General features: G+C 36.6%; 39 protein-coding genes. 21 read left to right on the forward strand and 18 right to left on the reverse strand.

The genetic code is table 11. The features are described 5' to 3' along the window. Positions 1-270: 270 nt before the first annotated feature. The 4 genes from QNJ66_RS09025 to QNJ66_RS09040 all read right to left on the reverse strand — a co-directional run bounded on the left by QNJ66_RS09025 (position 271) and on the right by QNJ66_RS09040 (position 2961). On the reverse strand, positions 271-1032 hold the full coding sequence (locus QNJ66_RS09025) for a DUF6816 family protein (protein ID WP_300505462.1): 762 nt from the start codon (positions 1030-1032) through the stop codon (positions 271-273). A gap of 42 nt (positions 1033-1074) precedes the next feature. Next, positions 1075-2181 carry a TRAP transporter substrate-binding protein gene (locus QNJ66_RS09030; protein ID WP_300505463.1) on the reverse strand — a complete coding sequence of 369 codons (1107 nt, stop codon included), beginning with the start codon at positions 2179-2181 and terminating at the stop codon, positions 1075-1077. A 263-nt stretch (positions 2182-2444) separates the two neighbouring features. Continuing rightward, the gene (locus QNJ66_RS09035) at positions 2445-2720 is read right to left on the reverse strand and encodes a BrnA antitoxin family protein (protein ID WP_300505464.1); all 276 of its coding nucleotides are present in this window, start codon (positions 2718-2720) and stop codon (positions 2445-2447) included. Next, complete coding sequence (locus QNJ66_RS09040; protein ID WP_300505465.1) at positions 2683-2961, reverse strand: BrnT family toxin; 279 nt, start codon at positions 2959-2961, stop codon at positions 2683-2685. Before QNJ66_RS09040 ends, QNJ66_RS09035 begins: the two co-directional genes overlap by 38 nt. A gap of 486 nt (positions 2962-3447) precedes the next feature. On the opposite strand from QNJ66_RS09040, the gene QNJ66_RS09045 reads away from it, so the two are divergent. Next, positions 3448-3729, forward strand: a complete 282-nt coding sequence (locus QNJ66_RS09045; protein ID WP_300505466.1) for a hypothetical protein — start codon at positions 3448-3450, stop codon at positions 3727-3729. Between the two features lie 79 nt (positions 3730-3808). Here QNJ66_RS09045 and QNJ66_RS09050 read toward each other — a convergent pair whose 3' ends face one another. Further along, positions 3809-4582, reverse strand: a complete 774-nt coding sequence (locus tag QNJ66_RS09050) for a Uma2 family endonuclease (protein ID WP_300505467.1) — start codon at positions 4580-4582, stop codon at positions 3809-3811. An 83-nt stretch (positions 4583-4665) separates the two neighbouring features. Here QNJ66_RS09050 and larB point away from each other — a divergent pair, with 83 nt between their 5' ends. Continuing rightward, positions 4666-5472 (forward strand): nickel pincer cofactor biosynthesis protein LarB, encoded by an 807-nt coding sequence (larB, locus tag QNJ66_RS09055; protein ID WP_300505468.1) that lies wholly within the window; start codon positions 4666-4668, stop codon positions 5470-5472. Positions 5473-5515: 43 nt separating this feature from the next. On the opposite strand, the gene QNJ66_RS09060 is transcribed toward larB, so the two are convergent. The 3 genes from QNJ66_RS09060 to cobQ form a co-directional block, all read right to left on the reverse strand. Beyond that, positions 5516-5857 (reverse strand): rhodanese-like domain-containing protein, encoded by a 342-nt coding sequence (locus tag QNJ66_RS09060; protein WP_300505469.1) that lies wholly within the window; start codon positions 5855-5857, stop codon positions 5516-5518. 252 nt (positions 5858-6109) lie between these two features. Next, entirely contained in the window at positions 6110-6349 is a 240-nt protein-coding gene (locus tag QNJ66_RS09065) for a 2Fe-2S iron-sulfur cluster binding domain-containing protein (protein WP_300505471.1), read from the reverse strand. 18 nt (positions 6350-6367) lie between these two features. Next, positions 6368-7852, reverse strand: a complete 1485-nt coding sequence (gene cobQ / locus QNJ66_RS09070; RefSeq protein ID WP_300505472.1) for a cobyric acid synthase CobQ — start codon at positions 7850-7852, stop codon at positions 6368-6370. 274 nt (positions 7853-8126) lie between these two features. Here cobQ and QNJ66_RS09075 point away from each other — a divergent pair, with 274 nt between their 5' ends. The 5 genes from QNJ66_RS09075 (at position 8127) to QNJ66_RS09095 (ending at position 12004) form a co-directional block, all read left to right on the forward strand. Next, entirely contained in the window at positions 8127-8588 is a 462-nt protein-coding gene (locus QNJ66_RS09075) for a hypothetical protein (RefSeq protein WP_300505473.1), read from the forward strand. Between the two features lie 419 nt (positions 8589-9007). Then, positions 9008-9202, forward strand: coding sequence for a 50S ribosomal protein L33 (gene rpmG / locus QNJ66_RS09080; protein ID WP_300505474.1), 195 nt, complete (start codon positions 9008-9010; stop codon positions 9200-9202). 32 nt (positions 9203-9234) lie between these two features. Further along, a complete protein-coding gene (gene rpsR, locus QNJ66_RS09085) occupies positions 9235-9450 on the forward strand; it encodes a 30S ribosomal protein S18 (RefSeq protein WP_007306900.1) in 216 nt (71 codons plus the stop codon). Positions 9451-9590: 140 nt separating this feature from the next. After that, positions 9591-11603 (forward strand): ribonuclease R family protein, encoded by a 2013-nt coding sequence (locus QNJ66_RS09090; RefSeq protein ID WP_300505490.1) that lies wholly within the window; start codon positions 9591-9593, stop codon positions 11601-11603. Between the two features lie 23 nt (positions 11604-11626). Continuing rightward, positions 11627-12004, forward strand: coding sequence for a hypothetical protein (locus tag QNJ66_RS09095; protein ID WP_300505491.1), 378 nt, complete (start codon positions 11627-11629; stop codon positions 12002-12004). 241 nt (positions 12005-12245) lie between these two features. Here the strand turns inward: QNJ66_RS09095 and QNJ66_RS09100 are convergent, their stop codons facing one another. Then, positions 12246-12662 carry a hypothetical protein gene (locus tag QNJ66_RS09100; protein WP_300505493.1) on the reverse strand — a complete coding sequence of 139 codons (417 nt, stop codon included), beginning with the start codon at positions 12660-12662 and terminating at the stop codon, positions 12246-12248. A 157-nt stretch (positions 12663-12819) separates the two neighbouring features. Between QNJ66_RS09100 and QNJ66_RS09105 the strand changes: the two genes are divergently transcribed. From QNJ66_RS09105 to QNJ66_RS09130, 6 genes are all read left to right on the forward strand, one after another. Then, entirely contained in the window at positions 12820-13971 is a 1152-nt protein-coding gene (locus QNJ66_RS09105) for a peptidylprolyl isomerase (protein WP_300505495.1), read from the forward strand. Between the two features lie 871 nt (positions 13972-14842). Continuing rightward, positions 14843-17149 carry a ribonucleoside-diphosphate reductase subunit alpha gene (locus QNJ66_RS09110; protein WP_300505540.1) on the forward strand — a complete coding sequence of 769 codons (2307 nt, stop codon included), beginning with the start codon at positions 14843-14845 and terminating at the stop codon, positions 17147-17149. A 152-nt stretch (positions 17150-17301) separates the two neighbouring features. Continuing rightward, entirely contained in the window at positions 17302-17736 is a 435-nt protein-coding gene (locus tag QNJ66_RS09115) for a DUF29 domain-containing protein (protein ID WP_300505497.1), read from the forward strand. Between the two features lie 302 nt (positions 17737-18038). Then, positions 18039-18473 (forward strand): DUF29 domain-containing protein, encoded by a 435-nt coding sequence (locus QNJ66_RS09120; RefSeq protein WP_300505498.1) that lies wholly within the window; start codon positions 18039-18041, stop codon positions 18471-18473. 14 nt (positions 18474-18487) lie between these two features. Beyond that, the gene (locus tag QNJ66_RS09125; RefSeq protein WP_300505500.1) at positions 18488-18919 is read left to right on the forward strand and encodes a DUF29 domain-containing protein; all 432 of its coding nucleotides are present in this window, start codon (positions 18488-18490) and stop codon (positions 18917-18919) included. Between the two features lie 127 nt (positions 18920-19046). After that, positions 19047-20105 (forward strand): ribonucleotide-diphosphate reductase subunit beta, encoded by a 1059-nt coding sequence (locus tag QNJ66_RS09130; RefSeq protein ID WP_300505502.1) that lies wholly within the window; start codon positions 19047-19049, stop codon positions 20103-20105. A gap of 496 nt (positions 20106-20601) precedes the next feature. Here QNJ66_RS09130 and QNJ66_RS09135 read toward each other — a convergent pair whose 3' ends face one another. Continuing rightward, positions 20602-21927, reverse strand: coding sequence for a hypothetical protein (locus QNJ66_RS09135; protein WP_300505504.1), 1326 nt, complete (start codon positions 21925-21927; stop codon positions 20602-20604). 118 nt (positions 21928-22045) lie between these two features. Continuing rightward, a complete protein-coding gene (locus tag QNJ66_RS09140; RefSeq protein WP_300505506.1) occupies positions 22046-22846 on the reverse strand; it encodes a class I SAM-dependent methyltransferase in 801 nt (266 codons plus the stop codon). A 613-nt stretch (positions 22847-23459) separates the two neighbouring features. On the opposite strand from QNJ66_RS09140, the gene QNJ66_RS09145 reads away from it, so the two are divergent. After that, positions 23460-24359, forward strand: coding sequence for an AEC family transporter (locus QNJ66_RS09145; protein WP_300505508.1), 900 nt, complete (start codon positions 23460-23462; stop codon positions 24357-24359). 48 nt (positions 24360-24407) lie between these two features. On the opposite strand, the gene QNJ66_RS09150 is transcribed toward QNJ66_RS09145, so the two are convergent. Genes QNJ66_RS09150 through QNJ66_RS09165 form a run of 4 tightly spaced genes read right to left on the reverse strand, consistent with a single transcriptional unit; the run spans position 24408 to position 27785 of the window. Continuing rightward, positions 24408-24839 carry a hypothetical protein gene (locus QNJ66_RS09150; protein WP_300505510.1) on the reverse strand — a complete coding sequence of 144 codons (432 nt, stop codon included), beginning with the start codon at positions 24837-24839 and terminating at the stop codon, positions 24408-24410. Then, complete coding sequence (locus tag QNJ66_RS09155; RefSeq protein ID WP_300505511.1) at positions 24832-25068, reverse strand: hypothetical protein; 237 nt, start codon at positions 25066-25068, stop codon at positions 24832-24834. Before QNJ66_RS09155 ends, QNJ66_RS09150 begins: the two co-directional genes overlap by 8 nt. 26 nt (positions 25069-25094) lie before the next feature. Next, on the reverse strand, positions 25095-27209 hold the full coding sequence (locus QNJ66_RS09160; protein ID WP_300505514.1) for a heavy metal translocating P-type ATPase: 2115 nt from the start codon (positions 27207-27209) through the stop codon (positions 25095-25097). Between the two features lie 39 nt (positions 27210-27248). Further along, positions 27249-27785 (reverse strand): HMA2 domain-containing protein, encoded by a 537-nt coding sequence (locus QNJ66_RS09165; RefSeq protein WP_300505517.1) that lies wholly within the window; start codon positions 27783-27785, stop codon positions 27249-27251. 228 nt (positions 27786-28013) lie between these two features. Here QNJ66_RS09165 and QNJ66_RS09170 point away from each other — a divergent pair, with 228 nt between their 5' ends. Further along, the gene (locus QNJ66_RS09170; protein ID WP_300505520.1) at positions 28014-29843 is read left to right on the forward strand and encodes a hypothetical protein; all 1830 of its coding nucleotides are present in this window, start codon (positions 28014-28016) and stop codon (positions 29841-29843) included. 162 nt (positions 29844-30005) lie between these two features. On the opposite strand, the gene QNJ66_RS09175 is transcribed toward QNJ66_RS09170, so the two are convergent. Then, complete coding sequence (locus QNJ66_RS09175) at positions 30006-30647, reverse strand: 7-carboxy-7-deazaguanine synthase QueE (protein WP_300505523.1); 642 nt, start codon at positions 30645-30647, stop codon at positions 30006-30008. Positions 30648-30697: 50 nt separating this feature from the next. On the opposite strand from QNJ66_RS09175, the gene QNJ66_RS09180 reads away from it, so the two are divergent. From QNJ66_RS09180 to QNJ66_RS09200, 5 genes are all read left to right on the forward strand, one after another. Then, positions 30698-31729 carry a CAP domain-containing protein gene (locus QNJ66_RS09180; protein WP_300505525.1) on the forward strand — a complete coding sequence of 344 codons (1032 nt, stop codon included), beginning with the start codon at positions 30698-30700 and terminating at the stop codon, positions 31727-31729. Between the two features lie 192 nt (positions 31730-31921). Then, entirely contained in the window at positions 31922-33241 is a 1320-nt protein-coding gene (locus QNJ66_RS09185) for an FAD-binding oxidoreductase (RefSeq protein WP_300505528.1), read from the forward strand. Positions 33242-33703: 462 nt separating this feature from the next. Then, complete coding sequence (locus QNJ66_RS09190) at positions 33704-34453, forward strand: Uma2 family endonuclease (RefSeq protein ID WP_300505530.1); 750 nt, start codon at positions 33704-33706, stop codon at positions 34451-34453. 196 nt (positions 34454-34649) lie between these two features. After that, a complete protein-coding gene (locus QNJ66_RS09195; RefSeq protein WP_300505531.1) occupies positions 34650-35033 on the forward strand; it encodes a DUF2780 domain-containing protein in 384 nt (127 codons plus the stop codon). A 261-nt stretch (positions 35034-35294) separates the two neighbouring features. After that, complete coding sequence (locus QNJ66_RS09200; protein ID WP_300505532.1) at positions 35295-37103, forward strand: aspartate kinase; 1809 nt, start codon at positions 35295-35297, stop codon at positions 37101-37103. Between the two features lie 223 nt (positions 37104-37326). Here the strand turns inward: QNJ66_RS09200 and purH are convergent, their stop codons facing one another. Next, complete coding sequence (gene purH, locus QNJ66_RS09205) at positions 37327-38877, reverse strand: bifunctional phosphoribosylaminoimidazolecarboxamide formyltransferase/IMP cyclohydrolase (protein ID WP_300505534.1); 1551 nt, start codon at positions 38875-38877, stop codon at positions 37327-37329. 190 nt (positions 38878-39067) lie between these two features. Then, positions 39068-39286 carry a DUF4327 family protein gene (locus QNJ66_RS09210; RefSeq protein ID WP_300505536.1) on the reverse strand — a complete coding sequence of 73 codons (219 nt, stop codon included), beginning with the start codon at positions 39284-39286 and terminating at the stop codon, positions 39068-39070. 465 nt (positions 39287-39751) lie between these two features. On the opposite strand from QNJ66_RS09210, the gene QNJ66_RS09215 reads away from it, so the two are divergent. Further along, positions 39752-40846, forward strand: a complete 1095-nt coding sequence (locus tag QNJ66_RS09215; protein ID WP_300505538.1) for a class I SAM-dependent methyltransferase — start codon at positions 39752-39754, stop codon at positions 40844-40846. Positions 40847-41209: the final 363 nt, after the last annotated feature.

Here is a 41209-nt window from a genome sequence, read left to right on the forward strand (position 1 = left end):
AATCTTAAATAGCCAATTATGAGCAATTTAAAAGCTAAATAATCTTATTTTTCAACTTTTTTCTCCCCTCCTGCCTCCTGCCCCCTGCCTTCTGCCTCTACTTATTAAGTATTCTTGTTCTAATGCAAGATGTGAGTAAAACAAAAATTGATGTGTCCTAACTTTATTTTTTTAATGCTATACCCCTACGCGAAAGTCAAAAGTAGGTCAGAAAAGGGTTTCAGGTTTTGTCAATGTCCTAAGCAAAATGCGTAGTGCTATATATGTAAATCATTTTTCCAAAATCAATTCATATTGATACAAAGCAACAGGACTATTAATAGCTTTAAAATATTCAGGATCTTCGGGAGATAAATAAATAGCGGTTACTTGTTTTGCTGTTACTTTTTTAGGATTAATTAATTGATAATCTGTTGTAGTTTCGACTTCATTAAGATAAATACTTGTTGGTCTTTGAAACAGTTGTTGTGTAATTTCAGTTGTTAGAAATTCTTGAGTATTTGGGGTTTCTTGACTACGACCTGTTATTGTAGAAATAAGTTGATTATCATCAGCCAAAAAAGTTATTTGACGATTAGGATTATCAGGAGAAATTTTAACAGAAAGAACCTGCTCATCTCCTAGATAAGCTTTAGCAATATTTTCCCCGTTAAATATGCGATCGGCAACAATCAAATTTTTATTAGAGGAGAAAGAAGAGAGAGAAAGGATACTAGTAATTGATAGTTTTTGCTGTTGAAAACGAACTTTAAAAGTAAACGGTTGATTTAAGTATTTTTCGTTTTTTTCAAAGCCGGGAGTAACAACTTTTGGTGCTAAAGGGGCTATTTGTTCCCTTAATATACTGGTAGCTTTCCAAGTTCCTGCCATCCATTCGGGATAGATTAAATCAACATCAGTTTGAGTAATATTTAGCTTACTATTCCAATTAGGATAAGCATTCAATCTATTAGTTATTTCCCCTGCTTGACTAGGTTGAGGAGAGATAAAGATAAAAAGTAAATTGAGGAGTAAAATTAGAATTAGTTTCATGTGTCAGTTATTAGTTATCAGTGACCAGTGACCAGTTATCAGTTATTTTTGATTAAAGGCAAAATTTGCGTAACTTAATTCATTTATTTTATTCCATTCTGATACTTCTTTTCTAAATTTATTCCAGGATTCATATACTTCTTTAAACGTAGCATCTTTACTAGCATTTTCTTCGTATAAATCAAAAGCAATAGTTTGCGCTGCTGTTAAAATCTCCTGAGAATAAGGGATTAATTGTGTTCCTCCTTGTAGTAAAGATTGCAGGGCAACCCTATTTTGTGCATCGTATTGACTCAACATATTTAAGTTAGCTTCCATCGCTGCTGCTTGCAACATAGCTTGGTATTCTTGTGGTAATTTATCCCAAGCAGATCGATTAATTTGTAAGTCTAAAGTTGCCCCAGGTTCCCACCAACCCGGATAATAATAATAGTCCGCTGCTTTATTTAAACCTAATTTTTCATCGTCGTAAGGGCCAACCCATTCCGCAGCATCGATCGCACCGGTATCCAAAGCTAAGAAAACTTCACCTCCAGGCAAGACTTGCACATTTACCCCTAACCGGGTCATAACCTCTCCTCCCAGTCCAGGAATACGCATTTTTAAGCCTTTGAGGTCATTAACAGACTGAACTTGACGTTTAAACCATCCTCCCATTTGCGCCCCGGTATTCCCTGCCGGAAAGCTAATAATGTTAAAATCTGCGTAGATTCTGTGCATGGTTTCTAAGCCACCACCATGATAAAACCAGGCGTTTTGTTGTTGGGCAGTTAAACCAAAAGGCATGGCAGTACCGAAGCCCAAAGCCGGATTTTTCCCCACATAATAATAACTAGGAGAGTGGCCACATTGCACGGTTCCCTGTTGTACTGCGTCTAATACTTCTAACCCTGGTACAATCTCCCCGGCAGCATAAGGTATGATGGTAAACTTGCCCCCACTCATAGCTTGAACGCGATCGCAAACCGTTTGGGCCCCACCAAAAATGGTATCTAGGGACTTGGGCCAACTGGTTTGCATTTTCCAGCGAACAGTAGGTAAGCTATCTCCTGTCCCGGTTCCTTGTGTGGACTGGGTTTGACAGGAACTAAGAACAGTGGCAGTAGTTGCACCTAATGCAGTATTACTAAGGAAGTGGCGACGTTTCATGGTTTAGATGGGATATTTTAGGTTATTTATCAAAATAGCAGATATAGCAGTTCCCATACTTGTGAGGTACACAGTTTTCTAGTTTTAGGAGTTCGGAGTTCGGAGTTCAGAGTTAGGTGTACCTCATGAGTCCGAGAAACGCTATTTATCTAGTTAAGGCGATTTAATAAAGAATAATAATTGAAAATGAATTTTTAATCTATAGATAGGGGTAAACGGCCGTTTACCCCTACTCAATGATTTTTTAATATTAATCAAAATTGCTATTGTTTAGCTTCCATACAAGCTCTCAATAAAGTATTAATATAGCTTTGATAAGATTCTTCTTTATTTTTCAACCACTGCAAAACATCTCTATCTATTTGTAAAGTAATTGTTTCTGTTTGAAGATGGGATTTTTTACCACGACGCACTGTTGCTGACTTTAACATTTCAGGCGTAATTTCTGGACAATCTGAGAAATCAATCTCTTCATCAGTCATATTGTCCAATTTTTCCCAGTCAGTTAAAGATTTTTTTAAAATAGATTCGTTGTTCATTTTTATTTGCTTTTCTAATAGAAATAATTCTAAGCGTATTTTTATTTTCAGTATAAACCACTACTACAACTCTTTCTATTAATAATCCTAACGCACACCATCGTTGTTCATGATAATTAAAGCGATTATCTTCAAAAATAACTGTATCTTGCTCAAAAATGATCTCCACGTCAAGGAAATCGATACCATGTTTACGAATATTGCTGAGTCGTTTATCTTCGTCCCATTCAAAGGTTGTCATATCTATAGGTATTAGCGTTGTTGAAGTCTCCATGCTTTGAAAAACTGGATTCTAGCTGTTAAGCTACGACGGGATAAATCCACGTCTTCATTCGTTAACTTATTAGATTCTCATCTAACTTAATGCCCTTCAACAGACATCTACATCCCTCGATTCGATAATTACTATCAAACTGTGGACTTACTTTTTTAGGTCAAACCTTGAAGATTTTACGCTTTGAAGGCTAATTTCTTACTTCTCAAAGCAACCCTATATCTTCAGTTGAAAGGCGTGCATTTGCCAGCTTAATTATTTTTTTGAAGCACTCCCTAACAATACTTTGCTTGTAAATCGGCCGTCATACTGTCGATTTAATCCGTTGTTTCGGCATTACAGGAGTCTCACCTCTAATCGTTAGTTCACAGTGTCACTGGACTTAGCAACCATTTTACCATTAGATACAGGGGGTTAAAACCCCCGTTCGCTCCACCGCCACGCCTTAAAAGGATGTGGCTAACTCTCGCTCACGGCTTTTTAGGTTTAGAAACTTTAGGTGATCTACTTTTTAAGACTCTTGATCAGGAAACTTATGAGTTTGATCGGAATAAAGTTAAGCAACTAGCAGAATCAATAGACTGCTCAAGACAAGGAAAATGCTGGCAAGATACATTAATTGTTCCTGATGGAAAAGGAGGCGTTAAATTAAGTACAAGTCGTAAATCAGTTAAGGTTGCAGTAGAACGTTGTCTTGAAGTCTTAACTTCAGATGATGAGAAATATTTAGGATAGGAATTGTTAGAAACAGGAACAGCATTAAAATTTAGATGTTAAATCCTTGATTCTCATCTTAAGCTGTTTCCTAACCTAGTTAACCGCTTGAGTCAGGAGAATACTGTAATAAGATACTTCTGACTTGTTCAATAGATAAACTCAAAGCATCTGCTATTTGTTCTAAAGTTAATCCTAATTCTTGAAGACGATAAACAGCCAATAATTGATTATCTTCTAAACTTTTTAACTTACCCTCTGCATTTTCTTTTAATTTGCGTTCTTGTTCAGCCAATTCTTGAGGAGTTAAAACTAATTCACCTTCAGGAGTAAAATAACGTAACTTTCTCTCATAAATACCTAAATATAATTCTAATTGTTCGCTCCATAAATATCCATTTTCATCTGGATTAATCGGTTGATATATTCCTTCAGATAACCTAAAACCTTGAAACTCTAAACTAACAGGATCAAACCAGAAATAATTAGGAGTACGAAAAATGTTCTGATAGAGTTCTTTTTTCTTCGTTCGGTCAACTTTCGCCGTAGAATCTGACAGTATTTCTACAATAACATGAGGATACTGTCCCTTTTCTCCCCAAACAACCCAACTTTTACGAGGTCGTTTTTCCGTATTTAAAACCACGAAAAAATCAGGCCCACAAAAATCTCTTTTTTTCAGTTGCTCCGCATTATAATAAATACTCAGATTACCAGTTGCATAGTAATCATTCCTATCTGACCAAAAACTTTCTAGACAGTTTAAAAGTAGAATAATTTGTTGTAAATGAAGATCGCTTTCCAAAGGAGGTTCATCACTCCATAAATCAGTAGGAAGATAGATAAGATCAGAGGAGGGATTTAGGGTTGTCATAGTTTTAATCCCCTAGCATAGATGTACTTAAGGTAACACAACTAAACTAAAATAAACAATGGATACTCAATAATAGCCTTTGCATGAACCCTGACGCGCTGCAAGAACTCCTCAAAGCCATTTCCAGAGGAGAAATAAACCCCGAAACTGCCCTGGAACAACTGAAAAACCTTAATTTTGAACCAGTGGCCGACTTTGCTAAAATTGACCATCATCGTCACCTCAGAACGGGGTTTCCTGAAGTCATTTGGGGACCAGGAAAAACCCCAGAACAAATTATACAAATTATGAACACCATGGCCCGCCATTCTCCTGTGGTGATGGCCACTCGCATCGAAGCAGCGATCGCAGAACAACTAGAAGCGGAGATACCCTCTCTCATTTATTATCCCACTGCCCGTATTTGCGCCCTGAAAACAGGCCAAACACAGTTTCAGGCTTCGGGAATCATTTCTATCCTAACGGCTGGTACGGCGGATTTACCCGTGGCTGAGGAAGCAGCGATTACAGCGCAATTATGTGGCTTTCAAACCCAAAAACTCTGGGATGTGGGGGTTGCGGGTATTCATCGCTTATTGAGTCACCGAGAATTATTAAATCAAGCCGATGTCATTATTGTAGTAGCAGGAATGGAAGGGGCTTTACCTAGTGTAGTGGCTGGTATGGTAGATTGTCCCGTGATTGGAGTCCCTACAAGTATAGGTTATGGCACCAGTTTCGGCGGAGTTGCCCCTTTATTAACCATGTTAAATTCCTGTGCAACTGGTATCGGTGTGGTCAACATTGATAATGGTTTTGGGGCAGCTATTTTGGCCGGGCAAATTTTACGCACTGCTCAAAGAATCAGTTCGCGAAATAATAACCTACCCCAGACAAATTATCTAGAGTAGGTTATGCTGTAATGACTAACAAAATTAATGTAACGGTTGTCGATTATCCTTCGACGGGATAACCGGCAGCTTTCCAAGCATTTAAACCACCAACTAACTCGGCTACGTTTTCGTAACCAGCACCACGTAGTCTATTTACGGCTAAAACAGTTTGTTTTTCTGTTGCGCCATAGACATAAATATCACGGTCGAGTTCAAAGTTACTTAAAGCTCTGTTAACTAACTCATCCATAGGGAAAGAAGTAGCTCCAGTAATATGAGTGTTGTTGAAAGCTGATCTATCTCTGACATCAATGATGGTTAAGGCAGGTTCACCCCAGTCAAGACGTTGTTTGAGGTCGGAAACTGCGGATTTGCTTTTAAGGGGCTGTGGAATAGGAATCATTAAAGTCTATGTAATGAGTTACTACATTTATAATGTAACAAAATATTACGAAAATGTAAAGTTTTATTGTGAAGGATTGACAAAAAAAATTTCTGAATATCGTCACGCATTGTTATTAAGGCGTTATGGAGGTTCGGAGTACCTCGGAATGAAAGATATATGGCAATATCTTAGTTCTTCCCACACCCCCCACACTCCCCACACTCCCCACACCCCCCAAACTTCCCAAACTCCCCACACTATTTGAATAATTTACCAACCCAAGTCACTGTATAGACTAATAGTTACCGAGTCGCTACCTCTAGGAATGGCACTAATACAAGCACAAATAGGGGTTCCGTCTTCCAACTCTACCTCGCACGCATGACAAGAACCCATTAAACAGCCTGTAGGAATGGTTATTCCTGCTCGTTTCGCCACTTCTAACATGGGTTCTCCTGCTTGGGCTTCTATGGTAATATCATCGGGTAAAAATCGCACTGTAACCATCATAAAATCTTCCTCAAATAATTAGTTAGTTAATAATGGACTTAAATCAACAAATTCATCGACAAGATCAGCTAATTTATCTAAAATAATCTCTCGTTGTTCTCTGTAATTAGCAATTCCTGTGGGTAGAGAAGACAAACCTCGACGATTTCTGAGATAATTTAACCAAGTTCTTCGCCAAGCACCATTATCAAAAATACCATGTAAATAACACCCCCAAACTGATTGATTATCATTAACAATTCCCAAACTAATATCTTCAAATAAAGTATGAATATTCGGGTTCTTATGTTCAGTTTTATTCTTAGATAAACGAGTAATTCCTTGATGAATTTCGTACCCTGTGATGGGAAATCCAGGATAAGGATAAACAGAAGAAGTTTGACGTTGACGGACAATTTTTTCCGAGGTTATAACTGTTTCAATTGGTAAAAAGCTTAGTCCAGTATAAGAGGCATGATTACCTTCTAATTGGTCGGGATCAAACACCATTTTTCCTAACATTTGGAATCCCCCACAAATACCAAAAATAATCCCTCCTGCTGCTACGTAATCTTGTAATTTTTTAACCATAGCAGTACCATGCAAAGCAATTAAATCATTAATGGTAGTTTTGGACCCTGGAATAATAACTGCATCAGGATAACCTAAATTATCCTTTAAATCTAAATAGGTTACAGAGACAGTCTTTTCAGCATCCAAAGGTTCAAAATCGGTAAAATTAGCGATATGGGGTAATCGTAAAACTGTTATATTAATCTCTTGTTCTCCTCTCCTCGGTCTTTCTAATAAATCCAAAGAATCCTCCGCAGAAAAGGAAATATCACGCCAAGGAATCACCCCCAAAACAGGAATTCCTGTATAATCTTCTAACCATTCAATTCCCGAATCTAAAAGCGATCGATGTCCTCGAAACTTATTAATAATAATCCCTTTAATTAAAGCTCGTTCCGACTCATCTAATAATTGTAAAGTACCCACTACATGAGCAAAAGACCCTCCGCGATCAATATCCACAACTAATACAGTAGGTGCGTTAAGATATTTAGCAACTCTCATATTAGTTAAATCTCGATGTTTGAGATTAATTTCTGCCGGACTTCCTGCACCTTCACAAACTACAAAATCATATTCTGTTGCCAAACGTTCTAAAGATTGAGTAATCGCATTCCAACCCTTTTCAAAATACTGTTCGTAATAATTAACTGCTGTGGTAACTCCGGCTGCTTTTCCCCCTAAAATAACTTGTGAGGTCATATTTCCTTGGGGTTTGAGGAGAATAGGGTTCATTTCCACTCTGGGATTGATTCCTGCGGCCCAAGCTTGTACCGCTTGAGCATGACCAATTTCTCCACCAGTAGTGGTAACATAAGCATTGAGTGCCATATTTTGCCCTTTGAAGGGGGTAACGTGCCAACCCCGACGGGCTAAAATACGACATATTGCCGTGGTAATAAAGGATTTTCCGGCGTGGGAAGTGGTTCCCACTACCATCATGGCTTTCATTGAATATTGAAACCTATACTTAGTGAATAGTGAACAGTCATCAGTTATGAGTGACCGATAATGCTTAAAAAGGAAAGCTAAACCAACAATTTAAACGGTTTAATTGATAATCATACCTTAATTTTGTCTCATAAGATAATCAGGGATTTTCTCTGATTATTCGTTATGTTATCTCATTTAACTAATGAATGAGAATGGCTTACTTAAATCATGTTTGAGAATTGCTATAATTGAGTCTAACTTTATTTTAATCGTTCTGAGGAGTCTTAGTCAGATGAAAAAACTAATTTTTGCTTTACCGGTCTTATTTGGTGTCCTGGGAATACCCTCCCAAAGTTTAGCTCATACTATGTTTACTAACTATTTATTGAATGATAAATTAGAATTTCAAACTACTTATAGTACCGATGAAGTAGCTGAAAATGCTGAAGTTTATGTCTATGCACCGAATAATTTTGATGAACCTTGGTTAGAGTCTAGAACTGATGAAGAAGGGCGTTTTTCTTTTCTTCCTGATAGTTCTATTCCTGGAGACTGGGAAGTACAAATTATCGATGAAGGTCACGGAGAAGTTATTATTGTTCCTGTGACTGAAGATGGGGTAGATTATGAAAATATTAGTTATGAATTCAAACAAGACTTACATTATAGTTCTACTCCTATGTCTCCTCTTCATAGTTTATTAATTACTGCTGGAGTGGCCGGTTTATGGTTTACTGTTTTGCGTAAAAGTTAAGAGATATTTTTTGTTTATTTCCCAATAAACTTAACTCAATTATTGATGGTGTATTAACAAGATATTTAACAGTATTTTTGTTAATGCACCTTATTTTTTGATAAAAATTTTCATCATATTAGTTGTTCATGATACTTAAAAAAAGTTGAATTTTAATTAACAAAATGTCGGCAGAAATCCTCATCTATAAATTCTCTCAAAAATACTCATATTTTAGATGGGGATGAATGCAGACCAAAATTTTATAAAACATCCACTTAAGTTCAGTTGCTTGTTAGAATCGTCAACTATAAATTAAACTTCTGACTTCTGACTTCATTCAACCCTACTTCACTTAACTTGCAACTTGATTGAAAATATGAGATAATAGCTGTTTGTGTGTAAATCTAAATTAATCGAGTAAATTGCTAAATTAAATTATGGCCAGTAAAAAAGGGGTTCGACTAATTATTACCCTAGAATGTACAGAATGTCGGACAAACGCCAATAAAAGATCCCGGGGGGTTAGTCGCTATACCACCACGAAAAACCGTCGTAATACCACAGGAAGAGTAGAACTCAAAAAGTTCTGTACCCACTGTAATGCTCACACGGTCCACAAAGAAATTAAATAATTGCTTACCACAAAATAAGGAAAAAGTCAAGTATGAGTTACTATCGGAAACGTTTATCTCCCATTCCTCCTAAGCAACCCATCAACTACAAAGATACAGAATTGCTGAGGAAATTTATCACCGAACGGGGTAAAATTTTACCAAGACGTATCACAGGGTTAACAGCAAAACAACAACGGGCCTTGACCACTGCGGTAAAACGGGCTAGGTTCTTAGCTCTATTGCCCTTTGTAAATAAAGAAGCTTAACCATGATTCTAATGTTGGGTATTTGGGGTCAGTATTGTCTCTTAACCCCCAAAGTCCCAATATAAGCCCCGAAAGCTGATCTAAAAAAGGTTACTATAACAATAGTTAGGGAAAATTTTAACAAGTAAGGCAAAAAACGGGTGGAAAAAGGTAAATTAGTTGAATTTAGAGTCAATGGGGAATATCGTCTGGCGGTAGTTGATCGTCCAGAGGGAAAAAAAGATTGGATGGTTATTGACGGTCAAGGTCATTCCCACAAACTGCGACCCCAACGAGTGGACTATGAAGTGCCAGGGGGTCCCTACAATAGCGATGATATACCTCAATTTCTCCAAGAGATTCAACCTTACCTTGATCCCTCTAATTTAGAAGTAGCTTGGGAATTATTAGTAGAAGATGGAGAAGGGGTGACAGCAGCAGACTTGGCCAGCTTTCTCTACTCTGAACAAACGCCACAGTTCTGTTATGCGGCACATCGCCTCCTATCTGAAGATAAAATATATTTTAAGAAAAAAGGGGATAACTATGAACCTCGTTCCCCCAGCCAAGTCGAGGAAATTCAACATCAATTACAAGTTCAACAACAACGTCAACAAGAAAAAGAACTCTTTCTTGAACATATTAAACAAGGGATGGCCGGGGAAGCGGTAGAATGGACTCAGAGCGATCGCACTCGGTTAGAATTATTAGAAAAATTTGTCTTACAACCAGAGCAAAGTCATCGTAATGCTCAAGACTTACTCAAAGAACTGGAACAGGCAACAACCCCTGATGCAGCTTTTGACCTACTGGTGGCTTTAAAATGGTGGAGTCCCAATGAAAACCTATTCTTAAAGCGAAGCTCTTATCCGGTCAATTTTCCTCAAAAGGTATTAGATGTGGCCTCTTCTTACTTACAAAATTTGCCCCCCGATGCTGATAGCGATCGCTTAGACTTGACCCATCTAAAAGTCTATACCATTGACGATGAAAGCACAGAAGAAATTGACGACGGTTTGAGTGTTGAGTATCTAGAGAATGATCAAGTCAAATTATGGATACATATCGCTGATCCCACCCGTTTAGTGACTCCAGGGGATGAATTAGACTTAGAAGCAAGAAAACGTAGTACAACCCTATATTTGCCCACAGGCATGATCTCCATGTTTCCTATGGAGTTAGCCACAGGACCCATGAGTTTACGTCAAGGTAAACTCTGCGCTGCTTTGAGTTTTGGGGTTATTTTAGATAATGAGGGGGCTGTTGTAGACTATTCTATCCATGCCAGTCTCATTAAACCAACCTATCGCCTCACCTACCACGATGTGGATGAGATGTTACAGTTAGGTATTACCGCCGAAGCAGAGTTAGCGGTATTAGCAGAGGCGGCCAAAAAACGACACCAGTGGCGACAGTCTCAAGGTTCCATCACCATCAAAATGCCAGAAGCTATTATTAAGGTGAAGTCGGACGAAGAAATTGTCATTGAATTGTTAGAAACCTCCATTTCCCGTCAATTAGTGGCAGAAATGATGATTTTAGCCGGAGAAGTGGCAGGGAGTTATTGTGGAGAAAATGGTATCCCCGTTCCCTTTCGAGGACAACCTCAACCGGAGTTACCCCCAGAAGAAGAGTTATTATTATTGCCTCCTGGCCCAGTTAGAGCTTGTGCTTTGCGCCGTTGTATGCCTCGCGGCGAAATGGGAACCCTCCCCAGTCGTCACGCTAGTTTAGGATTAGATAGTTATACCCAAGTAACGTCTCCTATTCGTCGTTATACAGATTTATTGACCCATTTTCAAATTAAAGCCCATCTGAGGGGGGATGAGTTACCTTTTCCTTTGGATGTAATGCAGCAAATTTTATATAGTGTGACTCTTTCTGCTCAAGAAGCGTCTTTAGTTGAGCGACAAACAAACCGTTATTGGGGTTTAGAATTTTTACGCCGTAACGCTAATGAGGTTTGGCAAGGGTTGGTATTACGCTGGTTACGCGAAGATGAAGGGTTAGGAGTGATCCTTTTGGAAGAATTAGGGTTAGAATTACCCCATCGTTTTGAGCGTTCTGTATCTTTAGGCGATCGCCTCAATGTACAAGTCAGTCGCGCTGATCCTCACCGTGATGAGATTCGTTTCCGTGAAATGCTTGAATCTGAGAGCGTAATTAATCAATAAAAGTAGATTATTCAAGAATAATAATGGATGAAAATTACGTTTTTACTGCTCAACAAATTGTTTATTTAACTGATAACTTCCATCGTCTTTATTGTGAGGTTATTCAAGTAGTTGAATCTCGTCAATTGTGTTGGGTTCGTCCATTATGTTTAGTTGATATGGCTGAAGAAAACGAGATTTATGCACAATTATTAACCCCAAAATTATTGGTAGATGTACGTTCCACTTCTGATTTATTATATCCGATAAACCTATTTCAACCAGCATTAGATACAGAAGTAATTCCTTTATTAAGTCAGCTAAGTAGTCCAGATTATCCCGTTAATAATAATCCCATTGCTAGGGAAAAGTTACATCAATTTATAACTAAAATTTGGCAAGAATATTCTGAACTATTTTAAGTACCTGGACAAAAATAAATGTTATAGTTAAGAAGAGGCAGGAGGCAGGGTGATGTTGAAAAAATGTCCTAACTGTACTGAAGGTTGCTGTACATTAATCTTTAACAATGTACAATTAACAATTAATAAATAACAATGATCTCTTATTTTTAGACAAGGATTAGTAAATGCCTTAAGACGAGAGAGATTGTAAAAATTAAACTAATTGTAAGTTGATAAAATCATAAAAATTATGAAACGATCAACTATTTTTTCTAAGATTATCTAAATAAGTTAACCATTTAGCTGCTAAATCAATCTCAGTAAAGGGAATTTTAACCACCGATTTATTTTCCTCGATAAAACTAAACTGAATTACAGGTTTTCCCTTTTTGGGTAAATTAGCTAAATCAACAGATTTATCATTAACTAATAATTCTATTTTATTAACATCATTTAACAAAAATTTAGGTAAAGTGTCAGGAATAGAACGGCCAGGTTTTCCCCAAGTAATTTCTTTGTCTTTAACACCAATGATGGCATAAATATCATATTTAGCCTGATCAAAATCTTCCGCCCATACCCGATAAGCTTCTAACTTTTGATATTCATTCCAACCACCCCAAGCTAAAAGAAAAAAGACCAGTAATAATGATAACCAAAAAAGACCTCTTACCATTGTTAAAATCCCTAGAAAATGAATAAATATACTTTTATTGTAAACATAAATAATAATTCTCCTCAAGACTTCATACAAGAGAGGGTATCAATTAGACCCCAAATTGTGGTAAATAAAAACAATGAAAATGCTCATTCATGGTAATCCTTAAAAATTGATGAAATTAAAACAAAGTTTTTGGTTTAATATCCTATCTAATTGGGAACATTGGTGCAAAAAAACTATAGTCGCTATGATGGTAGTGACCCTATCTATTAGTTTATCTGGGGCAACCTGGAATCAGTTTGGCACAAATTCCATGTTAATTGGCGCGCTTGCTCAAGGAAACGCCATTACTAACCCCGAAGCTATTTTAAGGTACGCTTTACCTATTGATAACGAACCGATTCGCAAAGTTCAAGATGCGATCGAAGATATTTCCAATCATCTGAGGGGAAAACGTTGGCCTCCCATCGCTAAAGATGCTAAAACCGCTTCCTTTGTACTCGCCATACGCAGCGATAAAATTATCGAGGGGGTTCCTAGCGATCGCCAACCCCAAGCAGAAATGCTGTTAGAAAATGTTAAAACAGGGGTCAGCGAACTGCAAGAAGCAGTAAAAAATAAGGATAGAGAACAGGTATGGCTAACAAGAAGAGCTATTCTCGATAATATTGGTGAGATTGAAGCCTTAATGGTGGAAGGTTTCCCTTTTGATGTCCCCACAGAATACGCCAACTTGCCTCAGTTAAAAGGACGGGCTACGGTTAAACTAGAAACGACCAAAGGGGACCTTACCATTGTGGTTGATGGTTACAACGCCCCTATTAATGGAGGAAACTTTGTTGATCTGGTGCAACGAGGTTTCTACGATGGTTTACCTTTTCTTGACTCAGAAGATGGTTTTGCCATCCAAACAGGTGATCCTAAAGGGACAGAAGAAGGGTTTATTGACCCAGAAACAGGAGAATATCGTGCTATTCCCATGGAAATTTTAGTTAAAGGCGAGGAAACACCAATTTATGGTGCAACTCTCGAAGAGGTAGGTATTTATTTACCAGACTTAGTTCTTCCCTTTAATTCTTATGGGGCTGTTGCTTTAGCTCGTCCTAGTTTAGATCCTAACGGTGGATCATCACAATTTTTCTTTTTTAAATTTGACAGTGAATTAACTCCTCCTGGGTTTAACGTAATGGATGGCCGTTATTCTGTTTTTGGCTATCTAGTTAATGGGAAAGAAACATTAGCAGAGTTGACCAAAAAAGATCAAATTGTTTCAGCAGAAGTGATCGATGGGTTAGATAATTTAGTTCAACCTCAAAACAGTTAATTCCCAAAAGCTTAATACTTAAATTGTAAGTAATGTGAACAATAATAATGTTCACATTTTTTATTTGAAAATATATCACTCAATAATGATATGTAAGAAGCGATAATATATCAGGACATAATAGTGTTATTTCGCTACTAATAGATTCTTGTAGGGGTTTAACACTGTTAAACCCTTCTCTTCATTTTCTTGTAACTGATAATTATAGTAGAGATCACAATCATCGGGAGGAAAACAAGCTAAAGTAAAAATCCGCGAGATCTACATATAGAGTAATTGAGCCAATATTGTTCAAGACAGAACACTATATATGTGGTATAAGGAAAAAGTAGCATTATACATTAGTAGACATGGAGGTTTAAATGGAAGAAATAGTAACAAAAATTCTTGAAAACGTAGATAAAAATGGAGGGCAGACCGTCTATGTTATTCTGGCAGTATGTGTTTTGATTATTGTTCTGACACAAAGTATGATTGAAATCATTAAAGTGATTCAATAGAGTAGCAAATAGTACACATATTTAACACTTAAATCAGTAATCAATTAATGTGAACAACAATAGTGTTCACATTTTTTCTTGAAAAATAGTTTAAAAAACTTGCTTAAATGCTTGGCTTTAATAGTATTAATTCCCTCGTATAATACTTAACTCTCCATTAATTGTAGTAGAGATCACAATTATGAGGTACAAAACAAGCTAAGGTAAAAATCCGCGCTATCTACATATAGAGTAATTGAGCTAATATTCTTGGAGACAGAACACCATATCTGTGGTATAACCAAAAAGTGTCCTTATCAAGTTGACATAAATTGCCTGGAAAAAATTAAGTACAAAATTATTATTTTTCATTCGTCCTAATAGTATAAATGATGCAACCCACCGTCTTAACTTCCCCTCAACAAACCTTTAATAACGACACTCAAACCTCTTCTATCTACCATTCACACCTAGGAGACGGTAAAATTAGAGTGAGACGACGGGACGGATCTTGGACTGCGTTAAATATAGCCAAGATTCGGGCAGTGGTAGAATGGGCTTGTGCTGGACAAGAAGTAAATAATATTGCCCTAGAAGCAGGGTTAACAACTCGTCTCCGGGACGGCATTACCACCAGAGAGATCCAGGATAACCTAATTAACTGTGCTTTGGAAATGTGTAGTCCAGACGAACCAGACTGGCGTTATGTTGCAGGAAGACTTCATATCTGGAGTCTCTGGAAAGATACCCTAGTCAATCGTGGTTATCAGTATGGCAGCTATGAAATTACAGCCAGGACTAAAGTAGAATGCAAACAATACGATAATCGTCTCTTAACCTATTCTACAGCAGAATTACGAGAAGCCGGAACATGGATTAATTCAGACTGGGATACTGACTATGACTATGCTGGGGCGGTTTTGTTAACCAGTCGTTACCTTTTGGAAGATGAACTTCCCCAAGAAGCGTTTTTAACCTGTGCTTTACTTTTGGCAACGGTAGAAAGTCCCGAAAATAGATTACCTTGGGCAAAACGATTTTATGAAGCCATAGCCAAGCGCAAAGTGTCTCTGGCAACCCCTATTTTAGCTAATTTACGGGTTCCGGGGGGATCTTTGACCAGTTGTTTTATTTTGTCCATCGATGACAACCTGGAGAGCATTTTTGAGGAGATTACTAACACGGCGAGGATCTCCAAAAATGGCGGTGGTGTTGGGGTCAATGTCAGTCGTATTCGGGCCACTGGTAGCTGGGTGATGGGCAAAAATAACGCTTCTGGGGGCGTTATTCCTTGGATTAAATTATTAAATGATACTGCGATCGCTGTTAACCAAGGAGGAAGACGGGCCGGGGCCGTTACGGTTGGCTTGGATATTTGGCATTTAGATGTACCAGAATTTTTGGAAATACAGACAGAAAATGGCGATCAAAGACGGAAAGCTTATGATGTTTTTCCTCAGTTAATTTTGACCGATGAATTTATGCGTCGGGTGGAAAATAAGCAGGAATGGACGTTAGTTGATCCTTATGAAGTTAAGGAAAAGTTTGGTATTGAGTTAGCCGAATTATGGGGGGAAAAGTTTGAGGAAGCTTATCGTTTAATCGAGGGCCGATTAGATAGAGAAATTACTCTCTATAAGCGTGTTAATGCTCGTGAATTGTTTAAAACAATGATGCGATCACAGGTGGAAACGGGGATGCCTTATTTAGCTTTTAAAGATACCATTAATAGGGCTAATCCTAATAAGCACGTTGGCTATATTCCGGGTGTAAATTTATGCACAGAGAGCTTCTCAAATGTTACTCCAGGACAAGAAGCACATTGTTGTAATTTAGTTAGTTTAAATTTAGCAAATATTGAGGAAGAAGAACTCGATTATCTCTGTAATATTTCGGTTCGTATTCTCGATAATACCATCGATATTACTAACCCTCCCTTTGGCGATGCAAAAGCACATAATGATCGATATCGTACTGTTGGAGTCGGTTGTATGGGGTTAGCTGACTGGTTGGCTAAAAAGGGTTTAACCTACGAAAATATAACAGAAATTAGTAACTTATTTGAAGAGGTAGGTTATTGGTGTACCCATACGTCTATGGAGTTGGCAAAAGAAAGAAGTCCTTATAATGCTTTTGAGGGAAGTGACTGGAGTAAAGGGTTATTAATAGGCTCAAAACCTGTTGATTGGTTCCTTGAAAATGCTGCTAAAAAAGAGCGTTGGGTTCAGTTATCAGAAGACATTAAAACATTCGGTATTCGTAACTCCCATATAACTGCGATCGCACCTAATACTTCTTCTTCTTTGGTACAGGGTTGCACTGCTAGTATTCTTCCTGTTTATAGTCGTTTCTTCTACGATAAATGGGCAAAAGGAACTGTTCCTATTGCACCTCCTTTTATTCAAGAATCTTTTTGGTTTTATCACGAAAATAAGACCTTAGATCAGCAAAAAGTGGTTAAAGCAGTTGCCACTATTCAACAATGGATAGATACAGGTATTTCTATGGAATTGTTGTTTAATTTGAATCAAGGTGTTTACTTTGCTGATGAACCGGAACGTTGTTTAACTGCTAAGGATATTTTTGAGACGTTACTATTAGCTTGGAAAGAAGGTTGTAAGGCAATATATTACGTTAGGACTGTACAAAAAGACGATTTTAAAGAGTCTGATAATAATTGCACTGCTTGTGCTAATTAATAATTAATTCCGTAGGGTGGGCAAAATGTCCACCTTTTAAATTTTTAAATTAATTGATATTGAGAATTTTTTTAGGTATATATGTATGTCTAGAAAATTTAAACAATATCCTCTAAAATAGTAGTTTTATATCTATTATTTTTGAGGGGATAATGAATCAAAATTTATATGATACCGACTACCATCTTTGGTTAGAAAAAACTGTCCAAATATTACAAGAAAGAAAATTAAAAGATTTGGACATCCCTAATTTAATAGAGGAAATATCTGATATGGGAATTAGTCAAAAAAAAGCAGTAAAAAGTAACTTAAAAATTCTGCTTTGTCACCTATTAAAATATAAATATCAACCAGAAAAGCGTTCAAAAAGCTGGTTATCTACTATTTTTGAACATCGGGACAGACTAGAAGATGATTTTTCTGATAGTCCCAGTTTAAAACGATATTTTGGGGAAGTTTTTGAACCTTGCTATCAAAAAGCAAGAAAACAAGCATCAATTGAAACAGGTTTACCCTTAGAAATTTTTCCCATTAACTGTCCTTTTACTCATGAAAAAGTATTAAATATGGATTATTTACCTGAATAGTATAAAAAACTATCAACAGATATTAAATGTTTTTAAAAACATTTAATAATAATTTATTTATGACCATAATAATCAAGAAATAAAGTTAGTAATTATTTCAATAACTTCAACTAAATTCTCTTTAGATAGGTTTCACAAGGAACATAAAGACGAATATAATTAGACATAATTTTTTACTATAATTTTATCTCAGTAAGTCGATGCACTGCCTACTCTAGTATTTTAGACTGAGGTGCTTCATGTTAAAATTTTATAATCAGTCTAAAGAGTTAAGATGATACTAATCAAAAACAGAGGTCATTATGAAAACGAACTTATATGATAAAGATTATTATTTATGGTTAGAAGAAACTGTACAATTATTACAAGAGGGAAAATTTACATATTTAGATATTCCTAATTTGATAGAGGAAATAAAAGATATGGGAATTAGTCAAAAAAAAGCAGTAAAAAGTAACTCTCGGATACTATTAATGCACCTATTAAAATGGAAATATCAACCCAGTAAATGCTCAAAAAGTTGGAAGTGTTCTATTATTGAACATAGAAAAAGAATTAGAGATAGTTTTGAAGATAGTCCTAGTTTAAAAGTTTATTTTGCTGATAACTTTGACTTATGTTATCAAGATGCTAGAGAATTAGCTGCCGCAGAAACAGGATTATCTATCAATGAATTTCCTATTGAATCTCCTTTTTCCCAACAAGATACCTTGAAACCAGATTATTTCCCCGAATAAAAATAGAGGTCATTATGAAAACGAACTTATATGATAAAGATTATTATTTATGGTTAGAAGAAACTGTACAATTATTGCGAGAGGGACGATTGACAGATTTAGACATCCCTAATTTAATAGAGGAAATGAAAGATATGGGAAGAAGTGAGAAAAATGCTTTAGAAAGCAACTTAATCGTCCTATTAATGCACTTACTAAAATGGAAGTATCAACCTCAGAAACAAAGCGGTAGTTGGCGTAGAAGTATCCGAGAACATAGAAGACGTATCTTAAAAGCCTTTAGAAATAGTCCCAGTTTAAAAAGATATTTTGAGGTAGTTTTTGATGAAAGTTATCAAGAAGCACGAAAACAAGCCGCCGATGAAACCGGACTTTGTTTAAATACCTTTCCAAAAAATTGTCATTTTAAAATTGAGGAAATTCTTGATTCTGAATACCTACCATAAAAGCTTTGTCTATATAGAAGAAATAAAAACATTGGTGATCATTGAAACAAAAAAAAATTTGAATTAACTGAGTGATAGAAAAAAATCTTCTATAATTAGTTAATGTACCTTGATTATTAAATTATAAATGATTGTCACGAATCAAACAGAAATGCCCATCAATCCTATCTTTAATCCAGAAGGAGATGATGCTATTGAAAATCGTTCTATCTGGTTTGGGAATACCACAAACTTGATGCAATTAAACGATGTTCGTTACACATGGGCAGTGGGTTTATATCAACAAATGAGGGAAAATTTCTGGATTCCTCAAAGATTGGATGTTACTCAAGATGTAACTGATTATGCTAATTTAACGGATGATGAAAGATACGCTTATGATGGAATTTTATCCTATCTTACCTTTTTAGATTCTGTTCAAACTTGTAATATTCCTCACCTAAAAGGTAGTATTACTGCCCCAGAAATTAGTCTTTGTATGGCAGAACAAATCTCTCAAGAAGGGATGCACAACCAAAGTTATCAATATCTAATTGAAACAATTATTCCTCCAGAAAGAAGGACTCAAGTTTATGATTTTTGGCGTACTGATAAAGTTTTAAAAGATCGCTGTGAATTCATTGCTAAGTTGTATCAAAAGTATATTGATGATGCAACTGCTGAAAACTATTTTATTGCGTTGATGGCTGATTTTTTGTTAGAAGGACTCTATTTTTATAATGGGTTTATTTACTTCTATAATTTAGCATCTCGGATGTTAATGCCAGGGTCTGCTGACATTTTTAAAATGATTAATCGTGATGAGTTAAGTCACGTTAGATTATATCAAAAATTAATCCCAGAAGCGAGAAAAGTTTTTCCTCATTCTGTTGAACAAATCTATGAAATGTTTGACATGGCGGTTAATTATGAATGTCGCTGGACTAATCATATTGTTGGGGATAATATCTTAGGAATTACTGAGTCTAGTACAGAAAAATATACCAAGTATTTGGCTAATATTAGATTACGCTCTATTGGTTTAGAACCCCTTTATCCTGAACCTAAATACAATAAGAGTCCTTACACCCATTTAGAAAGGTTTTCTGATACTAAAAAAGAGGCACATACTAAGGCGAATTTCTTTGAAGCAACTGTTACCAGTTATGTCATGTCTTCCGGTTTAACAGGATGGGATGAAATTTAGGTTTCAATAATGAATAATTACCTCTCCCCAATATCAGAATTTTAAAAAATAAAATATGAATGTTTTTTATCCTTTGAAGGAGAGGTTTTAAACCGAATTAATTAATTATCAGTTATCCATTGAGAACAGTCTGTAATCCTTTGTGAGAAAGCATTTTGTTGTTGTATAAAATTATGACAATAGAATGCTTCATTTTTTATTATACTCACATCTTGCACCTGACGTTGAAAACCCAATTTTGACCTAAATATAGCAGTCGCCAAGGCTATTAGGACATTTTTCTGTTGCCTGTTGCCTGTTGCCTGTTGCCTTAAAATACAATTTATGTGTCCTAACTAACCTGTCTATTGCTATAGCAAGGAATTTAATAGGGTTTCAGCCCTTAAAAATCCCCTTTTAAAGTCCATAGCTTACAACTTGAAAATCCTCCTGTCTCCTGCCTTCTGCCCCCTGCCTCTTCTAAAAAATAAAATGGGTTTGAGAAACGGATTTAGTATTACCATATATTTTGCATATTCTTGATGCCAGCTACAAATGCTGCACCGACCAATTGACAACGCTCGTAAAAATCTTGTTCACTGGTTTGGATGTTAGAAGTTTCGTTGGATGTTACAAGTCCCCTATTATATTCAATTGTCACTGTATTTATGGTTTTTGATATTAAGTTGTCATCATTAATATCAAGATAATAATTGGCTTTTTTTATTACTTCTTCTAACCTTTTCAGCATGGTATTGGTAGCACCATAAACATCAGGACGCGATTTCTCCCAATTATCAATATTAATGGGTAGTCTGTTAGAAGCCTCCTGTATCATGGTTATAAAGGGATTGACAAAAGCTTCCATTTGAGATTGATTAACAGTACTATATTTATCCGGCTCGTCAGGATTTGAGACATCTAGGACTGACACCAATGGTCTAACTAACTCTTGATACGATTTCAAATCATAGGTATTGCGTAGATAATCTAGTAGTGCTTTGGTCTCTGTACCACCATTGTGCGGTGCAAATTTAGTTAAGTTCATACCATCTAGTTTTGGTGAAAATAACGCATCGAGTATTTCATGGGAAAATGCTGAATAACTATGTGGTTCTAAACAGATAATAGGATAATTCGGACTTGTCATATACGCAGCAGCACGACATGCTCCAGCTACAGCAATACTCAAATCATGATTCTTTTTTAACCCTAGTTTTGTTTCTTCAGTAGGCTGAGAAATATCTTTGTATAGAGGGGTCCCACGATAAGTGTGTGTATTGTAGACCTGATTAGTTCGACCTTCTTTTGCTGGGGCGCGATTGCCATTGCTAATAATCAAATTTGTCAATACTGCCGAACCACAGACAAAATTTTGATTATTTTGCCAAATACTTCCAGATACTTCCAAAAGCCCAACATCTGCTTGATTCCAAATTGTGTAAGGATTACTAGAGCATACGGATTGATCAGCAATTACTTCATCAGATAATAGTCCATCAACACAAGAAGGTGGTAAGGTTCCGGCATGTGGTACATCAAGTATCATTTGTTTTTGAGTGCCTAAACGACTAGGTCGGATAAAGCTGATGCTGGAGTCACTACACCCCGTAATAAAAAGTGTATCGACCAATGATACAACGTATACTGGCGTATCTTTGTACTCAAAATATGGTCGTGCCACCAACAGCATGGCATCATACATTTCTTGTGACATATTAGGATATTGTTTTTTTAACCAACTAGAGAATATGACTTGCTCTGAAAACTCTTCGAGTATATTTTCATTGCTTAAATTCTTTCCGGTAAAACGCTGTATAAAATCAATTGCTGTTCTGTGCATACTGACCATTTATTTTTCTAACATAAACTAAATAAACATTACCATATCTGATGTTTTCAGATTTCTTGGTTTAGAAATCTGCTATCCTTTCATAATTTTATTTTTTTTTGATACTTAATCAAAATGTTTCTGGTTTATACGTGGATGTAACTTGATAAATTCCCCAAACTGGTTTAACACTAATGGTTAGAAACCCTACATTTTCTAACCATTGTTTAAGATTACCTTGAGCATAAATAGCTGAATAAGGTTCTCTAAATAGTTTAATGAGCAATTGAAGATGTTTTAATCTATTTTGATTAGCATCTAAGATAATTAACTGTCCTTGGGGTTTAAGTAATCTAAAACTTTCTTTGATAATTAGTTGAGAAATAGAATTAGGGGTTTCATGCAATAGTAAGGAAATGGTAATTAAATCATAGGAATTTGTTAACATTTCCGTAGCTTCTGCTAATCCATGTTTCCATTGTATTTCTAAATTTTTATCTTCTGCTTTTTTCTCAGCCATTATTAACATATAGGGAGATAAATCTAAGCCTGTAACTAAGGCTTCTGAAAATATTTGTTTTAATTTTATGGTATTGGAACCAGTTCCACAACCTAAATCTAGAATTTTCTTAGGTTTGAAGCTAATTTCATTCAATAAACATTGACGTATCCATTGTTCATAAGGCAAGGTTGCCAAGGGGGTTATGATATCATAAGTAATAGCAGCAATGGAATTAAGATAACCTTGGGGAATTCCATGATAATTAACTGATGTATAATAAGAAGGATAGGTAAATAATGGTCGTTGAAAATGAGTAATTTCTTCCTCCCAATCTATTGATTCATACCATTTCAGATTTTTGTCTCCTATCAAGGTTGCGATAAAATAGTTCAGAAACATCTGGCTAATTTTTGTAAACTTAATTGTCATAGATTATTTAATGATACTAATGATATGGAATTCAAACTCAAACCAGTAACTAAAAACAATTCTTCTTTTTAATTGATACTTAATTTCGTTAAAGTTCTTTCTACAATTTTGATTAGTGGTGCTACACTTTGGGAATTAGCAAATTTATACGCTAGTTTCAATGGTTGAGATTTTAGCAATCACTTGAACTGAATTTTTTTAGTAGATAGATTTGCTTTAATTAGTCATGGTATTGAAGGAATTATTGCAGCCTATTATGCTAGATCACAAAATCAAAACCCATATCAGTATAGCATCTATACCTTTTTTGTGGGAACTCCTGGTTTATTAGAATTGAAAATAAGGAAATTGGGACTTTAGTAATTGCTTTTAAAGATAGATTATGCCGATTTGGATTTGAATATTTTGAAAACTTTTTAACAATACATGAAGGAAAGCTAAATTTACTGTATAAAAAGAATAATGGCTAAAAAAGATGAAATAGCCTTAAAAGTCAGAAAAGTAGTTAACTCCTTATTTTCTTACTGCTGGCATAATAAATATAAAATAAAAATGAAATATTAATTAGTGAATCTTTGCTATAATCCCAAAAAACACTAAGGTTAAAACCTAAATGACTGTTTTATTACCTGCTATTATTCCGGTTGCCTTTATTATCATTATTGGAGTTATTGCTGGCAAAACATTAAGCCTTGAGAAACAAACTTTATCCCAATTAATTGTTTATATTTTAGCCCCTGCTTTAATAGCTGACAGTTTATACACAACCACTATTTCAGCAGAAAATGCAACCCGATTATTATTAGGGGTATTTATTGTTGCTTTTATTCTTTTTTTGCTGGTTTATTTAATTAGTTATATTCTCAAATTTCCTCCCATTACTCGTAAAAGTTTAATCGCCACTAGCTTACATCCTAATACTGGTAATATGGGACTACCTTTGGTGGATTTTGCTTTAGGGGAAGAGGGGTTACAAAGGGCAATTATTTATCTGATTGGTTCCAGTATTTTATTATTTGGTATTGCACCAGCTATCCTCGCCGGAACCAGTTTAAAACATAGTTTAAAAGTAACTTTCAAATTACCTTTAATGTGGGCAATTTTGGCAGGGCTAACTTTAAGATTTTTTCAAATAAAACTCCCTTTTAATTTAGGAGAAGCTTTACATATATTAGGTAGAGCGGCTATTCCTGTTGCCTTAATTATTCTGGGTATGGAATTAGTAAAAACAAAATTTAAAGTGACTAAATTTGAACTAATTTCTCTTAATTTTAGGTTAGTATTAGCCCCTTTAATTTCTTTACTCATAGGCACAATTATTCAATTACCTCCCTTAGATTTACAAGTTTTTATCCTACAAAGTGCCATGCCAACCGCAGTAAATACTATTGTTTTAGCAGCAGAATTTGGTGGAGAATCTACCAAAGTTGCTAGGACTATTGTTGTCACAACATTACTTAGTTTTCTTACCCTACCTTTAGTTTTATGGGTCGCCGATAACGTAAACTATTAAGTAGTTAAATAACCCCGCAGTTACTGACGGGGAGACGGGGAGTAGGTTTTATGGACAAAGTTCAATGGTCCAATTACCAGAATTATCACCCCGAGAACAGGATTGTTGAGTTCCTGCTTCTACTAAACCCCATTGACCTGTGGATTGATCAAACTCAAACTTAAGTCGGTAACGTAACCCTTTAACCGAATCATCAGGTAAGTTCATTTGAGTTAACATCAAAGTCCTTTTAAAACCTTCTTGTTCAATTACTTCAATTTCTTGAGAAAAATTTCCCTCAACCGGTTCCTCTTTGTTACCAAATAAGTTTAAGGCGATGGTTTCAGGATCTTCTGCTGTTAATTCTCCTTCAAGTTTACTAAGATCAACAGGACGGTAAGATTCTTCTTTCCCTAAAGGACTATTCTGGGCAGTACAACCCATCATAATTAAGCAAACACCAAAACCCAATGCTATCGATCGCCAGGAATATTTATTCATCGATTTTTTGATTTTTATCTGACATTTCATAAGACAAATATATACCAGTTTTGATCACAGACTTAATGATCGGACGAGCATATTTAGCAGCAGCAGGAAGAGCAATAGTCCCTAATAAAATTGCTCCTAAACCTACCACACCACTAGAATCACCCTTATGATGGTGATCGTCGATGATTTCTTTTAAGTGTAGGCTAAAAACCGATTTATCCCAGTGAATAGGTGACATGAGTAGACAACTCCTAAATAGAAAAGTTAACTGCTTTCTAGCTGATGTTGAACCAAAGGCCGTAAACTATTTAATCCGGCGGCGATCGCAGTGCCATTATGGATGAGGGTGGCTAATAATGGGTTAAGGCCAACGCTGGTGGCCAAACCTAACGCCGCTAAGTTGGGGGCAACCACCATCAAAGTATTTTGATTAATTAAAGCTTTGGTAGCTTTGGCAATGGCGATCGCTTCTAACAAGTCCATCAAGTTATTGTTCATCAACACCACATCGGCGGTATCTCTGGCAATCTCGGACCCGTTTTCAAAGGAAATGGAGACATCTGCATAGGCCAAGGCCACTGAGTCGTTGAGTCCATCTCCCACAAAAGCGACGGTTTTACACCCATTATGCAAGTCACGGACAATTTTTGCCTTATCTTCGGGAAACGCCTCTGCATGGACGTTAGAGAGGGGAATCTGTAAACGTTCGGCCACTTCTGTTGCCCTGGTTTGGTTGTCTCCTGTGAGAAGATTGACCTCGATATCATAGTCTTTCTGTAAGCGTTGGATTAATTTGGTACTTTCGGGACGCAGGGGGTCGGTATAGTAGATAATGCCCTGAAATTCTCCATCACAGGCTACATAAATGGGTGATAAAGCCGATTTTTCTTGCATTTGAGGGGTTTCTTGGATGGCTACCCCTTTACTGATTAATAGTTTTTGACTGCCCACTAACACGGTTTTCCCTGCAATAGTGGCTACCATCCCTAACCCTACTTCGTAGTCCCAATGGTCACGGGGTAAGATATTAATGTTCTCCTGTTGGGCATATTTAGCGATCGCTTCGGCAATGGGGTGAGTAATGCGTTGTTCCGTGGATGCTGCTAATTGAAGCAGGGTGTTGGCATTTACTGTTTCTGTGACGGTTTCTACCCCCATAACTTGAATATTGCCTTCTGTGAGGGTTCCGGTTTTATCGAAGACAATGGTATCAATTTCTGATAATAGTTCTAAGGTACGACCACTTCTGACTAAAATGCCGTGACGGGTGGTATGATTTAAAGCCCCTAAAAAGGCGGTGGGAATGGAAACCCTAATACCTGTTACAAAATCTAAGGTAAGAATAGAAGCCACTCTTTGGGGATCTTGGGTAACAATTAAAATTAGGCCAGCTAAACATAGGGATGGCATCATTAATTGTTCTGCTAAATTGGCTGCGTAGTTAGCCATGCGAGTGTCATGGACGGGGGCTTTTTCGAGTAGTTGAATACTAGCTGCTGCACGGGTTTTTTCTCCTACTTTGTCACATTTTATGCGAATTTCCCCTGATCTTAATAGGGTAGAGGCATAAACATCAGTCTCTATTTCTGCCACAACGGGCATTGATTCTCCTGTTAATTGTTGTTGATCAATGATGGCTTTTCCTTTAATTACTTTGCCATCAACGGGAATTCTTTCTCCTGGATAGACTACTACAATATCCCCTATTTCTACTCCATTACTTTCTACATGAATAATTTTATTATCTCTTTCTACCCAAGCAAAATGGCCAATAGTATCTAATAAATTGTTGGTTTTTATTTCTGTGGATCGGGCGGTTTTTTCACGAATAATATCTCCTAGTTCGTGTAGGGTAATTACTAATGCTGGTGTTACCATTTGTCCTTGCAAACCGCTAAAAATTAGGGCTAAACTATCTAAACAATCGATGTTTATTGTTTGCTTATTAGATAAACTTTCGTAAGCTCTTTTTACCACAGGAAAAGCTGCTTTTAGTAGGATTAAACTAGCAACTAATTTCAAGCCAGGAATGGGTAATTTGCTGGCTCCAAATGCTAATATTGTGGCTAAACTAGGAAGGGTTAAAGTTGACCATTCTTCTAGATTTTTTTTCTTTTCTTTTTTGATGATTAAATTATAATTTGTTTCGGCTTTTTCTATAATATCAACGATGTATTCCTCAATTTTATACTCTTTTTTGAAATTATAATCAATCACAACAGAAGCTGCCCAATCATTTAAGCGAACTTTTTCAATACCATTTGCTGCTTTTAAAAGCTGTTTAAGACGTAAAGCAAAACGCCGATCATAGCTTAAACGATGAATACGAAAGCGGACTCTTCCAGGTATATGATGAACGATCTGGGGAATAGTCTTCATGGAGATTGTTTAGATTTTCAATGAGCTTATTTTTCGATTTTATGAGACAGTTTGTTCTGCTTTATTCATAATATTTAGTAAACGTAAACCTAATTCTACATCAGATAATCCTTGCGCCTCATAATTAATCACTATTGAAGCTGCCGGACGATTAATACGGCACTTGATCACATGATCATCTTCTTCCAATAGTTGGGATAAAACCCGACAAAATTCTATATCCTGGGCTAGTCTGGGAATTTTAACCCGTATTCTTCCAGGAACAGAGTGAATAATAGTATATTTGCTATTTTCTTCCCTTTCTGTTTCTAAACGTCCGTTAGAGCTAGTGGTAGCTGTTACTGGAGTTATCTTTTTGAGATTAACAAAAATTTGACGAGAAATACTGGCAATGGCTAAATTAACAATCAGCGCGTTAGCCCCTCTCAATTGTAAACGACTCGTAATAAAAATCCCCAGAATAACCGGAAGAATCATCTCAACTTCGCTATGATCGTTTAAAAACTGGATGAGTTTTTCTTCTGCTTCTTGCAATTTTATGCCATCAGTTGTTGCAACCGAAGCTTGATCTATCATTCTTTATTTCCCTTGCAGTTCGGCCTTTAATACAGTTAATTTCCTATGGGAAGATCAACTCTATAGTTATATATTAATGATAATTGATCTTATATAGATTAATCAACTTGAAAAGAATAGCAACTTTATTCTGGTCTTATCCGTCTTTATGCTTAATTTTAAATTAGCTTATTTATTTGCTTGTTCATGATGAATATGGTAAAAGACAGGAGATTTATCCTGATATCTTTGTTATTTGCCCTAGTTTCTCTGTCTTACGGGTTTCTTGTTATCAAAGACTTTCTGCATCCTTTAGTGGGAAGTGGAGATACTTCTCAATGGTCTTACATTGGTTATTATTTTGCGAAAAACCTAAGTTTTAATCCTTTTCCTCATTTGAACTTAGTTAGTGACCAAGTCTTTTACCCCTATGGTACCAATCATGTTTTTCAATCTTGGATGATCGAAGAAAATATGATTTATTCTCTTCTTTTCTCCTGGTTTGGTTCGGGTCCTTGGTTACAGTTTATTACCTTTTTTTCTGTTTTGTTGAGTGCGTTGGGAGTCACTGCTTTATTAACAGTAGATTATGGATTAATTCGGGCTAGTGGATCTGGATTAATTATCACATTTTTTAATTTTTATAGTATTCATAAATATCCTCATCATCTTAATTTTTGTTTCTTGCATTGGACTATTTTGAGCTTTGTTGCTGACTTTTTAATAGTCAAAAAAGTGTTTCTTAGGGAATTTATTCCATTACGATTAATCTTAGTAAGAATTGCTTTAATTTTTCTCTGTTTAGGTCAAGATTTAGGTTATGTCGCTGGTTATGCTTTAATGTCTTTAACCGTTTCACTTTCCTGGATCTTTTTATTAATGGTTTATCGAGAAATTAGTGAAAGAATATCAATTATAGAAATTACTTATAATGTCTGGAAAGACTACAAAGAAGAATTTAGACAATTTCCTCGTCAATGTTTATTATTAATAGCAATCATCGGTATTTCTGGATTTCTTTATGTTCCGATTGTTCTACAAATTTTCCAGGAAGCACAAAGACCTGAATTTGCCAATATTCCTACCCATGTAGTAACTTGGACCAATCCTTTAAGATTATTTATTCCTTGGTTACCTAACTTAAATCCTGAACCTCGTTATCGAGATACTTTTAAAGATTTAATCGAAGGAGATGCTTTAGGAGAAGGTAGTATTGGCTGGTTTTTATTAATTATTGGTTTAGGGGGACTTTGGCAGTTTCGCCGTAAAATCGCTATATATATTCCTCTAATTATAATTCTTTTACTGTGTCTTTTTTACCATACCGACTATTTCCCTACCCTAAAAATATTTCCTTGGTTTAGCTTTCATCGCATCGCAGGTAGAAGTAGCGTTATTTATCCAATTATTTTTACTCTTTTCTCTCTAGGAATTACTTTTAATCATCTACGTCATCCCCTGAGAAAAATCTTAACTATTCTTCTTGTTTGTTTAGCTTGTGCGGAACTTTATACCGGTTATTCTTTTAAGCAAGGCTATAAAACATTACCGTTAGCTCAGGAATTTTATGATTACATGAACTTTGTCAAAAATCAGCCATCACAAGCAGTTTTAGATTATCCTTTCTGTGTCACAGGTGGGAATACAGTGGGTTCAAGAGAAGGATTATGTCCTTATTATGGTGAGTTAAATACCTTACACGCCAATAAAATATTTCATGAGAAAAAAGTTGTTGGACAATATTTTGGTCGTCTCCATTCTTCACAAATTGTACCCTTTATAGAAACCGGATGGGATCAATTATTCAGTGTTACTCAGCAAGGTCAATGTTTTAATCAACAACAGTGGACATTTTTTGAGGACTTTTACAAGTATAATGATTTTGCAGGTATTAATCTTTATGTTGATTTGTTGCCTCAAAAGTGTTTGCCTGAATTCTATCAAAGATTAGGTGAACCTGCTATTGAAGCCAATTTACCCAATGCTAGGCGCGCGCAATTTATTCCAAAACCTGAAAGTTTAAGAAATCAAGTTAACAAAAATTTAGGGAAAACCATAAAATTGGAATTACCTTCTTAGGGAGTTAGAGGTTATTTATATTAACTATAGCAGTCGCCAAGGCTATTAGGACATTTTTCTGTTGCCTGTTGCCTGTTGCCTGTTGCCTTAAAATACAATTTATGTGTCCTAACTAACCTGTCTATTGCTATAAAATAAGTTTTATCCTAACTTCTGACTTTCCTAACGAACCCCCAAAAATTTATGAGTTTGTAAACTCATGCGCCATTGAGAATGGTTGAGAATATAATCAAAAATTAGGTCTTTACTTTCGGGATGATTCCATTCAGGTTGTAAGTATTTAATGGTTTCAGGAGGAACCTTTTTTGCTTGTTCTTCGGCCCAATTTAAGTCCTCTTCGTTAGCAATGACAACCTTTAGTTCGTTAACCTGGGAATATATACTTTTATGGGGAAGTTTAAAAGGTTTGGGGGAAAAAGTTACCCAGTCAAACTCTCCACTAAAAGGATGGGCCCCTGATGTTTCTAAATGAACCCGTAACCGTAACTTTTCTAACGCCTTAGTTAAGGGCGATAAGTCATACATCAAGGGTTCTCCTCCTGTAATTACTACCATGAAAGGGTTAGCTTTTTGAGAGGCTTCTGCTAACATTTTAGTAGACTGTTGAGGATATGTTTTGCTAGTCCAGGACTCTTTTTGATCACACCAAGGACAATGAACATCACACCCTGCTAAACGAATGAAAAAAGCATTTGTCCCTGTCCAGGTTCCTTCCCCCTGTAAGGAGTGAAAGGTCTCTACAATGGGATAATTAACTAATTGGGGTGCGATCGCTTTTTTGCTCACTGACGCTAAACTATTCATACTCTATTCTTAACACTCCTAACAATTTTAACTGTTTTTTCTGTTGCCCTATGAAAAATCATTCTTATCAACGCTTATTTACTTTTTGTTTGTTGACATTGGGTTTAATGGCTTGTGAGTCTCTTGAACCTATCGCTATTCAAAATATTCCTATCACTGAAACCACACCTTCTAATCCTCCTCCTAGTTTAACCGATCCTGCACTTCTAAAAACACTGGAAAAAGCAACTTACCGAGAAATTAATCAATATCGTTTATCTAAAAATTTACCACCCTTAAAACTTAATCCTCAAATTAGTCAACAAGCTAGAATTCATAGTGAAAGAATTGCTGCTGGTATCATTCCTATTAGTGAGCAAAATTTAGAAAAACGATTAGAAATTATTGGTTTAAGTACCCCCCATGAAAATGGAGCAGAAAATTTAGCTACCCATAAAAATGATTATGACCCTGTTCAAGCCACTCTAAAACAGTGGTTAAATGATCCCAAAACTGTGAAAAATATTGAAGGCAAATACGATGAAACTGGAATTGGTATAGCACAAAATAGTAAAGGAGAATATTATTTTACACAAATATTTATAAAAGGAAAGCCTTCTATTATTGCCCGTTCTCCTGAAGTTAGTAATAGTTTAGAACCCTGGAAAAAATCAGATATTTTAATAGAAAATGCTAGTCAAAATGGTCAATTTTTAGTTGCCCTAGAAGAAGAAATAAACCGTAAAGTTAATCAGTATCGTCTTTCCAAAAATTTACCCCCATTAACAATGAATGCGGAAATTAGTTATGTTGCTAGACAACATAGCCGAGATATGGCAAACAAAAAAACAACCTTTAGTCATGATGGTTTTGATAAGAGAGCCGAAGCAGTGGGAAAAACGATTCCATATCGTTCTTTTGCAGAAAACTTAGCTTACATAAAAGGCTATCCTAACTTAGCTGATGTCGCAGTTGAAGGATGGATAAATAGTCAAGGTCATCGTGAAGCTATGGAAGGTAATTTTAATTTAACTGGGGTAGGAATTGCTAAAAATGCTGATGGGGAATACTATTTTACTCAGTTATTTTTATTAGAAAGATAAACATTTATAGTAATTAATAATTGTAAATTGATTAGTAAGTATTAAGTTATGATTTGTCAAAGATAAACTTAAATATAACGCGTAAAAATTAAATTGAATTCAAAAGCTAAACCATGAAAAATCAACGCTGACAAGTTACATAATTTGTTAAAATAGATACAGATAAATTTACCTCTACATTTAACAAAAATTATGCACCCAAACATTGATAAAGTCCAACAAGCCTTATCTCATTTAGAAATTATTACCGATCCCCATCAAATTACGAAATTATCCCTTGATTATTACCATTTTAGTCCTATTTTGCAGCAAAAATTGCAAGATAAACGGGGAGATATAGTCATTCGTCCTACCACAGAAGCAGAAGTCATAGAAGTCGCCCAAACTTGTGTTACATACAAAGTTCCCTTAACCGTTAGAGGGGCCGGAACCGGTAATTATGGTCAATGTATTCCCCTAGAAGGAGGTGTAATTCTTGATACTACAAAAATGCAACAAATTCTTTGGTTAGAACAAGGGGTTGCTTGTGTGGAACCTGGTGTGAAAATGGCCGCCTTTGATAAACTGGCCAGACAAACCGGTTGGGAGTTGCGTATGGCACCTTCTACCTACCGTACAGCGACTATTGGAGGGTTTATTGGTGGTGGTAGTGTGGGGATGGGATCTGTAAACTATGGACAATTACGCGATCGAGGCAATGTTCGCGCTTTACGCATTGTAACCTTAGAAGATGAACCCTGTTTGATGGAATTAAGAGGGGATGAAGTACAAAAAGTAAATCACGCCTATGGTACTAATGGTATTATTACACAATTAGAAATTCCCTTAGCTCCTACTTATCCTTGGGCTGAAATTATCGTTACTTTTAATGATTTTATGCAAGCTGCAAAGTTTGGTCAAGGGTTAGGAGATAGCGACGGTATTGTTAAAAAATTAATCACCGTTCATGCTTCCCCCATTTGTGGTTATTTACATCATTTAAAAGACTATTTACCCGAGAATAAACACGCTGCATTGTTGATGGTTTCGGAATATGATTTAGAGGCATTGAAGGATTTAGTTTATGAATATAATGGGGAAATAACTTATCTAAAAACCGCCGAAGAAGCGAGTAAAGGAACCAGTTTATTAGAGTTTACTTGGAATCATACCACTCTTCATGCTCGTGCAATTGATCCCAGTATTACTTATTTACAAACCTTTTACTTTACCTTAGATAATGTGGAACACTTTTATAATCATTTTGGGGATGAAGTAATGATTCATTTAGAGTTTTTGAAATTTCAAGGTAAAGTTATTCCGGCAGGGTTACAGTTGTTTCATTTTACAACAGAAGAAAGAGTCAATGAAATCATCCGTTATCACGAAGAAAATGGTGCAGGTATTGCCAACCCTCACACCTATTTGTTAGAAGGAGGAGGCCGAAGAACCATTGATTCTCCCCAGTTAAACTTCAAAAAAGAAGTCGATCCATACAGTTTAATGAACCCTGGTAAAATGATGATTAATTAATTAATTGTTATTTAGAATAGGATTATACTTAATTCAAAATCATTAAACTATAATCCTAATAATTATCTTTCCTCTGGTGAAGATTAATAGGGTGTTCTAGCATTAATTTGGACTAGAAAGCAAGATTAGTATTTCGGAGTAGATTTCACTATGTGTTGTGTTATAGTACAAATTCTATAAACGTCTATTTGTAATGATAGTGAGAATAAACATGATAATTTTAGATTATTATCACAATTTTACTAATCTTGATTTGTTCAATGTTTTGTTTATTATCCTTAGTCCTTTTTTTCTTTTAAACCGACTATTGGATACCATAACATCAATGTTCAAAAATAATTCTTCTGAGGTAACGACAGAAACTGAGGAAAGTTAGTCTAACCTGAACAATAATCTATTTAGGGAATATATAATAAAGTTAAGCCATAAGTTCAACATATCTGAGTGACTTAAAATAATGCCATGCTATTAAACTATAATCCTAAACATTGTCTTCCCTCTGCCGAAGATTTACCCGACTCTGATGATACACCTGTGGATAATCAATTACAAGACCTCATTCCTCATCTATTATTAGATATTCTGGCTTTAATTTGGTCTGAAAGACAAGATTGGTATTTTGGAGTAGATATGGGTATCTACTACGATCCCTATCAGCCAGCTATTGTTCCTGATGGATTTTTAAGTGTTGGAGTTCCTCGTATTATTGATGAAGACTTACGGTTATCTTATGTCTTATGGGAAGAACAAAAAGTGCCAATTTTAGCCTTAGAAGTAGTTTCTCATAAAAGAAGAAAAGAATATACTAAAAAGAAAGACTTTTATGCAGAAATGGGAATTTTATATTACGTAATTTATAATCCTTTACGGAAAAGAAAACCCAAATTAGAAGTCTATCAATTAAATAATGGAAATTATGAATTATTACCGGGGGAAACTATTTGGTTATCAGAACTCAATTTAGGAATAGGAAAAGAAATAGGAACTTATCAAGGTATAGAAAGAGAATGGTTATATTGGTATGATGAAAATGGCCAGCGTTATTTAACCCCCGAAGAAAGAATTAAAGAAGAAAGAGAAGCAGGAAAACTGGAGGGTAAATTAGAGTCTGTTCCTCAATTATTAGCATTAGGTTTAAGTGTAGAGCAAATTGCTGAAGCTTTAAATTTAGGTATTGAGAAAGTCAGAAAAATAACTGAAAATAATGACTAATCAAAATCTTACTCAAACTGTTAAAAATAACCTCATATAGTAATCAGTTTTCAGTTGTGAAAATTAAGTCTGAGTAGAAGGCAATGGGGAACTTCGGAACAGGAAATAAGAAAAGAGATATCTGATGAATCATTTCTTATTGCTCCCAATTTTTTTGAGTTGCCATTAAAATAAGGAAAATTACACAGTAATCTTCATGGAACTTATTCAACTTTTAACTGAAAATCTCGGCGTAGAAGAGTCACAAGCTCAAGGTGGTGCTGGACTTCTTTTTCAACTGGCAAAAGACAAGTTAGGGGACGATGATTTTGCTACAATCGCAAATTATGTTCCAGGTATAGAAAATTTGCTCTCATCTGCTCCAGAAGCTGGAGGAATGATGGGTGCATTAGGTGGACTAGCTTCAGCTATGGGAGGGGAAGCAGCCGGAATCGGAAATCTAATGAGTTTAGCAGGGGGTTTCTCCAAGCTGGGATTAGATAGTGGAATGATAGCCCAGTTTGTCCCGATTATCCTCTCTTTTCTTCAAAATCAAGGAGGCGATGAAATTAAAAACCTTCTAGAAAACGTTTTGAATTGAGACCCTATCCTTTCAAAATTCATCCCTATCTAAAATATGAGTATTCCTAAAATGGTATTTTTAGATGGGGACTTCTCTTGAGATTATGTTAAATTTAGGCGTTGAGAAAGTAAGAAAAATAACCGAAAATAATAACTAATTAGAATCTTGCTCAAACTGTTAAAAATAACCTCATAGTATAAGAAAATATTACAAATTCCCCACAACCCCTGAGTAATTTTGCTACATTAAACGTTAGATATCTCTGCATCTATTTCAACTATGGCTCTAATTGTCCAAAAATACGGAGGAACCTCCGTCGGGTCAGTAGAACGGATTCAAACCGTTGCCCAACGCATCCATCGAACCGTTCAACAAGGAAATACAGTAGTTGTGGTCGTCTCTGCTATGGGCAAAACCACCGATACTTTGGTGAATTTAGCACAAGAAATTACCGCCAACCCTTCCCGACGAGAGATGGATATGTTACTCTCCACCGGGGAACAGGTGACTATTGCGCTGATGACTATGGCCTTACAAGAAATAGGACAACCAGCCATCTCCTTAACCGGGGCGCAAGTAGGCATTGTTACCGAAGCCGAACATAGTCGGGCCCGCATTCTCTCCATTAAACCCGATCGCATCAAAGGCCATCTGGATCAAGCTCAAGTTGTTGTTGTAGCAGGGTTTCAAGGAATTAGTTCCCGAGAAAATTTAGAAATAACCACCCTAGGCCGTGGAGGTTCAGATACTTCGGCAGTGGCCCTCGCAGCTTCCTTAAACGCTAGTTTTTGCGAGATATACACCGATGTTCCGGGTATTTTAACCACAGATCCCCGTCTCGTCCCCTCAGCGAGATTAATGGCAGAAATTACCTGCGATGAGATGTTAGAATTAGCTAGTTTAGGAGCGAAAGTTCTGCACCCCAGAGCCGTAGAAATAGCTCGCAACTATGGAGTTCCTTTGGTGGTCCGTTCCAGTTGGAGTGATGCACCTGGTACTCGTGTAGTTTCCCCTATTCCCAAACCCAGATCCTTAGAGGGATTAGAACTAACCAAAGCAGTGGATGGGGTAGAATGTGACCGAGATCAGGGAAAAATTGCCCTATTACGGGTTCCCGATCGCCCAGGTATCGCAGCCCGTTTATTTGGAGAGATCGCCCATCAACAGGTGGATGTGGACTTAATTATTCAATCTATCCACGAAGGAAATAGTAACGATATTGCCTTTACCGTGGTCAAAAATGTCTTAAACAAAGCCGAGGCCGTAGCAGAAGCGATCGCCCCTGTATTACGCAGTACCCCCTCCAACCCCACAGAAGCGGAGGTGATGATAGAAACGGGGGTAGCGAAAATTTCTATTGCAGGTGCCGGAATGATCGGCCGGCCAGGTATTGCAGCAAAAATGTTTAAAACCTTAGCTGAGGCTAATATTAACATCGAAATGATCTCCACCTCGGAAGTTAAGGTGAGTTGTGTGGTTGCCCAAAAAGACGGCGATCAAGCGATAAAAGTGTTATGTGAAGTCTTTGATGTGGAGTTATGCTCTAACCCACTAAACGCCCAAACCGTAGCCACGGCCCCTCCTGTGCGTGGGGTGGCCTTAGATATGAAACAGGCGCAAATAGCTATTCGTCATGTTCAGGATAAACCAGGGATGGCGGCCAGCATTTTTGGGGTGTTGGCGGACAATAATATTAGTGTGGATACTATTATTCAATCTCAGCGTTGTCGTATTTTGGCAGGAAAACCCACCCGTGATATTGCCTTTACGGTAGCCCAAGTAGATGTTGAAGCAGCTTGTAAGGCGTTAAATCATCTTTCTGATGGCTTTGATGAGGTGGTAGTGGATGAAGATATTGCTAAGGTGAGTATTGTGGGTGCCGGTATGATCGGACAACCGGGCGTTGCTGCTCAGTTTTTTGGGGCCTTGGCTCAACAAAAGATAAACATCAAAATGATTGCTACTTCTGAGATTAAAATTAGTTGTGTGGTTCCCAAAGAAGAAGGGGTAAAGGCTTTAAAATCTGTTCATGATGCTTTTGAGTTAGCTGGTATGGAAACAAAAGTAAGTCAATCCTTAACTGATTAAGATTTAAACTAGAAGAAACTCCCACCGTTAACCCCTTGGGTGGTCATTTCATTTATCATTTATCATTCGTTTGGAAGTAGGCTTGAAACCTCTCCCAAACTTCTTTCTCCCTTTAGGGAGAGGCTTGAAACCAAAATGTTCAATGTTCAATGTTCAATGTTCAATATTTGGTCAAATTTGCTGCAACTGAGCTTAATTGTTGCAGCACAAAAAACCATCATTATCAATGGAGAAAATGACGCATTTTTGTCAACACCATCACTAACCCTAACTCATTGGCCGCAGCAATAGAATCTTTATCCCGTAGGGATCCCCCAGGTTGCACGATCGCCTGTATCCCAGAAGCAGCAGCAGTGCGTACAGAGTCATCAAAGGGGAAGAAACCATCACTAGCAAGATAGCCTCCATTAGTACCTTCTCCTGCTTCTTCTAGAGCAATTTTCACCGCCCCTACGCGATTCATTTGACCGGCACCAATGCCCAAGGTGGTACGATTTTTGGTCACCACGATCGCATTTGATTTAACGTGCTTGGCTACTTTCCAGGCAAATAATAACTCGGCCAGTTGCTCAGGAGTCGGTTGTTTTTCCGTTACCACTTCCCAGTTATCCGGCACATCTACCGCATCGTCGGAGTCTTGTACCAATAATCCACCGGCGATCGCTTTTACCGTTTGCTTCGGCCCTTGGGTTACATCAGGCAATAACAAGACCCTAACTTTAGCTTTTTTACTAATAATCTCCTTAGCTTCTTCGGTGCAACCAGGAGTTACCACACATTCTAAGAAGGTTTTAGTTAATTTCTCTGCGGTTTCCCCATCTAATGGTTGGTTTAAGGCAACAATTCCCCCAAAGGCGGAAATAGAGTCGGCGTTAAAGGCTTGTTCGTAGGCATCTGCTAAACTGGCAGCTACGGCTACCCCACAGGGGTTAGTGTGTTTAAGAACGGCTGCTGCTGGTTCTTTGGGGTCAAATTCAGCAATAATCCGTCTTGCTGCTTCTAAGTCAACTAAATTATTGTAACTGAGTTCTTTTCCTTGCAGTTGTGTTGCCGCAGCCCATCCTGTTGCTTTGGTTCCCCGTTGATACCAAGTTGCGCTTTGATGGGGGTTTTCTCCATAACGCAGGGTTTGCAAGGCTGTTCCGGCAGCGGTATAACGACTGGGTAAGGTGGCGGTTTCTGCTGTGGAAAGACTGGCAAAATAATCTGCGATCGCTCCATCGTAGGCGTTGGTTAAGGCAAAGGTTTCTCCTGCCATTTTTTGTCGAAAATTCAAGGATGCTTCCCCGTTATTATCCTTTAATTCTTGTAAGTAACTGTCGTAGTATTTAGGGTTCGATAAAACAGTAACGTGGGCAAAATTTTTAGCAGAAGCACGGAGTAAAGTCGGTCCACCAATATCAATTTTTTCTATCGCTTCAGCTACTGTAACACCAGGTTTAGCGATGGTTTCTTCAAAGGGATAAAGATTAACCACGACTAAATCAATGGGACGAATATCATTACTGTTCATATCCTCCATATCTTCTGGCACATTTCTACGGGACAAAATACCGCCATGAATGCGAGGATGCAGGGTTTTAACTCTTCCTCCTAAAATTTCTGGGGAACCTGTATAGTCACTAACTTTTGTAACTGTGAGTCCGGCTTCTTGTAGGGTTTTGGCCGTGCCTCCACTACTGATTAATTCAAAACCAAATTCATTGACTAATTGACGGGCTAATTCAACAATTCCTGTTTTATCTGATACACTCAGTAAGGCTAACCTTGCCATTGGGAAATTATCTCTCGAATAAACTGATATTTGCTTCTATTGTCCTATAAGTTTCTTGATTATAAGCTAAAACAAATCTTAATTTGCCACAGAAAAATTACGGATAAAGACATAAAAAGGGGTATAAGGATCATATTTTAATTGTCCTTGTCCCCCCATTTATGTTAATATCTTCTCGATAAACGGTGCTTTAATCGTTGTTCCAATCCTGCGCTGGAATTAAATCAGCAATGCAATCTCTGAGTAAGAAATCATTCCTTTCTAACTCAGTTTCTATACAACACCATTCCCCTGAAGGAAGATATTGACACAAGGTATAGATTCTTTGTTGTCTATCTACTTTCCCTTGTTCTACTAGATGCAATGCCTCATCTTTGATATCTTCTATGGTATACCTTGTCATTAACATAGCCCAGTCCCTCCTTAAGCGTTAACTCTAAAATAATGTTTATGTTTCGGTTAAATAGACTTGTAATTAAGAAAATAAATGGACAGGACACGAAACCTAGCAGTTCAGACAACTGGCCTATAAAACTACCTGAGTATTAGTCCCTATTCATATTGTAGCCATTGTAACATTCTAGTGAAAGGAAAATTATTAAGACTTAATTAAAGTTAGATTAAACATTAGAAATCCTCTCTAACATTATACTTTTTATTAGGGATGAAAAACACCTTTTATATTCTGCAAAAAGGATGTCAAATTAATACAATTGTTAATATATTTTCTATGGCTATTTTAAATGCTCAGGAGTTAGACAATAATTATTAGAAATGATCTCATTGATAAATATCCCTTGACCTAACTTTTTAGATTAGATACACTAAAAAAGGTTTTTTTAATATTTTCTCCCCTTACTAAAAACTGGTTTCAATGCAATCAACCTCTAATCCTAATTTACTGTCACCATTCTCTGATACCTTGACCAAGTTGGCTTATCAAGGGTTCCAACAAACTAAAAGTGTCTTTAGTTTTACTCATAAAACAATCAGCGATCACTTAACAAATACCTTTGTTCCCACTCGTCAAGATATCACTTCTCCTCTCTCTCCAGAATCATTATTAAAATTACAGGAAAGTCGGAGTCAACTGTGTGACATAGACTGGGAAGATGCCCAAAAAGGGGTCTATCCTGTGGAAGTTTTATTTGATAGTTTTTTGCCAGATTTCCTTCGCTATTATCCTGAAGTATGGCTAGATTTACCGAAAATATGGTCAAGATTGCAACGCAAAGAATATCAATCTTTTGCCGACAACATTGAAAAAGAAGGTTATCCCAGTTACTATTTACAAAACTTTCATCATCAAACCGACGGTTATCTGAGTGACTCCTCAGCTAATCTTTATGACTTACAAGTAGACCTTCTTTTTAACGGGGTAGCCGATAGTATGCGCCGTCGTATTCTTGCTCCTTTAAAAGAAGGATTAAAGACATTTTCCTCTGTTCCAGCTTATCAGATTAAAATGTTAGACGTTGCTTGTGGAACTGGACGTACTTTAAAAGGACTTCGGGCAACCTTTCCTAAAGCGTCTTTATTCGGGGTTGACTTATCACCTGCCTATCTCCGTAAAGCCAACCAACTGCTATCAGAAAACCCTCGGGAACTGCCCCAACTCTCCCATGCTAATGCAGAAGACTTGCCGCATCCCGATAACTTTTTTCATGGGGTTAGTTGTGTGTTTCTCTTTCATGAGTTACCTGGGTTTGCTCGTCAACAAGTTATTGATGAGTGTTTTCGGGTGACAAAACCAGGAGGAACGTTTGTTATTTGTGATTCCATGCAGTTATCAGATTTTGTTGAGTTTGAAGTGATGCTGAACAATTTTTCTGCTATGTTTCATGAACCTTACCATCAAGATTATATCAGAGATAACTTAGAGGAAAGATTAGAAAAAGCTGGGTTTGAATTAGTGGAAACTCAACTACATTTTGTTAGTAAATATTGGATTGCTCGTAAACCAGAGTAAAATGGGTCAAGTGGGGCATTAAAAGATAATGCCTCATAAACTAAAATAGCTTAATTTTCATCGAAAAAATTAAGCGTGTAGGGAATGTGAGCATCTTGCTCACTAGGCCAATGCTATACCAAACTAAAAAAGAGCTTAACGACTGATATTAAGCCCTCACACATAAGAATTGAGAATTTAGAATTAAAGGTTTGACTATATTTGTGTTGAATGTTTAGGATACAATGAAAAAACTCTGAATCCTTATTCTATTTTTGTTTTTTCGGCTCTCCCGTAGTTATGGTGATAAGTAAAACTTATACTTCGTAGGGTGGGTTAGGCGCAGGGTTGATTTTAATGAAAAGGGCATAAGTTTTGGTCTGC

The organism is Crocosphaera sp. (assembly GCF_030064895.1).
In the GTDB taxonomy this organism is placed as follows: domain Bacteria; phylum Cyanobacteriota; class Cyanobacteriia; order Cyanobacteriales; family Microcystaceae; genus Crocosphaera.

Excerpts from the sequence above, each read along its gene's own strand:
- QNJ66_RS09025 (WP_300505462.1), bottom strand. The coding sequence starts at position 1,032 with ATGAAACTAATTCTAATTTTACTCCTCAATTTACTTTTTATCTTTATC.
- QNJ66_RS09030 (WP_300505463.1), bottom strand. The coding sequence starts at position 2,181 with ATGAAACGTCGCCACTTCCTTAGTAATACTGCATTAGGTGCAACTACT.
- QNJ66_RS09035 (WP_300505464.1), bottom strand. The coding sequence starts at position 2,720 with ATGAACAACGAATCTATTTTAAAAAAATCTTTAACTGACTGGGAAAAA.
- QNJ66_RS09040 (WP_300505465.1), bottom strand. The coding sequence starts at position 2,961 with ATGACAACCTTTGAATGGGACGAAGATAAACGACTCAGCAATATTCGT.
- QNJ66_RS09045 (WP_300505466.1), top strand. The coding sequence starts at position 3,448 with ATGTGGCTAACTCTCGCTCACGGCTTTTTAGGTTTAGAAACTTTAGGT.
- QNJ66_RS09050 (WP_300505467.1), bottom strand. The coding sequence starts at position 4,582 with ATGACAACCCTAAATCCCTCCTCTGATCTTATCTATCTTCCTACTGAT.
- larB (WP_300505468.1), top strand. The coding sequence starts at position 4,666 with ATGAACCCTGACGCGCTGCAAGAACTCCTCAAAGCCATTTCCAGAGGA.
- QNJ66_RS09060 (WP_300505469.1), bottom strand. The coding sequence starts at position 5,857 with ATGATTCCTATTCCACAGCCCCTTAAAAGCAAATCCGCAGTTTCCGAC.
- QNJ66_RS09065 (WP_300505471.1), bottom strand. The coding sequence starts at position 6,349 with ATGATGGTTACAGTGCGATTTTTACCCGATGATATTACCATAGAAGCC.
- cobQ (WP_300505472.1), bottom strand. The coding sequence starts at position 7,852 with ATGAAAGCCATGATGGTAGTGGGAACCACTTCCCACGCCGGAAAATCC.
- QNJ66_RS09075 (WP_300505473.1), top strand. The coding sequence starts at position 8,127 with ATGAAAAAACTAATTTTTGCTTTACCGGTCTTATTTGGTGTCCTGGGA.
- rpmG (WP_300505474.1), top strand. The coding sequence starts at position 9,008 with ATGGCCAGTAAAAAAGGGGTTCGACTAATTATTACCCTAGAATGTACA.
- rpsR (WP_007306900.1), top strand. The coding sequence starts at position 9,235 with ATGAGTTACTATCGGAAACGTTTATCTCCCATTCCTCCTAAGCAACCC.
- QNJ66_RS09095 (WP_300505491.1), top strand. The coding sequence starts at position 11,627 with ATGGATGAAAATTACGTTTTTACTGCTCAACAAATTGTTTATTTAACT.
- QNJ66_RS09100 (WP_300505493.1), bottom strand. The coding sequence starts at position 12,662 with ATGGTAAGAGGTCTTTTTTGGTTATCATTATTACTGGTCTTTTTTCTT.
- QNJ66_RS09105 (WP_300505495.1), top strand. The coding sequence starts at position 12,820 with ATGAAATTAAAACAAAGTTTTTGGTTTAATATCCTATCTAATTGGGAA.
- QNJ66_RS09110 (WP_300505540.1), top strand. The coding sequence starts at position 14,843 with ATGCAACCCACCGTCTTAACTTCCCCTCAACAAACCTTTAATAACGAC.
- QNJ66_RS09115 (WP_300505497.1), top strand. The coding sequence starts at position 17,302 with ATGAATCAAAATTTATATGATACCGACTACCATCTTTGGTTAGAAAAA.
- QNJ66_RS09120 (WP_300505498.1), top strand. The coding sequence starts at position 18,039 with ATGAAAACGAACTTATATGATAAAGATTATTATTTATGGTTAGAAGAA.
- QNJ66_RS09125 (WP_300505500.1), top strand. The coding sequence starts at position 18,488 with ATGAAAACGAACTTATATGATAAAGATTATTATTTATGGTTAGAAGAA.
- QNJ66_RS09130 (WP_300505502.1), top strand. The coding sequence starts at position 19,047 with ATGATTGTCACGAATCAAACAGAAATGCCCATCAATCCTATCTTTAAT.
- QNJ66_RS09135 (WP_300505504.1), bottom strand. The coding sequence starts at position 21,927 with ATGCACAGAACAGCAATTGATTTTATACAGCGTTTTACCGGAAAGAAT.
- QNJ66_RS09140 (WP_300505506.1), bottom strand. The coding sequence starts at position 22,846 with ATGACAATTAAGTTTACAAAAATTAGCCAGATGTTTCTGAACTATTTT.
- QNJ66_RS09145 (WP_300505508.1), top strand. The coding sequence starts at position 23,460 with ATGACTGTTTTATTACCTGCTATTATTCCGGTTGCCTTTATTATCATT.
- QNJ66_RS09150 (WP_300505510.1), bottom strand. The coding sequence starts at position 24,839 with ATGAATAAATATTCCTGGCGATCGATAGCATTGGGTTTTGGTGTTTGC.
- QNJ66_RS09155 (WP_300505511.1), bottom strand. The coding sequence starts at position 25,068 with ATGTCACCTATTCACTGGGATAAATCGGTTTTTAGCCTACACTTAAAA.
- QNJ66_RS09160 (WP_300505514.1), bottom strand. The coding sequence starts at position 27,209 with ATGAAGACTATTCCCCAGATCGTTCATCATATACCTGGAAGAGTCCGC.
- QNJ66_RS09165 (WP_300505517.1), bottom strand. The coding sequence starts at position 27,785 with ATGATAGATCAAGCTTCGGTTGCAACAACTGATGGCATAAAATTGCAA.
- QNJ66_RS09175 (WP_300505523.1), bottom strand. The coding sequence starts at position 30,647 with ATGAATAGTTTAGCGTCAGTGAGCAAAAAAGCGATCGCACCCCAATTA.
- QNJ66_RS09180 (WP_300505525.1), top strand. The coding sequence starts at position 30,698 with ATGAAAAATCATTCTTATCAACGCTTATTTACTTTTTGTTTGTTGACA.
- QNJ66_RS09185 (WP_300505528.1), top strand. The coding sequence starts at position 31,922 with ATGCACCCAAACATTGATAAAGTCCAACAAGCCTTATCTCATTTAGAA.
- QNJ66_RS09190 (WP_300505530.1), top strand. The coding sequence starts at position 33,704 with ATGCTATTAAACTATAATCCTAAACATTGTCTTCCCTCTGCCGAAGAT.
- QNJ66_RS09195 (WP_300505531.1), top strand. The coding sequence starts at position 34,650 with ATGGAACTTATTCAACTTTTAACTGAAAATCTCGGCGTAGAAGAGTCA.
- QNJ66_RS09200 (WP_300505532.1), top strand. The coding sequence starts at position 35,295 with ATGGCTCTAATTGTCCAAAAATACGGAGGAACCTCCGTCGGGTCAGTA.
- purH (WP_300505534.1), bottom strand. The coding sequence starts at position 38,877 with ATGGCAAGGTTAGCCTTACTGAGTGTATCAGATAAAACAGGAATTGTT.
- QNJ66_RS09210 (WP_300505536.1), bottom strand. The coding sequence starts at position 39,286 with ATGTTAATGACAAGGTATACCATAGAAGATATCAAAGATGAGGCATTG.
- QNJ66_RS09215 (WP_300505538.1), top strand. The coding sequence starts at position 39,752 with ATGCAATCAACCTCTAATCCTAATTTACTGTCACCATTCTCTGATACC.